The organism is Pseudomonas sp. zjy_15, from assembly GCF_043101865.1.
In the GTDB taxonomy this organism is placed as follows: domain Bacteria; phylum Pseudomonadota; class Gammaproteobacteria; order Pseudomonadales; family Pseudomonadaceae; genus Aquipseudomonas; species Aquipseudomonas putida_Y.
The window spans coordinates 1-55,428 of the sequence record NZ_JBICII010000036.1 but is presented as its reverse complement, the minus strand read 5'-3'; the positions used below and the strand labels follow the sequence as shown (position 1 = coordinate 55,428).

General features: G+C 59.8%; 53 protein-coding genes and 3 pseudogenes (1 of these 56 only partly in view). 25 read left to right on the top strand and 31 right to left on the bottom strand.

All coding sequences use genetic code 11. The annotated features are described in order from the left end of the window. From ACF8EF_RS07360 to ACF8EF_RS07340, 5 genes are all read right to left on the bottom strand, one after another. Positions 1–100, bottom strand: the 5' end (the start) of a protein-coding gene (locus ACF8EF_RS07360) for a helix-turn-helix domain-containing protein (protein ID WP_176684887.1). Its footprint begins 455 nt before the window's first position; the window shows 100 of its 555 coding nt (coding positions 1–100); the start codon lies at positions 98–100; the stop codon falls past the left edge of the window. Between the two features lie 183 nt (positions 101–283). Continuing rightward, entirely contained in the window at positions 284–1,642 is a 1,359-nt protein-coding gene (locus ACF8EF_RS07355; RefSeq protein WP_392461042.1) for an aspartate aminotransferase family protein, read from the bottom strand. A gap of 69 nt (positions 1,643–1,711) precedes the next feature. Then, a complete protein-coding gene (locus ACF8EF_RS07350) occupies positions 1,712–2,485 on the bottom strand; it encodes a gamma-glutamyl-gamma-aminobutyrate hydrolase family protein (protein WP_392529059.1) in 774 nt (257 codons plus the stop codon). A gap of 72 nt (positions 2,486–2,557) precedes the next feature. Then, positions 2,558–3,904, bottom strand: coding sequence for a glutamine synthetase family protein (locus ACF8EF_RS07345; protein WP_176684884.1), 1,347 nt, complete (start codon positions 3,902–3,904; stop codon positions 2,558–2,560). 27 nt (positions 3,905–3,931) lie between these two features. Next, positions 3,932–4,486 (bottom strand): helix-turn-helix domain-containing protein, encoded by a 555-nt coding sequence (locus ACF8EF_RS07340; RefSeq protein WP_209964741.1) that lies wholly within the window; start codon positions 4,484–4,486, stop codon positions 3,932–3,934. Positions 4,487–4,700: 214 nt separating this feature from the next. On the opposite strand from ACF8EF_RS07340, the gene ACF8EF_RS07335 reads away from it, so the two are divergent. The 4 genes from ACF8EF_RS07335 to ACF8EF_RS07320 all read left to right on the top strand — a co-directional run bounded on the left by ACF8EF_RS07335 (position 4,701) and on the right by ACF8EF_RS07320 (position 7,837). Next, the gene (locus tag ACF8EF_RS07335; protein WP_176684932.1) at positions 4,701–5,594 is read left to right on the top strand and encodes a LysR substrate-binding domain-containing protein; all 894 of its coding nucleotides are present in this window, start codon (positions 4,701–4,703) and stop codon (positions 5,592–5,594) included. 99 nt (positions 5,595–5,693) lie between these two features. Then, entirely contained in the window at positions 5,694–6,398 is a 705-nt protein-coding gene (locus tag ACF8EF_RS07330; RefSeq protein WP_392461040.1) for an SDR family oxidoreductase, read from the top strand. An 81-nt stretch (positions 6,399–6,479) separates the two neighbouring features. Then, positions 6,480–6,869 (top strand): GFA family protein, encoded by a 390-nt coding sequence (locus ACF8EF_RS07325; RefSeq protein ID WP_392461039.1) that lies wholly within the window; start codon positions 6,480–6,482, stop codon positions 6,867–6,869. A 128-nt stretch (positions 6,870–6,997) separates the two neighbouring features. Then, positions 6,998–7,837: a GyrI-like domain-containing protein gene (locus ACF8EF_RS07320; protein WP_209964732.1), complete on the top strand. Its 840-nt coding sequence runs from the start codon at positions 6,998–7,000 to the stop codon at positions 7,835–7,837. Positions 7,838–7,908: 71 nt separating this feature from the next. On the opposite strand, the gene ACF8EF_RS07315 is transcribed toward ACF8EF_RS07320, so the two are convergent. The 4 genes and pseudogenes from ACF8EF_RS07315 to ACF8EF_RS07300 all read right to left on the bottom strand — a co-directional run. After that, positions 7,909–8,883, bottom strand: a complete 975-nt coding sequence (locus ACF8EF_RS07315) for an EamA/RhaT family transporter (RefSeq protein WP_392461038.1) — start codon at positions 8,881–8,883, stop codon at positions 7,909–7,911. Further along, complete coding sequence (locus ACF8EF_RS07310) at positions 8,880–9,443, bottom strand: TetR/AcrR family transcriptional regulator (RefSeq protein WP_176684877.1); 564 nt, start codon at positions 9,441–9,443, stop codon at positions 8,880–8,882. The genes ACF8EF_RS07315 and ACF8EF_RS07310 overlap by 4 nt, the downstream gene beginning before the upstream one ends. Before the next feature lie 438 nt (positions 9,444–9,881). After that, positions 9,882–10,325 (bottom strand): hypothetical protein, encoded by a 444-nt coding sequence (locus ACF8EF_RS07305; protein WP_392461037.1) that lies wholly within the window; start codon positions 10,323–10,325, stop codon positions 9,882–9,884. Between the two features lie 185 nt (positions 10,326–10,510). After that, a pseudogene (locus ACF8EF_RS07300) lies at positions 10,511–10,627 on the bottom strand (IS5/IS1182 family transposase); the annotation flags it as partial. Between the two features lie 174 nt (positions 10,628–10,801). On the opposite strand from ACF8EF_RS07300, the gene ACF8EF_RS07295 reads away from it, so the two are divergent. Next, positions 10,802–11,419, top strand: a complete 618-nt coding sequence (locus ACF8EF_RS07295) for a LysE family translocator (protein WP_392461045.1) — start codon at positions 10,802–10,804, stop codon at positions 11,417–11,419. A gap of 45 nt (positions 11,420–11,464) precedes the next feature. Here the strand turns inward: ACF8EF_RS07295 and ACF8EF_RS07290 are convergent, their stop codons facing one another. The 4 genes from ACF8EF_RS07290 to ACF8EF_RS07275 form a co-directional block, all read right to left on the bottom strand. After that, positions 11,465–11,773 (bottom strand): chorismate mutase, encoded by a 309-nt coding sequence (locus ACF8EF_RS07290; protein ID WP_012053142.1) that lies wholly within the window; start codon positions 11,771–11,773, stop codon positions 11,465–11,467. 433 nt (positions 11,774–12,206) lie between these two features. Next, entirely contained in the window at positions 12,207–12,836 is a 630-nt protein-coding gene (locus ACF8EF_RS07285) for a glutathione S-transferase family protein (RefSeq protein WP_176684875.1), read from the bottom strand. Between the two features lie 75 nt (positions 12,837–12,911). Continuing rightward, positions 12,912–13,520 carry a glutathione S-transferase gene (locus tag ACF8EF_RS07280; protein ID WP_176684874.1) on the bottom strand — a complete coding sequence of 203 codons (609 nt, stop codon included), beginning with the start codon at positions 13,518–13,520 and terminating at the stop codon, positions 12,912–12,914. Further along, positions 13,517–13,861 (bottom strand): hypothetical protein, encoded by a 345-nt coding sequence (locus ACF8EF_RS07275; RefSeq protein WP_176684873.1) that lies wholly within the window; start codon positions 13,859–13,861, stop codon positions 13,517–13,519. Before ACF8EF_RS07275 ends, ACF8EF_RS07280 begins: the two co-directional genes overlap by 4 nt. A gap of 133 nt (positions 13,862–13,994) precedes the next feature. On the opposite strand from ACF8EF_RS07275, the gene ACF8EF_RS07270 reads away from it, so the two are divergent. Beyond that, positions 13,995–14,906: a LysR substrate-binding domain-containing protein gene (locus ACF8EF_RS07270; protein WP_176684872.1), complete on the top strand. Its 912-nt coding sequence runs from the start codon at positions 13,995–13,997 to the stop codon at positions 14,904–14,906. Positions 14,907–15,153: 247 nt separating this feature from the next. On the opposite strand, the pseudogene ACF8EF_RS07265 reads toward ACF8EF_RS07270, so the two are convergent. After that, a pseudogene (locus tag ACF8EF_RS07265) lies at positions 15,154–15,431 on the bottom strand (site-specific integrase); the annotation flags it as partial. Between the two features lie 94 nt (positions 15,432–15,525). Here ACF8EF_RS07265 and ACF8EF_RS07260 point away from each other — a divergent pair. From ACF8EF_RS07260 to ACF8EF_RS07245, 4 genes and pseudogenes are all read left to right on the top strand, one after another. Further along, positions 15,526–15,633: pseudogene (locus ACF8EF_RS07260) on the top strand (hypothetical protein); the annotation flags it as partial. A 224-nt stretch (positions 15,634–15,857) separates the two neighbouring features. Beyond that, positions 15,858–16,409 carry a hypothetical protein gene (locus tag ACF8EF_RS07255; RefSeq protein WP_392529058.1) on the top strand — a complete coding sequence of 184 codons (552 nt, stop codon included), beginning with the start codon at positions 15,858–15,860 and terminating at the stop codon, positions 16,407–16,409. Continuing rightward, complete coding sequence (locus tag ACF8EF_RS07250; protein ID WP_392529056.1) at positions 16,409–17,416, top strand: DUF262 domain-containing protein; 1,008 nt, start codon at positions 16,409–16,411, stop codon at positions 17,414–17,416. The genes ACF8EF_RS07255 and ACF8EF_RS07250 overlap by 1 nt, the downstream gene beginning before the upstream one ends. A gap of 264 nt (positions 17,417–17,680) precedes the next feature. Continuing rightward, positions 17,681–19,156 carry a hypothetical protein gene (locus ACF8EF_RS07245; protein WP_392529054.1) on the top strand — a complete coding sequence of 492 codons (1,476 nt, stop codon included), beginning with the start codon at positions 17,681–17,683 and terminating at the stop codon, positions 19,154–19,156. A gap of 23 nt (positions 19,157–19,179) precedes the next feature. Here the strand turns inward: ACF8EF_RS07245 and umuC are convergent, their stop codons facing one another. Then, positions 19,180–20,457 carry a translesion error-prone DNA polymerase V subunit UmuC gene (gene umuC, locus ACF8EF_RS07240; RefSeq protein WP_392529052.1) on the bottom strand — a complete coding sequence of 426 codons (1,278 nt, stop codon included), beginning with the start codon at positions 20,455–20,457 and terminating at the stop codon, positions 19,180–19,182. Further along, positions 20,447–20,875, bottom strand: coding sequence for a LexA family protein (locus tag ACF8EF_RS07235; RefSeq protein WP_374375813.1), 429 nt, complete (start codon positions 20,873–20,875; stop codon positions 20,447–20,449). The genes umuC and ACF8EF_RS07235 overlap by 11 nt, the downstream gene beginning before the upstream one ends. Positions 20,876–20,976: 101 nt before the next feature. Here ACF8EF_RS07235 and ACF8EF_RS07230 point away from each other — a divergent pair, with 101 nt between their 5' ends. Next, positions 20,977–21,666 carry an SOS response-associated peptidase family protein gene (locus ACF8EF_RS07230; protein WP_392529050.1) on the top strand — a complete coding sequence of 230 codons (690 nt, stop codon included), beginning with the start codon at positions 20,977–20,979 and terminating at the stop codon, positions 21,664–21,666. Between the two features lie 421 nt (positions 21,667–22,087). Here the strand turns inward: ACF8EF_RS07230 and ACF8EF_RS07225 are convergent, their stop codons facing one another. The 3 genes from ACF8EF_RS07225 to ACF8EF_RS07215 form a co-directional block, all read right to left on the bottom strand. Then, complete coding sequence (locus ACF8EF_RS07225; RefSeq protein ID WP_392529048.1) at positions 22,088–22,882, bottom strand: DNA adenine methylase; 795 nt, start codon at positions 22,880–22,882, stop codon at positions 22,088–22,090. A 151-nt stretch (positions 22,883–23,033) separates the two neighbouring features. Beyond that, positions 23,034–23,588, bottom strand: coding sequence for a lysis protein (locus ACF8EF_RS07220; protein WP_392529046.1), 555 nt, complete (start codon positions 23,586–23,588; stop codon positions 23,034–23,036). Next, a complete protein-coding gene (locus ACF8EF_RS07215; RefSeq protein WP_392529044.1) occupies positions 23,588–24,070 on the bottom strand; it encodes a glycoside hydrolase family 19 protein in 483 nt (160 codons plus the stop codon). The genes ACF8EF_RS07220 and ACF8EF_RS07215 overlap by 1 nt, the downstream gene beginning before the upstream one ends. A gap of 398 nt (positions 24,071–24,468) precedes the next feature. Here ACF8EF_RS07215 and ACF8EF_RS07210 point away from each other — a divergent pair, with 398 nt between their 5' ends. Further along, a complete protein-coding gene (locus ACF8EF_RS07210) occupies positions 24,469–25,224 on the top strand; it encodes a hypothetical protein (RefSeq protein ID WP_392529042.1) in 756 nt (251 codons plus the stop codon). 171 nt (positions 25,225–25,395) lie between these two features. On the opposite strand, the gene ACF8EF_RS07205 is transcribed toward ACF8EF_RS07210, so the two are convergent. Further along, entirely contained in the window at positions 25,396–26,517 is a 1,122-nt protein-coding gene (locus tag ACF8EF_RS07205) for a site-specific integrase (protein ID WP_056806870.1), read from the bottom strand. A 101-nt stretch (positions 26,518–26,618) separates the two neighbouring features. Here ACF8EF_RS07205 and dusA point away from each other — a divergent pair, with 101 nt between their 5' ends. The 3 genes from dusA (at position 26,619) to ACF8EF_RS07190 (ending at position 30,743) form a co-directional block, all read left to right on the top strand. After that, on the top strand, positions 26,619–27,629 hold the full coding sequence (gene dusA, locus ACF8EF_RS07200) for a tRNA dihydrouridine(20/20a) synthase DusA (protein WP_392529039.1): 1,011 nt from the start codon (positions 26,619–26,621) through the stop codon (positions 27,627–27,629). Positions 27,630–27,785: 156 nt separating this feature from the next. Then, the gene (tal, locus tag ACF8EF_RS07195; RefSeq protein ID WP_021785403.1) at positions 27,786–28,712 is read left to right on the top strand and encodes a transaldolase; all 927 of its coding nucleotides are present in this window, start codon (positions 27,786–27,788) and stop codon (positions 28,710–28,712) included. Between the two features lie 180 nt (positions 28,713–28,892). Further along, on the top strand, positions 28,893–30,743 hold the full coding sequence (locus ACF8EF_RS07190; protein ID WP_392461036.1) for an alkaline phosphatase D family protein: 1,851 nt from the start codon (positions 28,893–28,895) through the stop codon (positions 30,741–30,743). A gap of 147 nt (positions 30,744–30,890) precedes the next feature. On the opposite strand, the gene rssC is transcribed toward ACF8EF_RS07190, so the two are convergent. Both rssC and rssB read right to left on the bottom strand, forming a co-directional pair. After that, entirely contained in the window at positions 30,891–31,373 is a 483-nt protein-coding gene (gene rssC / locus ACF8EF_RS07185; RefSeq protein ID WP_021785405.1) for an anti-sigma factor antagonist RssC, read from the bottom strand. Further along, on the bottom strand, positions 31,370–32,554 hold the full coding sequence (gene rssB / locus ACF8EF_RS07180) for a two-component system response regulator RssB (RefSeq protein ID WP_176684868.1): 1,185 nt from the start codon (positions 32,552–32,554) through the stop codon (positions 31,370–31,372). The genes rssC and rssB overlap by 4 nt, the downstream gene beginning before the upstream one ends. A 270-nt stretch (positions 32,555–32,824) precedes the next feature. Here rssB and ACF8EF_RS07175 point away from each other — a divergent pair, with 270 nt between their 5' ends. Then, positions 32,825–33,124, top strand: coding sequence for a PilZ domain-containing protein (locus ACF8EF_RS07175; RefSeq protein WP_209964650.1), 300 nt, complete (start codon positions 32,825–32,827; stop codon positions 33,122–33,124). A gap of 34 nt (positions 33,125–33,158) precedes the next feature. On the opposite strand, the gene ACF8EF_RS07170 is transcribed toward ACF8EF_RS07175, so the two are convergent. Beyond that, positions 33,159–33,866 carry a VacJ family lipoprotein gene (locus tag ACF8EF_RS07170; protein ID WP_176684866.1) on the bottom strand — a complete coding sequence of 236 codons (708 nt, stop codon included), beginning with the start codon at positions 33,864–33,866 and terminating at the stop codon, positions 33,159–33,161. A gap of 201 nt (positions 33,867–34,067) precedes the next feature. On the opposite strand from ACF8EF_RS07170, the gene ACF8EF_RS07165 reads away from it, so the two are divergent. Then, complete coding sequence (locus ACF8EF_RS07165; RefSeq protein ID WP_176684865.1) at positions 34,068–34,631, top strand: phosphonoacetaldehyde phosphonohydrolase-related protein; 564 nt, start codon at positions 34,068–34,070, stop codon at positions 34,629–34,631. A 122-nt stretch (positions 34,632–34,753) separates the two neighbouring features. Next, the gene (locus ACF8EF_RS07160) at positions 34,754–35,017 is read left to right on the top strand and encodes a DUF4404 family protein (protein WP_003248815.1); all 264 of its coding nucleotides are present in this window, start codon (positions 34,754–34,756) and stop codon (positions 35,015–35,017) included. A gap of 30 nt (positions 35,018–35,047) precedes the next feature. On the opposite strand, the gene queF is transcribed toward ACF8EF_RS07160, so the two are convergent. Together queF and ACF8EF_RS07150 are read right to left on the bottom strand one after the other, a co-directional pair. Beyond that, a complete protein-coding gene (gene queF, locus ACF8EF_RS07155) occupies positions 35,048–35,878 on the bottom strand; it encodes an NADPH-dependent 7-cyano-7-deazaguanine reductase QueF (RefSeq protein ID WP_392461034.1) in 831 nt (276 codons plus the stop codon). Between the two features lie 68 nt (positions 35,879–35,946). Beyond that, positions 35,947–36,474, bottom strand: a complete 528-nt coding sequence (locus tag ACF8EF_RS07150; RefSeq protein ID WP_392461033.1) for a plastocyanin/azurin family copper-binding protein — start codon at positions 36,472–36,474, stop codon at positions 35,947–35,949. A gap of 201 nt (positions 36,475–36,675) precedes the next feature. Between ACF8EF_RS07150 and cinR the strand changes: the two genes are divergently transcribed. Together cinR and cinS are read left to right on the top strand one after the other, a co-directional pair. After that, positions 36,676–37,356, top strand: a complete 681-nt coding sequence (gene cinR, locus ACF8EF_RS07145) for a two-component system response regulator CinR (protein WP_176684862.1) — start codon at positions 36,676–36,678, stop codon at positions 37,354–37,356. Then, the gene (gene cinS, locus ACF8EF_RS07140; RefSeq protein WP_176684861.1) at positions 37,353–38,705 is read left to right on the top strand and encodes a two-component system sensor histidine kinase CinS; all 1,353 of its coding nucleotides are present in this window, start codon (positions 37,353–37,355) and stop codon (positions 38,703–38,705) included. Before cinR ends, cinS begins: the two co-directional genes overlap by 4 nt. 39 nt (positions 38,706–38,744) lie before the next feature. Here cinS and ACF8EF_RS07135 read toward each other — a convergent pair whose 3' ends face one another. Genes ACF8EF_RS07135 through ACF8EF_RS07125 form a run of 3 tightly spaced genes read right to left on the bottom strand, consistent with a single transcriptional unit; the run spans position 38,745 to position 41,988 of the window. Next, complete coding sequence (locus ACF8EF_RS07135) at positions 38,745–39,986, bottom strand: lipoprotein-releasing ABC transporter permease subunit (RefSeq protein WP_176684860.1); 1,242 nt, start codon at positions 39,984–39,986, stop codon at positions 38,745–38,747. A 60-nt stretch (positions 39,987–40,046) separates the two neighbouring features. Then, positions 40,047–40,730 (bottom strand): lipoprotein-releasing ABC transporter ATP-binding protein LolD, encoded by a 684-nt coding sequence (gene lolD / locus ACF8EF_RS07130; protein ID WP_176684859.1) that lies wholly within the window; start codon positions 40,728–40,730, stop codon positions 40,047–40,049. 7 nt (positions 40,731–40,737) lie between these two features. Continuing rightward, entirely contained in the window at positions 40,738–41,988 is a 1,251-nt protein-coding gene (locus tag ACF8EF_RS07125; protein ID WP_176684858.1) for a lipoprotein-releasing ABC transporter permease subunit, read from the bottom strand. 93 nt (positions 41,989–42,081) lie between these two features. Here ACF8EF_RS07125 and ACF8EF_RS07120 point away from each other — a divergent pair, with 93 nt between their 5' ends. Together ACF8EF_RS07120 and ACF8EF_RS07115 are read left to right on the top strand one after the other, a co-directional pair. Continuing rightward, complete coding sequence (locus tag ACF8EF_RS07120; protein ID WP_176684857.1) at positions 42,082–42,666, top strand: PilZ domain-containing protein; 585 nt, start codon at positions 42,082–42,084, stop codon at positions 42,664–42,666. A 31-nt stretch (positions 42,667–42,697) separates the two neighbouring features. After that, complete coding sequence (locus ACF8EF_RS07115; protein WP_176684856.1) at positions 42,698–43,414, top strand: glycerophosphodiester phosphodiesterase; 717 nt, start codon at positions 42,698–42,700, stop codon at positions 43,412–43,414. A gap of 48 nt (positions 43,415–43,462) precedes the next feature. Here the strand turns inward: ACF8EF_RS07115 and sthA are convergent, their stop codons facing one another. The 3 genes from sthA to ACF8EF_RS07100 form a co-directional block, all read right to left on the bottom strand. Continuing rightward, entirely contained in the window at positions 43,463–44,857 is a 1,395-nt protein-coding gene (gene sthA, locus ACF8EF_RS07110; protein WP_176684855.1) for a Si-specific NAD(P)(+) transhydrogenase, read from the bottom strand. Positions 44,858–45,061: 204 nt separating this feature from the next. Next, on the bottom strand, positions 45,062–46,060 hold the full coding sequence (locus ACF8EF_RS07105; RefSeq protein ID WP_209964643.1) for an FAD:protein FMN transferase: 999 nt from the start codon (positions 46,058–46,060) through the stop codon (positions 45,062–45,064). Positions 46,061–46,239: 179 nt separating this feature from the next. Next, a complete protein-coding gene (locus tag ACF8EF_RS07100; protein WP_176684853.1) occupies positions 46,240–47,703 on the bottom strand; it encodes a glyceraldehyde-3-phosphate dehydrogenase in 1,464 nt (487 codons plus the stop codon). A gap of 167 nt (positions 47,704–47,870) precedes the next feature. On the opposite strand from ACF8EF_RS07100, the gene mfd reads away from it, so the two are divergent. The 3 genes from mfd to ACF8EF_RS07085 are packed head-to-tail and all read left to right on the top strand — an operon-like array spanning position 47,871 to position 55,224. Beyond that, positions 47,871–51,320: a transcription-repair coupling factor gene (mfd, locus tag ACF8EF_RS07095; protein ID WP_392461032.1), complete on the top strand. Its 3,450-nt coding sequence runs from the start codon at positions 47,871–47,873 to the stop codon at positions 51,318–51,320. Between the two features lie 9 nt (positions 51,321–51,329). Next, a complete protein-coding gene (locus tag ACF8EF_RS07090; protein WP_176684851.1) occupies positions 51,330–51,902 on the top strand; it encodes a CsiV family protein in 573 nt (190 codons plus the stop codon). Between the two features lie 4 nt (positions 51,903–51,906). Then, entirely contained in the window at positions 51,907–55,224 is a 3,318-nt protein-coding gene (locus ACF8EF_RS07085) for an SNF2-related protein (protein ID WP_176684850.1), read from the top strand. Positions 55,225–55,428: the final 204 nt, after the last annotated feature.

The following is a 55,428-nucleotide window of genomic DNA, read 5'->3' as shown; positions in this document are numbered from 1 at the left end:
GGCCAATGCGCTGTGCCAGTTCGCCCAGCGTCAGGCCCTTGAACTTGCGCAGGTCGCGAATCAGTACTGCCAGGCCTTCGATTTCTTCGTGCACTTTCATGGTTGAATCGCGACTTTCAGACGGGAAATGGATGCCCGGAAAAGTACAGGATTCATTTCACAAAGCAAAATGCTTTGCGGGAGATGCCTGACGTGAAATGTGCGATTGGGGCACCGATCGAGCACCGCGCGGGCGGCGCTCGATTTCACAGGCGCTGAGAATGGCTAAACAAGCCCTCTGCCCTTACCGAACAGCCTCATAGGTCAGGTCCAGGCACTTGCGGGCTTTCTCCACCAGCTCGTCGATCTCTTCGATACTGATCACCAGCGGTGGCGCGATGATCATGGTGTCGCCCACCGCGCGCATGATCAGGCCGTTGTCGAAGCAGTGCTGGCGACAGATCATGCCGACACCTTTGCCTTCATGACGGGCGCGGGTGGCCTTGTCTTTCACCAACTCGATCGCCCCGAGCATGCCCAGGCCGCGCACTTCGCCTACCAGCGGATGGTCGGCCAGTTCGCGCAGGCGTTGCTGCAGATAAGGCGCGGTTTTATCGTGCACCTGCTGGATGATCTGCTCGTCACGCAGGATCCGCAGGTTCTCCAGGCCTACCGCTGCCGCCACCGGGTGGCCGGAATAGGTAAAACCGTGGTTGAAGTCGCCGCCTTCGCTGATGACCTTGGCCACCTCGTCACGCACGATCACCCCGCCCATGGGGATGTAACCGGAGGTCAGGCCCTTGGCGATGGTCATCAGGTCAGGCTTGAGGTCGTAGTAATCGGTGCCGAACCACTCACCGGTACGGCCGAACCCGCAGATCACTTCGTCGGCGACGAACAGGATGTCGTACCTGGCCAGGATTTCCTTGATCTTCGGCCAATAGGTCTGCGGCGGAATGATCACGCCACCGGCGCCCTGGATCGGCTCGGCAATGAAGGCGGCAACGTTGTCCACGCCAACTTCGAGAATCTTCTTCTCCAGTTGCTCGGCCGCCCACACGCCGAAGTCAGCCTCGGCCATATCGCCGCCTTCGCCAAACCAGTATGGCTGCTGGATGTGCACGACATCCGGGATCACCCCGCCCTGCTGGTGCATGCCACTCATGCCGCCCAAGGCCGCGCCCGCCACGGTAGAGCCGTGGTAGCCGTTGATACGGCCAATGATAACCTTCTTGTTGTTCTGGCCCTTCAGTGCCCAGTAATGGCGGACCATGCGCAGCACGGTATCGTTGCCTTCGGAGCCGGAGCCGGTGAAGAACACGTGGTTCATGCCTTGCGGGGCCACCTCGGCGATGGCCTTGGCCAGCTCCAGCGCGGGCGGGTGCGCGGTCTGGAAGAACAGGTTGTAGTAAGGCAACTGCTTCATCTGCTGGCTGGCGACCTCGGCCAGCTCATCGCGGCCATACCCGACTGCCACGCACCACAGGCCGGCCATGCCATCGAGAATCTTGTTGCCCTCGCTGTCCCACAGGTACACACCCTTGGCCGAGGTGATGATGCGCGGGCCTTTCTCGGCCAGTTGCCTGACATCGCTGAACGGGGCCAGGTGATGGTCGCGGCTCATTGTTTGCCAGGCGAGGGTCTGCGAATTCTGTTCACTCATTGACTTCACTCCATCAAGTTGCGCAGCCGTGCTGCGAGGGTACTTTTTACAGGTGGGAAAGGTCGCTGCTCAGGCAGACAGCAACAGCCTCTGACGCAGGACCGAGCGATGCCGGCAGGCCTTGCCAAAGGACTGGAAGATGGCCAGGTAATGTGGGTTATCCATGACCTGGAACTCGGGGTGCCATTGCACGGCCAGGGCAAAACACTTGCTGTTCTCGACCGAAACCGCTTCCACCAGGCCATCGGGCGCCAGCGCTTCCACCCTCAGCCCGGGGGCCAATACGTCGATGCCTTGGCCGTGGATCGAATTGACGTCGAACATCGCCGGCAAACCCATGCGGTCGAGCATGCCGCCAGGCTCTACATGCAGGGTGTGGCGCGGCCCATATTGCTTGTCGAGAGGCTCATCCTTGCCTTCGCGGTGGTCCATGAACATGCCGGTCTCGTGGACCTTCTGGTGCAGGGTGCCACCCAGCGCCACGTTCATTTCCTGGAAGCCACGGCAAATGCCGAGTACCGGTACGCCGGCGGCGATGGCCGCGCGCATCAGCGGCAACGTGGTGGCATCGCGCAGAGGGTCGTGATGGGTACCCGCAGCACTGGCCGGGCCGTTGTAATGGTACGGCTCGATGTTGGACGGCGAACCGGTGAAGATCAGCCCATCCACCACGTCGAGAATATCGGCGCTGTCCATCAACTCACCGAGGCTGGGAATGACGATGGGCAGCCCACACGCTGCCTCGGCTGCCGCGCGCGCATATTTTTCGCTGATGGTCTGGGTTGCATGCAGCCCAATCATGCTGGTGCATGCGGTAATGCCAATCACGGGCACACGTGGCATATCTTCCTCCGGCAAATCCATATTGCGCGTTGTATTGAAACGGTAGAAAGGGAGCGTGCAGCGTCGCTGCACCTACAGGAACCAGCGGTATTCGCGAGCATCGATGTGGTGCATGAAGTCCAGTTGCTCCTGGTATTTGTTTTCGCAATAGACCATCACGAACTCACTGCCCAGGCCTTGGTTGACCACCGGGTGATGACGCATGGCGGCCAAGGCGCTGAGGGCATCCTTGGGGAAGTCGATGCCGCTCTGGCGGTTGTCGTTCAGCGGGGCGATGGGCTCCACGCCGCGGTCCAGACCATGCTCCATCCCGGTCAAAATGGCCGCCAGTACCAGATACGGGTTGGCGTCGGCGCCAGCGAGGCGGTGCTCGATGCGCAGGTTGCGCGGGTCGGACTCGGGAATGCGGATGCACGCGTCACGGTCTTCGAACCCCCAGCTGGCCTTGCTCGCCGCGTTGACCATGGCGCCATAACGTCGGTAGGCATTGTGGTTGGGGGCAAAGATCGGCATGCAGTGCGGCAGCAGTTCCAGGCAGCCTGCCACCGCATGGCGCAGCTTGCGCTGTTCGCTTCCCGCCAGAATGTTATTGCCGGCGGCGTCGTACAGGCTGACGTGCACATGCATGCCGCTGCCTGGCGCGTCCAGGTACGGCTTGCTCATGAAGCTGGCACGGTAGCCATGCTTCATCGCTATACCGCGGGTACTGCGGCAGAACAGTGCCGACCAGTCCGCCGCACTTAGGGCATCGTCGCTGTGCGAGAAGTTGATCTCGAACTGGCCTGGGCCCAGCTCTGCGGTGATGACGTTCGCCGGTACGCCCTGCTCGTTGGCGCCGTCGACCATCTCGTGCAGGACCGACGAGAAGCGCGACAGCCGCTCGATGTGCATGTTCGGCTGATCGTCTTCATCCCCGGTTGCCGTGTCGCGTGGATACTGTGGCAGGCCGTTGTCAAGCTTGCGGTCGAACAGGTAGAACTCCAGTTCGAACGCTACCACCGGGCGGATGCCACGTTTGGCCAGACGCTGAAGCACACGCGCCAGCACTTCACGGGGCTCGAACTCGATCGGCTTTGCAGTGCCGTCGGACGTGATCAGCATCTGGGCGATCACTTCCTTTTCCCAGCGCACCGGCTTCAGTGTACCCGGCACCAGGCGCCGGGCGGCATCCGGGTCGCCGTCGGCGAAGCAATAGTCCCCAATCGGGTAAAGGCCACCCTGGGTACCCAGCAGCACGCAGTTCTGCGGCAGCTTCAGTGGCGCACCGGCTGCGACTTTCTCCAGCATCTCCATGGGGTAGCGCTTGCCGTAGAAGTGCCCGGGGATGTCCAGCGCAATCAGGTCGACATAGCGAATTGCCGGGTGTTCTGCTCGGAACGAGCGCACTTCAGCCAGCAGATCCGGAAAGATGACACTCATCTTCTTATCCTTGTGAGGTGAACGAATTCAATTGAAGACCCAGAGCACACGGGTGGCTTTATCCGTCAGGTTGGCGTAACGGAACGGCGCATGGGGTTGCAGCTGGAAGCAGTCGTTGGCCTGCAGGGTCACGGCATCGCCCTGGTCCAGCCACACCGTGAGTTCGCCCTCGAGCACGAAACAGCCCTGCTCGGAACGGTCGCTCAAGTACGCCTCCCCACTGGTGGCGCCCGGCTCGAGATGGCTGTCGAGCATGGCGAAGGCGCCTGTGATGGTCGGCGAAGCCAGCACGTCGGTGATGCCCGACTCCAGGTACAGCGTGCGCCGCTCGTGGGGACGCGTGACCCAACCAATGCTGCGGGGCTTGCTCAGGTTGTAGAAGTACGCGGTTGATACGCCGAGCGCTTCGCTGATAGCGGTGAGGTCTGCCACGGTCGGGCGCGAAACGCCGCGTTCGACCTGGGAGAGGAAGCCCACCGAACGGTTGATGCGCTCGGCCAGTTCACTCAAGGTCAGGTTCTTGAATTTGCGCAGGTCGTGAATAAGGATCGCGAGGGCTTCAACCTCTTCGTGCATCTTCATCGTTTCGGACTGCCGTGAAATTTTTAGACTTATTTTTCATGAAAATTTACATGAAAATTTTCACGCGTCAAGCCAAACGATGGAAATGTGCAGCCGCCAACAGAGGGCTTGCTGCGCCGCGTGGCGGATTGGCTGCGATGGCGCGGGTTTCTTTACAGGCGCTCGGCGAGTAGCCTCGTGGGTGAATTCCTCCAGCCCGACCACGTCCATCGCCATGCCAAACGGTTTCCCTGATTTGCCCTCGCTCAATGCGCTACGTGTGTTCGAAGTGGTTGCCCGTCACCTGAACTTCCGCCTGGCCGCCGAAGAGCTGGGGGTGACCCAGGCGGCAGTGGCACAGCAGATACGCGGGCTGGAAGCGAGCCTGGACCTTCGCTTGTTCGAGCGCCTGCCCCGGGGCCTGGCACTGACCGATGCGGGCCTGGGCTACAGCGGCAGCATTCGCAACGCCTTGGCGATGATCGATGAGGCAACCCGCCTGCTGCGGCCACAGGCGGCTCACCTGACGGTCAGCGTGACACCGACCTTTGCCTCCAAATGGCTAATTCCCCGGCTGGGCAACTTTGCGCAAAGCCATCCGGACATCGATTTACGTGTACTGGCCACAGATCGGCTGTCCCACTTCAATACTGACGGCGTGGATATCGCAGTCCGCTATGGCAAGCCCGACTTCGGTGCGGGTTTGAACAGCGAACTGTTGATGGACGACCGTATCGTCGCCGTGGCCAGCCCAACGTTGTTCGAAGCCGGCAAAGCCCCCGCCATCTTCGAGCAGCTTCAAGCGTTCACCCTGCTTCACGATGCCCATGATTTCTGGCCTCGGTACCTCGCACAACTGTTCCCGCAGCACGGGCAAGCGACTGCCAAAAACCTGCGCTTCAATCAGACCTCATTGGCCATCGATGCGGCCATCAGTGGTCAGGGTATTGCGTTGGCAAGCCTGGCGTTCGTCAGTGATGACATCGTCGCGGGCAGGTTGACCCAGGTCTTCGCTCAGCAGCTCAGGCTCGATAAGGCGTTCTATCTTGTGTGGCCACGAAAGATGCAGCAGCCGGAGTCGCTAGGCATTGTCCGGCACTGGTTCAAGCAACAAGCCAGCAATAGATAATCTACTGCATCAGTAAAGTTTAGCTGTCTCCCTCGCCGCCACTTCTGCTGCTAATTTTAGTGCTTCCAGGCAATCATCCATTCGCGTTACGGAGGCAGCATGTCAGTAGAAAAAGTTGCGATCATCACGGCAGGTGGCAGTGGTATGGGTGCCGCAGCGGCACAGCGCCTGGCCGCTGACGGGTTCAAGGTTGGCATCCTTTCCTCCTCGGGCAAGGGCGAAGCACTGGCTGCCGAGCTTGGTGGTATTGGCGTAACAGGTAGCAACCAGTCGGTTGAGGACCTGAAACGCCTGGTCGATGCCGTGATGGAAAAGTGGGGGCGCATCGACCTGCTGGTCAATAGCGCCGGCCATGGTCCGCGCGCGCCAATCCTGGAAATCAGCGACGAAGACTGGCACAAGGGCATGGACACCTATCTGCTCAATGTCATCCGCCCGACGCGCCTGGTGACGCCCTACATGCAGCGCCAGAAAGGGGGCGTGATCATCAACATTTCCACGGCCTGGGCGTTCGAGCCCAGTGAGCTGTTCCCGACGTCTGCAGTGTTCCGCTCGGGCCTGGCCGCATTCACCAAAATCTTCGCCGACCAATTCGCCGGGGACAACGTGAGGATCAACAACGTCCTCCCCGGCTGGATCGACAGCCTGCCAGCCACCGAACAGCGCCGCGACAGCGTGCCACTCAAACGCTATGGCACCCGCGAGGAAATCGCCGCCACCATTGCGTTTCTCGCCAGCGAAGGCGCTGCCTACATCACCGGGCAGAACATCAAGGTCGATGGCGGCGTGACACGTAGCGTTTGATTGTCTGTCGGCCCGCAGGCCAGTCGACTGATCAGGCCAAGGCGTTTACGCTGGCGTTTTCCCACCTGCACGGAAGCGCCAATGACAGAGACATACCAAGGAAGCTGCTTGTGCGCAGCAGTCTCTTACCTGTTACTCACCCCACCCAAGGCAGTGAGCCACTGCCACTGCAGCCAGTGCCGCAAAAGTCACGGCGCCGCATTCGCTTCGTACGGCAGCATTCCGCGCAGCATGCTGCGCATACTGCGCGGCGCTGCCAGCATCAAGGCCTTCTCTTCATCGCCGACGGTTACGCGCGAGTTCTGCACGGAGTGCGGCTCGACCTTGTTCTGGTCACGCGCCCAGGGTGAGCTTGCCGACTGGATTTCGATAGCGCTGGGAACGCTTGATACGCCGTTCCTGCCCAGGAAGCAGAAACATGTTCACGTCGACGCTGCTGCCCCTTGGTACTCACCCTGCAACCCTGACTGATCACCCAGCGCAGGACCAATAGAGCAATCACGGCTAGGCACCTCAGTGCCTGAACAACGGATGCTAGCGCTTACCGCACCTTCCAGAGATTCCGTTCGTTGACTGACTCACAGCACAACCCAAGCTACATGAAACGGTTCGAAACCGTGCTTGCCTACATCGACAGCCACCTCGAAGGTGACCTGTCGGTGAACGCCTTGAGCCGCATCGCCAACTTCTCGACGTTTCACTTCCACCGGCAGTTCACGGCTTACATGGGTGTTCCGGTTTCACGGTATGTGCAACTGATGAGGCTTCGACGCGCAGCGCATCAACTGGTCGCCTCGCCCGCGACGCCCATACTGGAGGCCGCATTCGGCGCCGGCTTCGAAAGCCCCGAAGCCTTTGCCAGAGCGTTCAGGCGCGCCTTCGGCATGGCGCCGAGCGCGTTCGCCAAGGCGCCGAACTGGCAGGCCTGGAGTGCGGTATTCAATGTTCCTCACCGATCCAGGAGTATCACCATGCAGATCCGTATCGTGCATTTCGCCGAAACCCGCGTGGCCGCGCTCGAACACCAGGGGCCGCCCGGCCTGGTCAGCGAAAGCGTCGCGCGTTTTCGCCAATGGCGCATGCAAAGCGGCCAGTCGCCTGTGACCAGCAGCCGTACTTTCGGTATCCCCTACGACAACCCCGACACCACCCCGGCCCACGCCTTTCGCTTTGCCGTGTGCGGCGAGATAGAAGAGGCGGTGCAGCCCAACGATTTCGGCGTGCAAGAACGGGTTATACCGGCAGGGCGTTGTGCCGTGATTCGACATACCGGCTCGCCTGACTACATTGGCGAAACCATCTACCCGCTTTATCGTGACTGGCTGCCATCGAGCAACGAAGAACTGCGTGATCATCCGTTGTTCTTTCATTACCTGAGCGCCTACCCGGAAACACCACTGGAGCAATGGCAAACGGACATCTACGTGCCGCTGAAGTAGGCTGGGCCATGGGTAGCGGGCGTAGCCAACTTGGCCGGCCCAGGCGCATGGCCAGGCAACCGGGCCGGGGATCAGATACGTACCCTGGGTGCCTCGCCATGCGTCTGGAGGCGTGTTTGCTTGCGATAAAAGGCGTGAATAGCCCACACCACCCCTACGAACAACAAGGCTGTACCAAGCGCTTCCATAGGAGACGGCCAGCGTTGGTTGATGAGCAGGCCCATCGTAGTTGCATAAATGGTCCCGCTGGCGATCAATTGCCCGCTCAGCGCCAGCGGAAGACGCCGCGTTGCGATTGACCATGCCCAGGCACCTGCAAGGGTGGCCCCTAACCCCTGAATCAGCCCACAGAGGATCAGCGCCTGAGTACCTGCCAAACCGCTCGGATGGCTAGCGAAATGAGATAGTTTCAAGTACAGCCCAACCGGGATGAACGCCAGCATTTCGACGCTGCACATGAAGATCAACATGGCTGACCACAACATGGGAGACATGCTTGGCCGTCGAGCCAACGCACTTTCATTCAACAGGCCAAAACCGGTCCAGAATGCGATTGCCAGCAACGATGCAAGCAACCCAAGCAGTAACGACGCGGTCGGGAGCACTACCGACGCACGGCTAGCATCAAACACACTCAGATTGACCAGGCTGATGCCCAGGGCCGCCACCAGCAGTGGCCCGGCAATGGCACGCCAAGGCACGCTGGCGCTGCGCATGTTGCCGGCAATCGCGAGCACGATCGGTACTGAGCCCATCATCACCGGAGGGATCACCGGCCCGGCTGCCAAAACCGCAGTGGTGATCAGGAAGAAGTAGCCAATGTATCCCAAGAAGCCCAGCAGTGCGGCACTGGCCCAGTCACTCAGTCGCAATTGCCGCACTTCGCTGCGATAAACGAACAACACCAGCAGGCTACCTAACCCGGCAAAGGCATAGCTCACCACCGCCAGGTCAAAAAGGCTGTAGTCGCCGACCAGCCCCGGAAAGATATAGAGCAGCGACCAGGAAAAAGTGGCGGCAATGGCCGCTAACAAGCCCAGGGTCATACGCTGTGCTCCTGCCGCTGGATCCAGCAATGAGCTATTTGCCGGGCAGTGTCGAATACCCGCATGTCCTGGCCCATCGCACCGCTGACAAAGCTGCCCTCCAGCAAGATAAACAACCCTTGGGCAACTGCGTCAGGGTCGTTTATACCGGCGCTCATGGCCAAGGCAGCAAGGTTTTCGCGTATCCCTTGCTTATGCCTGCTCACTGCCAAATGCACGGGGTGACTGAACTGGGGGAATTCAGCCGCACTGTTAACGAACAGGCACCCGCGCTCGCTATCTTTCAAAAGAAAGCGTTCATACAAATCGAAAAAGGCGAGCATGCCACTGACCGGCTCAGGATGCCCAGCCAGGGTGCGCGCTACCTCTTCACGCCAGCGTCGGTCACGCTCCTCAAGGCACGCCACTATCAGCGCATCCTTGGAGGGGAAATGGCTGTAGAGCGTCATTTTGGTAACGCCCGCCATCGCGGCAATGGCCGTTACCCCAGTGACGTACACGCCTTGCGACAGAAACAGCTTCAGCGCGGCATCAATCAAACGCTCACGGGTATTGTCCAATTCAAGGCACTCCGGCAAAGGGACGGAGCTGACTATACTGACCGGTAAGATTCAGGCCGCATCCAGATACGACCTGAAGCATGGCCGCTACGACACAGAGCGCAGCAGCAAAACGCAGGCCTGGCCAATCAGAGACTTGCTACGCCAGCTAAGCGCCCCCTGTACTTGGGATGCGAATCTGGGCTGTGTGGCTGATCGTGCCGTCTACCCGCTTGCGAAACACCGCTTGGCCCAACGTGTCTTGGGCATGCCGGTGGCAACTGTGTTTACCGAGATCGATCCCGACCCGTGCTGACTCGCTCGTGATGATGGCCTCCAAAACAAAACACCCTGCGAAAGCTTAGCCCTCGCAGGGTGTGGGGGTGACCCATTCATTTAGCCCGGTCTACGCTGGGCTTTCGTGCACGCTAAAGCCGGTACGGCATGGATGCGGTCAAATCATCGATCATTTTTTGAAGAAGACCCGACAGCGTTGCTGAGGCCTTTCGAATTATGATCGCCTGGCGTCGTTCGAGAGATGGCCGTGGACTTGGCCAAACCGCGAGTGTCCTTGGAGTGAGCGACACCCGAGGTGGTGGTGCCATGACCGTTGTCGCTGTTGCGCGAGCTTCCGTAATGATTGCCGCTTACCCCATGATCGCGTGTCGCCTTTCCAGCGTGATCACTTCCAAGGCCCTTCCCGCTTCCACTATGCCCTCCCATGCCACCGCCATGTCCGGCGCCGTTTCCACCGCCATGTCCGCCGCCACCGCCATGACCACCGCCACCACCGCCACCGCCCTTGGCATAGGCGGAACTGATAGGAGAGATATCGGCAGGCAAGAATGCCGTCATCCCGAGTGCCAATGCACAAGCAAAGACAGCAACCAAAGGTTTTTTCATTTTTTGTTCGGCTCCGAAGGCGCGAGTGGGTGGCTAAAGTGCAAATTGGACCTGACACAGACACCAAAGTTCTCGCATTCCGACAGACTGCCAGGGAAACGCCGATCACGTTTGCCCGAGCGCGTAGTAAGCAAAATCTCGACCGCGCCAGCCCATTTTTCGGCCGATAGCGCAGCGTTCAATAACTATCGGCGCCCAATCAAAAGGTTCGACAGCGCAAACAACGTGGTCAGTTGTGGAGTGTTCTTGGCCAAGCCACGAAAGCGAGTCTTCACATAACCGAACTGGCGCTTGAGCGGACGACTATGTCAGCACAGGTAGTCTGCCCCGTCCTGACGTGTTCGGAGAATCCTCAGCCAACCAAGCAGGGCCGAGCCCGCCAGTGCTAACAGCCCTTGAGGTTCCGCCTTGCTATTGGCGTACCACACCGTCAGGATGGATGCTTCATCAGGCTTAAGGAGAGAGCCGTGTTTCCCATGAGCGTGTGGTTCGCCTACACCGCCGCCTGCCTGCTGTTGGTGCTGGCACCGGGCCCTGACAACTTGTTGGCCATTGGTCGCGGTCTCAGCCAGGGTAAAGTCGCAGCGGCCGTATCCGGCATGGCGTCAGGCGCAGGCATACTGTTTCACGTTGCAGCCGCTTCGTTAGGCTTGACCCTACTGATGCAAACCTCGGTGCTCGCATTTTGGGTGATCAAGCTCATTGGTGCCGGCTATCTGCTCTGGCTAGGGATCAAGGTTCTGCGCGCTCGTAGCCTGATAAGCTTTCAGCCGGCGTCCAGGCAATCTCTGTCCAGCATTTTTCTGACCGGTCTGCTGTCGGCTGCGCTCAACCCCAAGCCAGGTTTGTTCGTGCTGGCGTTCATTCCCCAATTCGTCGACCCCGCACGCGGGTCGGTCAGTGTGCAGATGATGGTTTACGGCGTGTGGTTCGCTGCACTCACGGCATTGGGGTTTGCCTTGATGGGCATTTTCGCCACGGGGCTGTCTCGCTACCTGTACCGGCGGCCACGGCTGGTGAATGGGCTGAACGTGGGCGCAGGCCTCACCTTCGTCGCGTCTGGCGTCTCAATTGCGGCGTTGAGCCAGAGATAGCAAGCAGGAGAAAGCGGCGGGGCTGCGTATGAGCCCCGCGCTTCATCACGATGCTGAAGCCTCGTCGGCCAGCTTCGCATGGGTGTTCAGTTCCTCAGCGATGAAGGCCGAAATCATCGCCCGATAGACCTGCTCCACCACCTCAGCCGAGGCACCGGTTTCGTCAGCCATCTCACGAACCTTCTTGATCACTTGCTCGACCCGAGCAGGCGCACGCACATCATCGGTGGTTTTCTTGAAGCCGGCTGCTTGCGTCACGAGCCTTCCACGTTTGGCGAGAAGCGAAACGAGGCTGCGGTCGATTTCATCGATCCGTTGACGGACTTCGTCCAGAGAGGTGCAAGGTACATCCATTTGCTTGACTTCCTTTTCATGAGCCTGCGCTGAATTGAAGCTGGCTGTCGTGGGTGATCGGGTCGTGCAGTGTAGCTGCTATGCCAGGTCCGCTTCACACGCCTCAGAGGGTGTAACGCCGCAGGGATATCCCAATCCATTTCGAATAACCAGCTCACGCCTGCGTGGCGCAGATCGTGAAAATGCAGATCCTCCACACGAACCATCTTTCGCCCAGGCTCAAGCAGCCTGCTGGCGGGTGAATGTTTGGAGCTCTTGGTAGACCAGGACACCCTTTTTCTTGAGGTGGATCTGGACGGGATAGATAAACGTCCCATCGGCCTTTTTCCTTGCTCTGATCGTTGCCATGATTTCCGGTGCTACGAGCGTGATTGGCGGAGGCCATTCCGGCTATTTGTCCGGTCTGGGCTATTTCAGGGAGACTCTCGGTGCATCATCCCGGGAGCGTCGATGTTGACCTTGCCCCCTTGGCATAGGCGGTCAGCACTTCTTCACGGGCCGCCATTCGCTTCAGGTAGCCGGTCACATTGGGCAATGTCTGGATATCCACCTGCAATTGAGCGTGGATGCGCAGCCAGGGATAGATGGCCATGTCGGCAATCGAGTACATCCGAGCAATGAAATCGCTTCCGGCCAAAGCCTTTTCCACTGTGTTGAACAAATTGACGGTTTGTTCCTGATAGCGCGATATTGCGTACTGGTTGCCTTCGGCCTCTTGATGAATGAAGTGATAGCTCTGCCCGGCCATCGGCCCCAGGCTGCTGATTTGCCAGGCCAGCCAGTGGAGCACCGCATAGCGCTCAGGCCCTACGCACGGTAGGAATCGCAAGTGCTTTTCCGCCAGATATTGAAGGATAGCTCCGGACTCGGGCAGGATCAGCGCCTGATCGTGATCGACCAACAACGGGATCTTTCGGTGGATTGTCAGGCGCGCGAAGTCCGGCTGGTGTTGTTCACCCTGCGCCAGGTTTATCCGATGGATCCGGTAGGGCACGCCAAGCGCCTCTAGCATGATCAGGATCTTGTGACCATTGGCCGTCGGCGCGAAATAAAGTGTGTACATGGATACGGCTCGCAAAAACCAATCAGTGGCGGGAGGGGCAGCGGCGCGGTTGAGCCCGGCCCGTTCCGCCAGGGCTCAGGCAATCGGATAACGCTTGAGCAGATCGGTCTGTTCCAGGCGGGCCGCATGGGCATTGATGGCCGGGAAATCGCTGGCCTTGACTACGTCGGGCAGCATCAACTGCATGAACGACCAGGCCACCGCACAAGTGACCTCAACCTGGTCTGGGCGCACGCCGTGCGACGCTTGTGCCGCCAACCGCTTGTCCAACTCCGCGCACGCCGCCAGCAACTGCCGGGTGACGCGTTCGACCCAGGGCTGATGAAGCTTTTCCGCCGGTCGAAGATTGTGTTCATAGACGATCTGGACGGCCTTCTCGCATGCCGTCAGCGCCAGCCCCAATGTACTCAAAGCTCTGGCCAGCGCCTGCGGTTGGCTTGGCAATAGCTTGCTCTCGGGTGTGCTGAGGGTCTCGAAATAATCGATGATCAGCGTCGAGTCCATCAGTACGGAGCCGTCATCGAGCAGCAGAGTCGGCGCTTTGACCACCGGATTGATCCTCGAAAACTCTTCGAATGTGCTGAACACCGACAGTGGGGCATGTTCGAACTCGATGCCTAGAAGGTCCAGGGATATAGCTACCCGGCGAACGTAAGGTGAATCCAGCATCCCAATGAGTTTCATCGATAGTTTCCTTGATTGATGTTGGCCTCTAATGCCGTTGTCTGGCGTTTGAACAGCAGGGGCAGCGGCCATGGGAACGGATACGCCGGGTGCTGCTTCTGTGCCCTGACTGGCTCCAGTTGCAGAAGACCTTCCCCATCAATCAGCGCTAGCCCGGCAGACAACTTCACGCGCTCGCCGGGGCCAATCGCGAAGTCGACACCGTCCGCGCTGATCCAATGCTTGCCGCTCACCGCACGCGTGTAGATGTCGTGAGTAAACCGCACCGAAACCAATTGCGCGCTGGTCAATGAAATCTGCAACCACTGGCGGTCTTCACAGTCAGGATTACCCGTTGTCATTTGCCGTGCTCCCCCGCACCGTCTATGGCTCCAGTCCTCTCGCCAGTCGAAGACTTTACCGTCACTTACATTAATGAGAGCCTTGCCACTTATAAATCAGTTTTTTTTTCCACTATTTGTAAGAAACACTTACATGTCGAATATTCCTCCAATCACCTGCCTACGCTGCTTCGAATCGGTTGCAAGGCTGGGGAGCGTCACCGCAGCCGCCAAGGAACTGCATGTCACCCATTCGGCCATCAGCCAGCAGATCAAGGTGTTGGAAGAGATGATCGGCGTCACCCTGTTCGTCCGTGAAGGACGGGGTCTGCGGGTCAGTGAGGACGGACGACTGTATGCCTTGCAGATCCGCGAATGCTTGGGCGGAATCGCCGAAGCCACGCGACTGATCAAGACACAACCCAAGTCAACGGAACTGGTGGTCGCCGTTCTCCCTTCGTTCGGACTCAGCTGGTTGTTGCCCCGCTTGCCACGCTTCCAGCAATTACAGCCGCATATCAGCGTCCGGCTGCAGGCCAATCTGGCGTTATCGGACCTGACGCGGGAATCTGTCGACGTAGGGATCCGCATGGGCAAGGGCGACTGGGACGGGGTGGAGCAGCATCTGCTCTTTCATGACGAGACGCTGGTGGTTGCCGCTCCGCACTTCAACGGCGGGGCGCTACCACAGACCCCTGAAGAGATCATCGGCAGCAACATTATTTTCAACATGGAATCATGGCAACCGTGGTGTCAAGCGGCCGGGCTGGATAGGGAAGTCCCACGCATCGGCCTGTGCAGCAACGACTCCAACCTGGTACTTCAAGCCGTGCGCTTGGGCCAGGGGATCGCCCTGGAGCGCCGCAGCCTTGTGCACGACGCGATCCAACGAGGGGAGTTGGTGCAACTCTCCCCCGTGATCGCTCCCTATCCCTACCCGTATTGGCTGGTATTACCCAACCGCGAGCGTTCGGAAACAAAGCAGCAGGTGTTCTCAAGTTGGCTGACACATGAGGTCGCTGTATATCTGAACAAACTGGATCATGGCAGCAAGACGGTCCGATGATGGCCGATTGTTGCCCTTGCCAAGGGGCTGCTAACCGACCCGGAGCGGACGGTCATGGCATTGGGTTCGGTGGGGGCCTTGAGGTGTTCGTCATGAGGTTTTTGGTGGTTATCAGACCGAGCGCCGCCCGCGCGGCGCATCGCGAGCTGGCGCTCGCTCCTACGTTTTTTCGGGCCAATTGTTCCTGAGGATTTTGCGCGCGAACGCCTTGGCGCATGGCTCGGTATCGCGTCGTACAAACCAGGCGGGTCTGCCGCTTCGTCTTACCCAGCGGCCGGGCTTTCTCGGCTTCCACCAGGTAGCGATCAATCATGTCCTTGATTGCGTACCCTCCACGGTTGGCCCGCTCGATGGCACCATGCTCTGTCAACTCTGTCTCTCGTCGCTTCGCCCAAGCCTGCGCTGCCTGCTTACGGGCGAACGTCTGGGCTTCTTGGTAGACTAGGACACCTTTTTCTTGAGGCGGATCTGGACGGTATAGCTGACCGTTCCATCGGCCTTTTTCCTTGCTCTGATTGTTACCATGATTTCCGGGGGTACAAGCGTGAATGGCGGTGCTACATCGCACCACTGTCTCACCAAAAAACCCGAAAAGTGGTACATAAATGCGTAGACCAGAATGCCCCTAGAACTAGCTTCAAAGCCACAAACCACGCGCCCTGAGCCGTCACGCCGCTTCAGCGTTGCACCGATGATGGATTGGACTGACTCTTCTCGCAGCCACTGTTTTTCGTAGCCTCCAGCTAAACCTGCGTTGATCCGTACCAATTTTGTACCATTCTGTCGAATCTCTCCTTTCAAATAGTCCTCCCCCCTCCCCCACACAAACGACTGGTGCTAGCCAGGCAGATGGTGTAGTAAGTACATCGTTTTGCCATCACTAGCACTTGCGCTATGTTAGCGTTCGATAAGCAGGGGCGGAGATCTTCTCTAAAATGCAGACTCTACAAGATGATTGATGACTTCAAAAAGGACCTCAGCAATCTTTCTAGCTTGCAGATCGTAAGGAAGTATATTTTTGCAGCGGAAAGCCACATACTAACAACTGATCAACACTACCAACTCAAAGAAAGGGTGTGTGAGCATTTTAATGTCGAATACAACGACGTAATAATGGTCGGCTCTGGCAAATTGGGTTTTAGCATTAAACCTAACCGAAGATTCGAAGCGTTCGGTGATGAATCGGATATAGATATTGCTGTAGTGTCGACGAGACTTTTCGAAAAAGTCTGGACCGAAGCTTACGCCTTCAAAAAAGGCGGAGCATATTGGCCAAAATCCTCTGAATTCTTCAGGTATCTATCAGAAGGCTGGATTAGACCTGACAAGCTTCCACGCAACAAGTATTTTGAATTCACTTCGCATTGGTGGGATTTTTTCAACGGCCTAACTTCAAGCGGAAACTATGGACCTTACCCCATTAAAGCCGGCCTTTATCACTCAAATTACTTTCTACAAGAATATCAAAAAATCTGTGTAGAGCAATGCAAGGACTCTCTATAATGGATACTTCAGCTTCCAACAGACGTCTACGTGTTCTGCTGACTGCAATTGGCAACGGAACACTAATCCCTCAACCAGAGTTCCAAAGACGACTGGTCTGGATAAACAAAGATAAAGTAGAGTTCATACGAACCGTACTTGAAGGATATCCTTTCCCCGAAATTTATATCGCTGCTGGCAAAGTTGATACAAAAACTGGCGAAGGCGCCGAAATGCTGGTAGACGGCCAACAGCGAATTACCACCCTACACCAGTATTTTAAAGGCTCTCCCGATCTAAAGCTTCCAAAAGACCTACCTCCCTACAGCAAGCTTTCTGAAGAACAACAGGTCGAATTTCTCGAGTATAAAGTCGTAGTGCGCGACCTAGGCAATATGACTATTGAGCAGATAAAGCAGGTGTTCCAACGCATCAACTCAACCAGTTATGGGCTGAACGCAATGGAAATACACAATGCACGCTACGGGGGGGAGTTCAAGAAATTTGCTGAAAAAATAGCACAGCTTGAATTTTTCGAAGAACATAGGATTTTTACATCCACTGATGTAAAGCGCATGAATGACACCATGTACTGCGCAGGATTGATCGCCACTACAATGTCGACTTACTTCAATCGCGACAGTGAAGTCGAAACATATCTCGAGCAATTCAATGAAGAAATCCCTAATGAGCAAGAAATTTTCAATAACTTCGAATGTACTCTATCCTTCATTGATCGCCTGAACTTTCCACCCAAATCAAGAGTATACAAAAAGGCAGACTTTTTCACCTTATTCGTTGAAACATATAAGCTGATAGCGAACGCCAAGATAGAACTAAACCTAGTCACCACTCGCCACCAACTAGAGTCCTTCTTCGAACTAGTTGAAATGGCAGGCAACGGTCGAGACCCTGGAAACCTAGATGCCGAGCGTTACTACAAAGCAGCACTGCAAGCCAGCAACGATAGAGGCAATAGATTGGTGCGGGGTGAAATAATAAACCGATTGCTCAGGAAGGCAATATAAACATCACCCCAACTTCAGTTGAGGAAGGAGTAGCACGTTTCCATTATGCACGATAAGGCGACCAAGGCACCAACAGCATGTCTTGGAGCCTTATTACATTCCGGAATAGCTACTTCACACGGAAGCTCGCGGAGCGATGATTGCTGGTATCTATCCCTTGAAGCCTGGCTATTGGGGCCAGCGACGGCATTACCTATGGCACTTAACAATGAGCATCATTCCATTTAGTCAGAGCTCATGACACTGCAAAGGACGGACATCGAATTGACCAGATGGATTCAACAGTTTCAAACCAGCAGCTTTATGAAGATATGGCCGGAACTTGTAAAAGCCGTCCGAGACCTAGATGTAGATGACAAGACAGTAACGACAACAGTCGATGAGCTAGCACGACTCAACAAAGTTATAGCATTCGTAGACGAAATAATAAAAAACGTTGATGCTGAACTCACCCCAGCCTCCATACTTGAAAATTGCGCCAGCCAGAGCCAATCGTGCCTATCTCAAGTACAAGCCTATATTTCTTTAAGGAACCCAAACTCATTAATACAAGCCAATAACCACGCAGACAACATACTGACTTACATTCGCCCATATATGGTGCTCCCGGAAATCTCACTTCACTCCTACGGTGTCGCCACAGAGGCATTCGCGCAAAAACTCCGGCAGCACACTGAAAACTACAACGCCCATATCTCTAACGTCACGTCAGAATTAGCCGAAATTATTGAAAGATCCAGGGCGCAACATGAGTACTTAACCAATATTGAGAATAAGATAAAAGAATTCGATCAGTACTTATATGAAGGAATTTCAGGTCACTCCCCAGCAGAAAAATATGTCAAAGAAGCCGTTGATGAAATTGTGGAGCATCATCAGGAAATAACCAGCCTGAAGGTTTCACTTTATGACGGTCCAGATTCTACCCTAGCCACTATCAAAGCAACCCAAAAAGAGATTATAAGTATCAATAGCGAGATGAGCGATATATTAGTATCTTGCAACCAACAAAATGACGAACTACTAGACTTCCATGGGAAAATTTTTGGCCTTAAAAAAGGTGATGATGACGAAATACCCGAGGGTGGCTTAAAGCAAGAACTTGACGCACGACTCAATCAACTGGACAGTTTTGAGATTGATCAGAGAACGCGGCACGCAGCACTACACACCTCCATTGAATCCCTTCTACCAGGTGCTACGAGCGCTGGGCTTGCCTCCGCCTACAAATCATTAAAGGATTATTTCTCCACGCCTATACTTCGTTATACCCAAGCATTCTATGCTTCCATGGCAGCACTGTTGATTGGCGGCCTCTTCTTGGTAACAGACTCATTTACTCTTTCTCCTTTTAGCTTCTCCTTAGTCAAAACTGTAGAATGGCAAGAAATACTGCGCACATTGCTCATGCGCGCCCCAATTGTGCTTCCCATTGTCTGGCTTGCTATATTCTCTGCAACACGAAGAAGCCAATATGAACGTCTCCAGCAGGAATATGCCCACAAGGAAGCATTTGCGGCCTCCTATGAAAGTTACAAAAAGCAGCTTAGCGACCTTCAGGTTAGTGGAGACGAGCTTCAAAAAGAACTTATCGCCAAGGCCATCGATGCGATAGCGTTTAACGCATCCATTACTTTAGATGGGAAACACGCTGAAAAACCACCCATATTCCAAGCCTTAGAAAAAATAAGCTTAGAAGAAGTAAAAAAACTTATAGACCTAGTTAAAACCAAAAATTGACACCTTTTAGTCCTCGACAATGATCAGAGTGAATAGACGGTCCAAAGCTGGTCGATCCGCGTCGTGAAAGATTGACTCATCATTTCTCGGCGCATCCCCCACTCGGGTGTGCGGGGGACGGTCCCAGCTCGCACAGTTCCCCTGCCATACCGCTCGTTGATCTCATCAAGAGCCGACATCAAACGGTCACTTGCTAAGGGTTGCGTAGCAGCAAACAGGTCGGCCGTGAACTCGCCAGGCTGTCGCAGATCGAGTAACAACACCTCGGCTTTGCTGTACCGATAGCCGACCTGGTAGACCCGCCCCACGGCTTCCGTAGCAGCTCTGGTCAGCAGCAGGGTGTCATTGGTAGGGTACGGCAGGTCGATCAAGACACCCTTGGCGAAGTGCAGCTCATTGGGGTTGAACATACCGGTGCGAATCGATACTCGCATGCGCTTGCACACCGAGCCTTGGGCACGCAGCTTCTCGGCTGCGCGCCCCGTGTAGGTGGCCACTGCCTGTTTAATCGGATTTAGCTCCGTCGGGCGCTTACCGAACATCCGGCTGCAGCATATCTCTTGCTTCGGCGGTTCTGCCTCATCCAGCTCAAGGCATGGCGTGCCCGCGAGTTCCCGGGCGGTCTTCTCCACCACCACATTGAACTTGTCGCGCAACATCCTAGGATCTGCCTTGGCCAGATCCATCGCCGTGTGGATCTCCATGGATTCCAGATGCTCTTTCATCCGTCGGCCGATGCCCCACACCTCTTTCACCTCGGTGTTACGAAGCACCCAATCACGCTTAAAGTCATCGGTAATGTCGACGACCCCACCGGTCTGCGCCTGCAAGCGCTTTGCGGTATGGTTGGCCAGCTTCGCAAGGGTTTTAGTCCGGGCAATGCCGACGCCTACGGGTATTCCCGTGCAACGCAGCACTATAGCACGCACGTCCCGGCCGAACTGGGTAAGGCTGCCTGTCACGCCTGTGAGATCTGCGAAGCACTCATCGATCGAGTAGACCTCTGCTGCGGGCACCATGGACTCGATCAAGGACATGACCCGCTCGCTCATGTCCCCGTACAGCGCATAGTTCGACGAGAACGCCACGATACCATGCCGACGAAGCTTCTCCTTCGCCTGGAAGTACGGCTCGCCCATTTTCACGTACGGCTTGGCATCGTATGAGCGTGCGATCACGCAGCCGTCGTTGTTGCTCAGAACAACGATAGGAGTCTTGGCAAGATCCGGACGGAACACTCGCTCACAGCTCGCATAGAACGAGTTGCAGTCGATCAGCGCGAACACCTGATCATTGCGCATGGTCGCGCACGCTATATCGCACCACACCCCAGATGACCAGCTCGTCGCCCTCCATGATGTACCTCGGTGGGTACGCCGGGTTTTCGGATTTGAGGATCACCACTCCGTCACGGCGGTGAAGCCGCTTGCAGATGGGCTCGCTGTTCACAGCTGCAATGACGATGTCGCCGTGCTCTGCCTCCCGCCCTCTGTCTACGATGACCAGGTCACCAGAGTAGATGCCCGCCCCTTGCATGCTGTCGCCCTCGACTTTCACCAGATACACATGGGGCGCGCGGAGGTCGAACAACTCATCAAGGGAAATATGACCTTCCAGATGGTCTGCTGCAGGCGACGGAAAGCCTGCCGGCACGTGGAATGAGTACAGCGGTAGCGGTTCGGTACCGCCGGTTGGCGTACCCAGAAAAGTGATGGTCATGATGGAAGGTCCGATGAAAACTGTATGCATATACAGTAAATCCGGCATCGGTTGCCCGGTCAATCCTGGGCAGCGAAATTTCTGACAGGCGAGAGGTAGATATGTGTGGACGGTACTCGATCTACGAGTCGATGGATCACTACCTGCGGCAGCTATCCCTGGACCAGATGGTGATCAACGGCTATGACCATGAGCCGATCAATCGCTACAACGTTGCGCCGTCGACGCGCGTCGAGATCATCCGCCAAGTTGGGGACGGGTTGTACGTTGATCGCGTGAAGTGGGGATGGTCGCCATTTTGGGCGAAGGGGAAGCGTCCAGATCCGATCAATGCTCGGGCCGAGACGGTGGTGACGGGGAATTTTTTCAAAAGCTTGTGGCCAAGCGGCCGGGCTTTGGCGCCGGCGAATGGATGGTTTGAATGGATACCCGATTCAACAGACCCGAAACGTAAACAGCCCTACTACATCACCAGCACCGACGGAAAGGCGCTCTTTTTCGCGGCGCTTGCTGAGGTGCACCAAGGTGTGGAGCGAGACGAGCGAGACGGATTTGTGATCATTACAGCGGCCGCCGATCAGGGACTACTCGATATACACGACCGGAAACCTCTTGTGCTTACACCAAAGGTTGCGCGTGACTGGATCTCGCCAATCACCTCGACCGAGCGCGCTGAAGAGATAGTGCGAACGGCCTGCCGTACTGCCGGCGATTTCAAGTGGCATGCTGTACGCAGGGAGGTGGGTAACGTCCGTAACCAAGGGCCTGAATTGATATTACCTGCGAATTGAAGAAACCTCTGCCACCCCCGGGGCGGTAATTTTAGCGGCTAAAGCCACGAAACCTCCCCAGTCGCTGGCCAAAAGTTTAGCTAAAGAATTCGTTAAATAAAGAAATCGTTAAATCTACAAATGTAGAAATCTACACTTCAGTCAAGGTTCAAAAGAACAAAAACGCTTTTACGCAAAAGCGCAAAAGCGCACGCAGCCCCACGCCTACGGGCCCCGGGCTGGTGACCACACCTCGCGACCCAATAAAAAAGAACTGTTGACAAGATTCAAAAGACTCAGATTAAATCCGCTACCAACGTGGAATCGAAGCCATCTCACACAGCCGCTGAGTGCTTGCGCTCATCTTGGAGAAAGTATGTTGACCTTTAACCTGATTATTATTTTCTGCATCGAGATTGTGCGGTGGCTTCAATTACTAGAACTAGAAAAGTTGCTCCAATACTGAAGGCTGCCAATTCATGATTACCAATTCTCCGGTAACCTCGGCCTTACCCTGTCGCTGGTTTGTGTTGGTATAGCGAATATCCAGATATTCGAAGTGGAAGCCGTCAAAAGCTCGCCGGATGTCCGGATGGTCGTTGATGCTGACCATCACCTTGCCCTTGCAGCGACGCATGAAGTCGGCAATGCGCTCGTACTCCTCGAAGGGAAAGTCGACGCCGTAGCCGGCAGTCTGCCAATACGGTGGGTCCATGTAGAAAAACGTGTGCGCACGGTCATAGCGCTCAGCGCAGGCGAGCCAGGAGAGGTTCTCAACGTAGGTGCCGGCGAGGCGCTGCCACGCGGCAGATAGATTTTCTTCAATTCTTAGCAAGTTTATAGCAGGTCCAGTGGTAGCTGTACCGAACGTCTGGCCAGTGACCTTGCCACCGAAAGCATGCTGCTGCAGGTAGAAGAACCGCGCCGCTCGCTGAATATCGGTCAGGATTTCAGGGCGCGTCATCTTCTGCCATTCAAAGATCTGCCTGGAGCTAAGCGCCCATTTGAACTGGCGCACGAACTCTTCCAGGTGGTTCTGCACAACACGGTAGAGGGTGACCAGGTCACCATTCAAATCGTTCAGCACCTCCACGGGGGCGGGCTGGGGGCGCATGAAGAACAACGCGGCACCGCCGGCGAAGACTTCGACATAGCATTCATGAGGGGGAAAGAGAGGGATCAAGCGGTCGGCCAGGCGGCGTTTGCCACCCATCCAGGGGATGATTGGAAAGGTCATAGGTATGCAAGTCTTTACTGTATGGATAAACAGGTGTTAGGCTCGCCGCGCTTTGTGCACAAGGCAGAGGCCACGGCTGGACTTGCAGGAAGGGTCTGCGGGTTCGGCGGGCCGGGCTGGATGTTGGCGCATCCACCCGGCTCGCCTCTTTTCACTTGGTGACTTCGCGGACGTAGGCCTGGCAGGCCTGCAGCGCGATCAGTCCACGGTCGCCTTCATCGGTGATGGTGACAATTCGTTGAGCATGCGCTCGGTCAAGTTGGGCGCGTACGGCGCCATGAACCACGCCTCCGGCGCCGGCGGCTTCTCGCATCCCACCGTCACCACCCTGGGAGGCAAAGGCTCCGGCGTCGACAAGGACTGACAACCGCAAGTCAGCAGTAGCAAGCCGGTCACGCAGGCGAGCTTGAATCTGTTGTGCATCGTTCATCTCCTTCCAATGTGTTTTGCCCTGCTCCCGCAGGCGATCCTCCAGGTCTTTTCGCTGACTGTTTTGCTCAGCCAACTGCTCCAAGGCCGCAGCTGCAGCCTCCTCACGCTCACGACCGTGAGCCCGATCCTTATCCGCCAGCTGCTGGACATAATCTGCAGCCTGGTCAGCCAACCGCTTTCCGTACTCGCTGGCCTGCCACACCCAGGCCCCACGCCCGCCGGCATAGAGCCCGATCGCCACGGCCAGAAGTGCGATACGCCAATTCAGCGGCATTACTGCAGCACCTCAAGCGCACGCTTGTAGAGCGCCTGGCGATCTTTCAACCCATTCAGGCCGCCATTGATACGGCGAGTGATCGATTCGAAGGCCGCGTCATCGGCTTGAAGGACCTTGTCGGCCAAGGTATTAAGCCCCGCCCGCTGCCAGTACCAGCCGGCCGACAGCGAGGCGTATACGGGCTGCTCGAGCAGATCGGGGGTGTTGAGCAAGCGGCTGTCACCGAACAGCGCCTCGCTGCAGGCCTCGTAGTTGTCGCGGCCGGTGATCTGAATAAGCCCACGCCCACGGTACCGCTGGCCATCGCCATCAGCCGCCGGGGTGTTGCCGAGGCGCTCCGCCAGCCGCCCGGTGTCGTACTTGGCCAGGTAGGCATCGTTACCGAGCTCCCGCACATACAGCAGCTGGCCCGACTCATGGCCGACTTGCGCAAGAAACGCAGCCATACGCCGGGGAGTGATGATCGAGTACTTGCCCATATGCGGTTATCGCCAAGTTGCGTCATACCTTGGGCCGGTGGCTCGAGAAAAACTTGGTCCCGACCCTTAAGTTTGATGATGGTCTCGGTTGGGCAGTCTGCGATCACATTGTGGGTGGCATTCTAAGCGGTGGAGCAGACGCAGCGAAGAGCGGGATTGGCGAAGTCCGTCAAGGAGGGCAAGTCATTCAACGGTCCCGACGTACACTCGACCACGCAATCAACGGCCCCGTTGGCATGTGTACTGAGGCTCTGTTTAATGCAGTGTCCAGGGAGGAGAAAGAGGCTGGATCACTCATCCCTGATCACATCAAGCTTCGTATAGAGCGCCTTTTTTCGGCACTTGGTGAGGGTTCGGATCATGCGGTGTCGATAGTGAGCAGAAGACTGAACTGGCTCATGTTCGTTGATCCCGTCTGGACTGAGGGGCGTCTTATTCCAATGTTGGAATTTGATCATCCTGCTTCGGAACCTGCGTGGAACGGGTTTCTTCATTGTGGGCGGGTGCCATGTCCGCCATTGGCCGCAATCATAAAACCGCTTCTGCTTCGTCTTTTTCCGTGGGTCGAAGGCTTTTCCTGGAACCAAGAGCTCTCAAACATAGCCGCCCAATGGCTGGGCTTCATGCGGGTATTTCACCCGAATGAGCAGGGAGGTCTCTCACAAGTTGAAATGCGTTCGGTTTTGCGGGCAATGTCTGATGAAACTCGGAATCGATTCATTTTCTGGTTGGGTCTAGTTGGAAAGGAAAACGAGAATGGTTGGGCCGAACACGTCATCCCCTTAATCATTGAGGATTGGCCGAGAGAGCGTCGATATAGGACTGCTGCATCGATGAGGTCGTGGATTGGCTTGCTTGTGAACACCGGCGATAGTTTTCCAATCGTCTACGAGGCGATGAAGAAGTTTGTGGTACCGGTGGAGACAAATGACTATCCGTTCCACCGATTCACCCGAGAGATCCGTGATGAAATGCCGATTACCGTTCTATTCCCTGAAACGACGCTGGATTTGATGAACAGAGCTACACCTCAGGTTCTCACCCGTCCGTCATATGAGCTACCGAAGGTGCTAGCACTGATTGCGGAAACCGAACCTAACCTGACATCAGATCCACGTTATTTGCGCCTGATAGATCTTGTTGAGCGCAGCTAGATTTCGGCTTTTATTACCGACGCCCAGGAAACTCAGTGGCTGCTTTTGGCCGGTATCTGTCGTCCGCGAATGACCGCTATGGGTCGAAAGCGGCCACTCCTGCCAGCCGGATCGACTCAAAGCGCTGCTACGCGCAGGGCTAATCACCGCCGTTCCGTGTACCCCAACAAACTACTCAACCCGGGCGCCTAGGGCGACCGGGGCCTGGATAATCCGCTCTAACCAACTCCACTCCATATATCGATCACCACGCCCCCTCAGATGGGTGTAACGCCGCAGCGAGTTCCAGTCCCGATGACCGGAAACACTCGACACCCTCGGGATATCCCAATCCATTTCGAACAACCGGCTCACACCTTCATGGCGCAGATCGTGAAAATGCAGGTCCTCCACGCCAACCATCTTGCACGCTCTGGACCAGGCCGTGCCGATTGAGTCGGTGTTGTAAGGGAAGATCTCAGCGCACTGACGCGGCATGCTTTGCACAATCGCCCACGCCTCATCCGGCAGATGGCACCACACATCGTTACCGATCTTCTGCCCGGGGTTCTTCATGTCCCGCACTTTCACCGCCTGGCGGTGCTCATCCAGATCCTCCCACATGATGCGAGCGATCTCGTCCATACGGCGCGTGGAAAAGATGGCAAACGCAACCACCTTCGGCATGTGAATGACTGTCGGACGCCGTGCAAGCATCTCGAAGAAATGCTCAAGCACCTTGTCGAGTTCTTCAAGCGTTGGCCGGCGATCCCGCTCCCGGCTCTTCATGTTGTAGCCGAGGCGTTTCAGGACAAGGCGTGCGTCGGGCATAGCTTGGGGGTTGATCTCGTACTCCCACGCCGCCCTGGCAAGCGACAACACTGAACCCAGGTGAGCCAGATCATTGCCGGCTGTCTGCGGTTTGATGCCACCGCCTGCGGGGCTCATACGCCATAGGGCATAGTCCACCAGCACCTGCTGGCTGATGTCGGAGTCGACCATCTCACCCAGGTAGCTGTTCTTGATGGCGTTTAAAGTACGTCGCTTGGTCTCGCCCAGAGGCCGAGCTTTCTCTGCCTCTACAAGGTAACGGTCAATCATCTGTTTGACCGTGTGCCCTACCCGGTTGGCGCGCTCGATAGCACCAGGCTCAGACAACTCAGTTTCCCGTCGCTTCGCCCAGGCCACTGCAGCCTGTTTGCGGGCGAACGTTTGGCTCTCTTGGTAGACTGTCACCTTGTCGCGATTAATGCGGATCTGGACGAGGTAGCTAGTGCTGCCATCGGCCTTTTTACGCGTTCTGATCGTTGCCATCTGAGATTGGTACACGTCGTCTGTCGATTGGTACATTGTACCAAGCGCTTGGTAAAAACGCCCCAAAACCCCGAAAATTGGTACAAAACACGTTGAACGAAATGACCGCAAAATCAGGCTACAACCCAGAAAACACGCGCCCTGAGCCGTCACGCCGCTTCAGCGTTGCACCGATGATGGACTGGACCGACAGGCACTGCAGGTTCTTCCTGCGCCTACTCTCCAGGCAAACCCTGCTCTACACCGAAATGGTCACCACCGGTGCCCTGCTGCACAACGACGCCCACCGTTTCCTGCGCCACGATGCCTCTGAGCACCCGCTGGCCCTGCAACTGGGTGGCAGTGTGCCGGCCGACCTGGCCGCGTGTGCGCGCCTGGCTGAAGAAGCGGGCTACGATGAGGTCAACCTCAACGTTGGCTGCCCGAGCGACCGGGTGCAGAACAACATGATCGGCGCGTGCCTGATGGCTCACCCGGCACTGGTGGCCGACTGCGTGAAGGCCATGCGTGACGCCGTATCGACGCCTGTGACGGTAAAGCACCGCATTGGTATCAACGGCCGTGACAGCTACGCCGAATTGAGCGATTTCGTCGGCCAGGTGCGTGAGGCCGGCTGCCGGAGTTTTACCGTGCATGCCCGCATCGCGATTCTGGAAGGGCTGTCGCCGAAAGAGAACCGCGAGATCCCGCCGCTGCGCTATGACATCGCAGCGCAGTTGAAGAGGGACTTCCCGGACCTGGAGATCGTGCTCAATGGCGGGATCAAGACCCTGGACGAGTGCCAGGCGCACCTTGAAACCTTCGATGGCGTGATGCTGGGGCGCGAGGCGTATCACAACCCTTATCTGCTGGCCGAGGTGGACCAGCAACTGTTTGGCAGCGATGCGCCGGTGGTCAGCCGTAGCGAGGCATTGGCGCAGCTGCGGCCTTACATCGTGGCGCATATGGAAAGTGGCGGTGCGATGCACCACGTTACCCGGCATATTCTGGGGCTGGCCCAAGGATTCAAAGGGGCGCGGCGCTTCCGCCAGTTGCTGTCGGCAGACATTCACAAGGCGGCTGAACCCTTGGCGGTGTTTGACCAGGCCGTGGAGTTGTTGCAGGGGCGGTGACCTCAGAAGGAGGGAACCTCGGGCTTGCTTGCGACTCGAATCTTCACCTTTCGCACAGCCCCGTGCGGACCAGCGGGTCCGCAGGGTTTCGGCGGCCCTTGAGCGACTGCCGGGGCTCGGGTAATGTCGAGTAAATGCACAGGACAGAGCACGCCCATGACCTCCAAGCTGGAACAACTCAAGCAGTTCACCACCGTGGTCGCCGACACCGGGGACCTGGACGCCATCACCCGCCTGAAGCCGGTCGATGCCACCACCAATCCGTCGCTGCTGTTAAAGGCTGCTGCCATCCCGGGTTACGCCGATCTGCTGAAACAGGTGAAGGCCGACGCCAAGGGTGATGTCGACCTGGCCTGCGACAAGTTTGCGGTGGCCGTGGGCTCGGGCATTCTCAAGGTCATCCCGGGGCGTATCTCCACCGAGGTGGATGCACGCCTGTCGTTCGATGAGCCAGCCCTGCTGAACAAGGCTCGTCAGCTGATCGCCCTGTACGAGGCGGCCGGAGTGCCAAAAGAGCGTGTGCTGATCAAGCTGGCCTCCACCTGGGAAGGCATCCGCGCCGCCGAAAAGCTGGAGAAGGAAGGCATCCAGACCAACCTGACCCTGCTGTTCTCCTTCGCCCAGGCCCAGGCTTGCGCCGATGCCGGGGTGTTTTTGATTTCGCCGTTCGTGGGCCGTATCTACGACTGGTACAAGAAGAGCACCGGCCAGGAATACGTGGGCGCCGAGGACCCGGGCGTGCAGTCGGTCACGCGCATCTACAACTACTACAAGGCCAATGGTTACAACACCGTGGTCATGGGCGCCAGCTTCCGCAATATCGGCCAGATCGAACAACTGGCCGGCTGCGACCGCCTGACCATCAGCCCCGAGCTGCTGCAGCAGCTCAGCGATGACCAGGGTGAGTTGCCGCAGGTGCTGAAACCAGGCAACGCCGGTGAAGCCAAGCAGCACCTGAACGAAAGCCAGTTCCGCTGGGCGATGAACGAAGACGCCATGGGCACCGAGAAACTGGCCGAAGGTATCCGCCAGTTTGCGCGGGACCAGGAAAAGCTGGAGAAGTTGATGGCTGAAAAGGCCTGATACAGTTCGGGTTTGCCCGACGGGCGGGAAGTGTTCAGTATTTTCCGCCCGTTTTGTTTTGCCACGCCTTAGCTGTGTATTGAATTCTCGGGCCTGCTCGCGGACAAGCCCGCTCCTACACCGATCGATGTAAGGGCGGGCTTGCCCACGAACAGGCCGCCATAGCCACCCGAGCTGTCGATGACCTCCCCTAACCCGTTGCCCCTCGTACTCGCTGGCCCGGTACTGCGCCGCCTGGAACCCCAGCGTCTGGCCATCTGGCTGGTCACTACCCAACCGCTGCAGCCCGAATTCGTCTGCCTGGCAAGCGCGGCCCAAGTCGATTGCCAGGTGGTGCCGATAGGCCGGCACGCCCACGTTCACCTGCTGGACATCCGATTCGCCAGCCCCCTGCCCTGCAACCAGCTGCTCGACTACGACCTGCTGATCAACGGCCAGGGTATCGCCGACTGGGCCCCACACCTGCTCTACCCCGGCAACCCACGCCCGAGCCTGGTGCTGCGTGAGCGCCTCGACCATTTGCTGCACGGCTCCTGCCGCAAGCCGCACCACCCTGCTGCCGACGGCCTGCTGTGCGCCGACCGCCTGCTACAGGCCTCTACAAGACCAGAAGATCGCCCCGCCGTCCTGCTGATGACCGGCGACCAGGTATATGCCGACGACGTCGCCGGCCCGATGCTGCGTGCCATCCATGGCCTGATCGCGCGCCTGGGCCTGTTCGACGAGCAACTGGAGGGTGCGGTGGTAGCCGACAGTCAGGCGCTGTACCAGCACCCGGCCAGCTACTACCACCGCGCCGACCTGCTGCCGGCGCTGGAGCGCAACGACACCCTGCGCGAGCGTTTTTTCGGCGGCAAGCGCAAGCCGATCTTCTCGTCCAGCAACGCCGACAACCACTTGGTGACCTTGGCCGAAGTCATGGCCATGTACCTGTTGGTGTGGTCGCCGGTGCCTTGGCAGCTGGTGGACCTGGGCATCCCCAGCGGGCTCAGCGACGAGCATCAAGCCCGATACCGGCATGAGCTGCCGCTGATTCAGGGGTTTGCCGACAATCTCGGTCAGGTGGCGCGGGTGATGGCCCACCTGCCCTGCCTGATGATCTTCGACGACCACGACATCACCGACGACTGGAACCTCTCGGCGCAGTGGGAGGAAACGGCCTACGGCCACCCATTCTCGCGAAGGATCATCGGCAACGCCTTGCTCGGCTACCTGCTCTGCCAGGCCTGGGGCAACAGCCCGGACGATTGCAATCCGCTGATCAAGCAGTGCCAGGCGCTGACCCGCCAGAACCAGGATGAGCTGATTGGCGAGCTGCTGCGCTTCCAGGGCTGGCAGTTCAGCCTGCCTACCGAGCCACCGCTGCTGGTCCTGGACACTCGCACCCGCCGCTGGCGCAGTGAAAGCAGCCTGGCCAAGCCGTCCGGCCTGCTGGACTGGGAAGCGCTGAGTGAATTGCAGCAAGCACTGCTCGATCATCCCTCGGCGGTCATCGTCTCACCAGCGCCGATTTTCGGGGTGAAGCTGATTGAAACGGTGCAGAAGGTGTTCAGCTGGCTGGGCTACCCGCTGCTGGTGGATGCCGAGAACTGGATGGCCCACCGCGGTTCAGCACAGGTCATCCTCAATATTTTCCGCCACTCGCGCACACCGGGGCACTACGTGGTGCTGTCGGGGGATGTGCATTACTCGTTCGTGTATGAGGTGCTGATTCGCCACCGCCAGCGCAGCCCGCACTTGTGGCAGGTGACCAGCAGCGGAATCAAGAACGAGTTTCCCCGGCGCTTGCTGGATGTGCTCGACCGGCTCAACCGCTGGCTGTACGCGCCGCGTTCACCCCTGAACTGGTTTACCAAGCGGCGGGAGATGGAAGTGGTGCCGCGCACGCCGAACCATAGCAAGGCCGGGGAACGGTTGTGGAATGGTGCCGGGCTGGGACAGGTATTTTTTGATGAACAGGGGCGGCCGGCGCGGGTGTATCAGCTGGATGCGGGCGGGGGTGAGGCTACAGAGTTTAAAAACCGGGCGTAGTGAGATTCAGGATTTTTACAAACTGCGCTGGCCTCTTCGCGGGTAAACCCGCTCCTACACCTGATTGGGGTGGACACACATTGGTGTTTGGGCGCAGGCCGTCGTAGGAGCGGGTTTACCCGCGAAGAGGCCGGCACAGGCCAGAGATCAGCCCCGCTCCAGCGCATTGACCAGGTCATGGAAGGCTTCGCGGTTGGAGTCATTCAGGCCCATGAGGATCTTGTGCGCCTCCAGCACCTTGGAGCGCACCACCTCTTCACTCTGGTCCTGCGACGGCAGGTCGGTCAGGCATTCGGGGCAGGGAATCGGCCGATCGACGATGTTGAACACCTGATCGAAGCCCATCGACTGCAACAACCGTGAAATGTCTGGATTGGTAGTCACCACGGTCGGCAGCAGGCCTACCTTCTGCCGCGACAGGATCGACAGCTTCGCCAGCAGGCCCAGTGTGGTGCTGTCGATACTCTCGGTTTCAGTCAGGTCGATGACAATCGCCGAGAAGTTCAGCGCAGTGAAAATCTTCTCGATCGTCGCATCCAGCGCCGAACACAGGGTCAGGCGCACTTCACCAACGAATTTCAGTACGAAGGTACCGCTCTGCTCGGCGAACTGAATTCTACCGGTACTCATTGAAGGTTCCTGCTCAACACCAATAGGGCGATATCATCCGGCATCTCCCCAAGCGTAGCCAATCCAAATCGTTGACGCAGCCCATCCAGACTGCCACCTGCTGCCTTGACGATCTCCGGCAAGGCGGCTTCTTTATCTTTGAGCGTATCACCCGGCAAAAGGTCCAGAATGCCATCGGACATCAGGCTGAGGCTGAACTGCGGGGGCAGTTCCACCACCAGGTCCTGGTAGCTGGCCTCATCGAACAGCCCCACCGGCAGGCCGCGGCCTTCCAGGTAGCGGGTGTGCTCGGGGGTGTACAGCACCGGCAGCGGCAGATGGCCGCCAACGGCGTAGGTCAGCAGGCCGGTGTCTTCGTCGATCACCCCACCCACCATGGTCACATGCTTGCCCAGCTTGCAGTTGATCAACCCACGGTTGATATGGCTAAGCACCTGCGAAGGTTTGAACTCGCGCATCTTGCCGCCACGCTTGAATTCGAACAACAGCCGCGTGGTCATGAACTTCAGCAGGACGGTGACGAACGCTGATGATGCACCATGCCCGGAAACATCGGCGAGGTAGAAGGCAATACGCCGTTCGTCCACGCGGAAGTAATCGGCAAAGTCACCCGACAGATACAGCGACGGGATGATCTGGTGCTCGAAAGCAAACTCGCCGGCTACCCAGGGGCTTTCGGGCAACATGTTCATCTGCACCTGGCGACCGGCGGTCTGGTCTTCCTGCAGCAGGTGCAGGCTGGCCTCCAGTTCGCGGTTGGCGGCTTCGAGCTTGTCGCGGTAGCGCTGGTTTTCCAGCACAAGGCGCGAGCGGTCGAGGGCGCGGCGCACCGAATGCTCGAGTACGGCCAGGTCTTCCAGCGGCTTGATGAGGTAGTCGGCGGCGCCCAGGCGCAACGCTTCCACCGCATCACTCATGACGCCGGCACCGGACACCACGATCACCGGCAACTGCGGCGCACGCTCGCTGACCTGACGGATCAGTTCGAGGCCGCCCATCTGCGGCATGCGCAGATCGCAGATCACGAGGTCGGGCTGGTGTTCTTCGAAGACCTGAAGCCCCTGCTGGCCATTACCGGCCTGGAGGACGCTGAAACCACTGTCTTCAAGGTAGGCGGCGAGGCTGGCACGGACCACGTCGTCGTCATCGATGATCAGCAGCGTTGCACTGGTTTTCTGCATGTGGGCGAACGGCGCCGATTTAGGTTGGTGCAGCGGTGTCGGCAAGGCAGACGGCCAGCTACGGGGATTCTTAATGGTCACACTCTACTTGAGTTGTAGGACAAGAACACCTGCCCGGCAACTGTCAGAGGTACCTTGTAAGGCGCAGACGGTACTCCCATCCGGCAGGGGTTTCAAGCATGCAGGGGTCGACCTCGCTGCTCTTTACAGGGCAAATCACCGGGAGTTATAAGAAAGTCGACCAGCGCAACCCGACGGGAAGGATGCAGCATGCCCCACACGCCCTCCAGCCACAGCGAGAAACGCGACTTCATTCGTATGCGCATCGACACCGAGATCAGCCTTTTGCACGAAGGCCAGGTGATTACGGCGGTGTGCCTGGACCTGTCCAGCGGCGGCATGCAGGTGCAGGCGCCGCAGCGCTTTCTGGTGGGTGATCGCATTGAGGTACGGATCGACTCCGACCATCCGGCACTGAAGGGGTTGCATGCCAGTACCGAAGTGGTATGGATCGCCGACCAGCCGGGCGGGCAGCAGAGATTCGGGCTGAGGATTCTGGCCATGCATTGAACAAGGGACCGCGTTGCGGCCCCGGGTTCACAAGTCAGAAGTCGTCTTCGACCTCGCCATCCTTCACCTTGAACTCGCGGTTCTGCAGGTAGGCGTTACGAATGAAGATGTACTTGTCACCCTGAATCAGCTTTTCGGCCGAGAGCAGGCTGGCGCGGGTGTCGATCACGTCCAGCGCAAAAATCGAGTTGCGCGTAGGCACGTGGTCGATATAGCGATAGGGTTTGGTGTAGGTGTCCGGGTACTTGGCCACGCCGTCACGCACAGTGCTTGGGCCCAGCAGCGGGATGACAACATACGGCCCGCTCGGCACCCCCCAGTAGCCCAGGGTCTGGCCAAAGTCCTCGTCGTTGCGCTGCAGGCCCATCTTGGTACCCACATCGAAGAAGCCACCCAGGCCGAAGGTGGTGTTGACGATCAACCGCGCCGTATCCACGCCCGCCGCATGCGGCTTGAGTTGCAACACGTTGTTGGCCAGGTTGGTCACGTCACCCAGGTTGCGAAAGATGTTGTGGATGCCATCTTCGAGGAACTGGGGAGTGACCGCCTGGTAGCCCTTGGCCAATGGTTTGAGGGCATAGGTGTCGAGGGTATCGTTGAAGCGGAAGATCGGGCGGTTGACCGCTTCCCAGGGATCTTCCTCGGTGGCGGCCTGGGTGGCAGCCACGGGCGCCAGCAGCATGCTGGCGCAGACACAGGCCTGGGTGACTCGTTCGATCACACTGGCACCGATCCTACGCATAGATGTTTCTCCATCGAATTTCTCGGCCGCAAGCGCAACAGGTCGCGCTGCTATCAAGGCGGCAGTATAGAGACTTGCGGGCTGATAAACAGCCTTACACATTTTTGCTCAATATTTTGTGAACAACTGTTGCACAGCGGGCGGTGTCACAGGACGGTAACAATCAACGCATAGCCTGCGAACTATTTGGGGGAAGTTGCCATGGACACTGCGCCTGCCTTCACTGCTGTACTGTTCGGCTTGCGCGGCTGCCTGGTGCAGGCCGCCAATGGCGCTCCCTCCCCCGCCCCCGGCGCCCTGGCCACGCTTGCCAGCCTGCGTCAGCGCCAAGTGCCGTGCATCTGGCTGGATGACCTCAATACCACGCAAAGCGAGCACCTGGCCCATGTGCTGCCCGACTGGCTGCCAGGGCATGCGGTCAACGGCGTGCCCTGGCCAGCGCCAAACGCCTGCTGGCAGGCACTGATGGCGCTGGACAGCGAGCGCCTGGATGGCTGCGTATTGGTCAGCGGCGACCCGCGCCTGCTGCAGTCTGGCCTTAACGCCGGCTTGTGGACGATAGGCCTGGCCGCCTGCAGCCCGTTATGCGACCGCACTTCTGCACAATGGCAAGCCCTGGGCCCGCAAGAGCAGGATCTGGCACGCAGCAAGGCGACGCTGGCGCTGTTCAGCCTGGGCGTGCACTCGGTGATCGACCATCTGGAAGCGCTGGACACCTGCCTGCAGGACATCGCCCAGCGCCGACGCAAGGGTGAAAAACCCTGATACAGCAGCCTTGACGCGGATCATGCAAATCGGCAGCAGGTAGATTACCCTGAAGACAGGCCAGAACCTTTGCCACGTCGCCGAGGTCCATGGCTTGCCAAGCCATTGATGGAGAATAACCAATGCCTGCCCGCGAATTGCAAGAGCGCCTGAACAGCTTGCGCGAGCAACTGGACCGCAACGTACCGCTTTCGGAAGAAGAGCTGGCTGCCCTGCACGAAGAGGCGCGCCAGATCGAGGCGCAACTGAAACTTGAAGAAGCCACGCCAGACAACAACCTGGTGGACGGCGTGAACCTGGCGATCGAACGCTTCGAGGCCGACCACCCCGACCTCACAGCCACCCTGCGCAGCATTGCCAACTCGCTGCACAGCATGGGGATCTGAAATAACGGGGGCCGCAAAGCGGCCCCTGTATTACTGCCGAACCAGGCGCTTGTTATCCGGGCTGATCGCCCCGGTGCTGCGGTACGGGTTGATATCCAGCCCACCGCGGCGCACATAGCGCGCATAGACCGTCAGGTGCTCCGGCTGCAGCAGATTCTTCAAGTCCAGGTAAATCCGTTCCACACACTGCTCATGGAAGTCGGCATGTTGGCGGAAGCTGATCAGATAGGCCAGCAGGCTGGCGTGGTCCAGTGCCCGCCCCTTGTACTCGACCACCACGCTGCCCCAATCCGGCTGGCCGGTGACCGGGCAGTTGGACTTCAGCAGATGGCTGTGCAGGGTTTCTTCCACCATCCGCTCCGGGTTGCAGCGCAACAGCTCTGGCTGTGGCTGCTCGTAGTTGCTGATGGCCACGTCCAGTGCATCGATGCACTGCCCCGGCAAAGCCACCACACCCTGGGCTTCAACCTCGGCCAACGTGCGAACCTTCACCCCCACCGGCTTGCCGGCAGCGGCGGACAGGTCTTTTTGCAGGCATGCCTGCAACTCGCCCAGCGAGGCGAACACCGTCTGGTTCAGCGAGTTGAGGTACAGCTTGAATGACTTGGACTCGATGATGTTTGGCGAGTCAGCCGGGATGGCGAACTCGCCGATCGCCACCACCGGCTTGCCCGAAGGCAGCAGCCAGCTCAGCTCGAAGCAGTTCCAGTAATCCACCCCCTGCCAGGGCAAGGTCTGTGCAGTAACGCCCAGCTCGGCCCACTTGGCAGTACGCGGGATCGGGAACAGCTGCTCCGGGGAGTAGGTGGCGATGTATTCGCTGGACTTGCCCAGCGGGGAATGTTCGGCAGCGGGATGCATGGAAACTGACCTAGAGGTTCGGATTTACCTCTAGTCTAACGGTTTTGCACCCCGCCTTGCAGGGCCAGTCACTCAATGGTCAATGCCCCGACCATACCCGCCTGGTAATGCCCCGGCACGTTGCAGGCAAACTCGATGGGCGCCGATTGGCGGAAGGTCCAGGTCAGCTCGGCGCGCTGGCCGGGCATGACCAGCACGGTATTGCCAGCCCCGTGACCATGGCCGTCACCGTGGCCCATCATTTGGCCGTGGTTCATCATCTTGCCGTGATCCATGCCTTCGTGGTTCATGGCCTGGGTGAACATCTTGCCTTGCATGGCGACCATTTCCTTCTGGTGTTCGGCATGCATGGCCTTGTCGCCCAGGTTGAATTCGTGCGGCAGTTTGCCCTCGTTGACCAGCACGAAGCGCACCGTCTCGCCGGCTTTTACCTGCAGGCTTTTGGGCTCGAAGGCAATGTCCTTGAGCACCACGTTGACCGTACGGGTGGCCTTGGCCGCCGGGGCAGGCTCGCCAAAGGCGAAGGTCTGCGCCTGGCCAGCAACAGCCGGCAGGCTACCCAGGGCAAGGGTGGCGGCAATGAGCAGGTGTTTCATGATGACTCCGGGTTACACAATCGGGATGAAGCCACGTTAGCCGGGGGCGACTGGCAGCTACCTGACAGGCACATTACAACTTTGTCAGCTTGGGCGAGCGGGCACATCGTCACGTATCATTTCAGCCATCACATTGCTCCTGTGCTAGCAGGGTAAAACAACGCCCATTGGCTACGCTAACTTTCAGATTATGGACAGTGCATGAAACTGCTGATCGTCGAAGACCAGGCCCGCACCGGCCAGTACCTGAGCCAAGGCCTGAGCGAGGCCGGCTTTGCCACCGAGTTGGCTACCGATGGCGAGACCGGCCAGTTCCTCGCCCTGACTGGCGACCACGACCTGCTGATCCTCGACGTGATGCTGCCCGGCCGCGACGGCTGGCAGATCCTTCAGGCCGTGCGCCAGGCTGGCCTGGATACCCCAGTGCTGTTCCTGACCGCCCGCGACGCCGTCGAGGATCGTGTGCATGGTCTGGAACTGGGCGCCGACGATTATCTGGTCAAGCCGTTCGCCTTTTCCGAACTGCTGGCCCGGGTACGCAGCCTGCTGCGCCGAGGCACCAGCCCGAGCCAGGACACCACCCTGTGCCTGGCCGACCTGCGTCTGGACCTGATCCGCCGCCGTGCCGAGCGTGCCGGGCTGCGCATCGACCTGACCGCCAAGGAGTTTTCACTCCTTGAACTGCTGCTGCGCCGCCAGGGCGAGGTGCTGCCAAAATCGCTGATCGCCTCGCAGGTATGGGACATGAACTTCGACAGCGACACCAACGTGATCGAAGTGGCCATCCGCCGCCTGCGCCTGAAGATCGACGACCCACACCCCAACAAGCTGATCCACACCGTACGCGGCATGGGTTACGTACTTGAAGAGCGCACCGAGTGATGCGCCGGATTTCCCTCGGCAGCCGCCTGGCCCTGCTGTTCGCCGCCTGCACCGCCACCGTCTCGCTGGGCGCCGGCCTGTTATTCAGCCGGGCCAGCGAGCAGCACTTCATCGAGCTCGACCAACAACTGCTGGACTCGCGCCTGTCATTGTTCCGTACGCAACTGGCTGGCGTCAGCACGGCTGATGAACTCCAGGCCCGCCTGCCTGCCCTGCACGATGAACTGAGTCACCAGGCAGACCTGGCCCTGCGTATCAGCGCCAGCAATGGCGTTACCTGGTTCGAAAGCCGCAGCGGGCTGCCGCTTGCAGCGCAGGCCACCGGGCTGGCCACCCTGCATGCGCCAGGCATCGACTACCGCAGCCTGTCCGTACCCCTGATGCAGAGCGCCATGCAGTCGCCGCGACTGACCCTGTACCTCGACATCACCCACCACCAGCACTTCCTCCAAGGCATGCAACGGCTGATATGGCTGACGGTCGGCCTGTCGGCGCTAACCACCGCACTACTGGGTGCCTGGGCCGCCCGCAGCGGCCTGCGACCATTGCGGCAGATGGGCCAGGTGGCCGCCAGCGTGTCAGCGCGCTCCCTCACCACCCGTCTGCCGGTGGCGCAGATGCCCGAAGAACTGGCCGAACTGGCCAGCAGCATGAACGCGATGCTGCAGCGCCTGGACGATGCCTTCCAGCGCCTGTCAGCGTTTTCCGCCGATATCGCCCACGAGTTACGTACGCCGCTGTCCAACCTGCTGACCCACACCCAGGTCACCCTCACCCGCCCACGCAGCCTCGAAGAATACCGCGAGGCGCTGCATGGCAACCTGGAAGAACTGCAATGGATGGCGCAGATGATCAACGACATGCTGTTTCTGGCCAAGGCCGACCACGGCCTGCTGGTACCGGGCCACGCGCCTTTGGCGCTGCATGACGAGGTGGATGCGCTGCTGGAGTACTATGCGCCGCTGGCCGAAGACAGCGACGTGCAAATGCTGCGCGAGGGTGAAGCCGTGCTGCTCGGTGACCAGCATATGCTGCGCCGGGCGCTGTCCAACCTGCTGGACAACGCCATGCGCTTCACGCCGGCAGGAGGACAGATAAAGGTAACCTTGGGGCCGGGACCGACGATTAACGTGGCCAATACCGGGCTGGCTATCGACCCGGCGGCGCTACCGCGGCTGTTTGACCGGTTCTACCGGGTGGACCCGGCTCGGCGGGAAGGCAGCAGCGAGCATGCAGGGCTGGGCTTGGCGATTACCCGGTCGATCGTGCAGGCCCATGGCGGGTGCATACGGGCGGAGTGCGAGGGTGGGTGGACCCGATTCGTGATCGACTTCACTCAAGATCGGTAACCCTGGGGCGCTTTACGCCCCCAGGATCTCAGGCAAGCATCAAACCGCCAGGCCAATCGCCGGCTGCACCTGCGACGCCCGGTAGGCCGGGTAAATGGTCGCCAGGAAACTCATCACCAGGCCGGCGGTGCAGATGATCGCCACATCCCCCCACTGTAACTGCGACGGCAAGCTGCTGACGAAATACACATCCGACGTGAAGATGTGCTGCCCGCTCACCCGCTCCAGCCAACCGACAATCTGACTGACATTGAACGCCGCAATCACGCCCAGTACGCCACCAATCAGCGTGCCGACAATGCCGATCAGGCTGCCCTGGACCATGAACGTACCCATGATCTGCGCCGGCGTGGCACCCAAGGTACGCAGGATGGCAATGTCCGGCCCCTTGTCGTTCACCACCATCACCAGGGTGGCGATGATATTGAACGCCGCCACCGCGATGATCATCATCAGCAGCAGACCGATCATGGTCTTTTCCATCTTCATGGCGCTGAACAGGCTGCCCTGGGTATGCGACCAGTCATCGGCGCGGTAGGCGTCACCAAGCCCGGCAGCAATCGCCTTGGACACCTGCGGAGCGGCATACAGGTCGTGCAGCTTCAGCCGCACACCTTGCACCTGGCCTGGCGCCCAGCGTTGCATCTCGGCGGCATCCGCAACATGGATATAGGCCTGCGACCCATCCAGCTCGGCGCCGACCTTGAAGATGCCAACCACGGTGAGGCGCTGCATGCGCGGGGTGATGCCACCCGGTTCCTTGCTGATTTCCGGCACGATCAAGGTCAGCTTGTCGCCGGTATTCAGACGGAAGCGGCGTGCGGTCAGCTCGCCGATGACCACGCCGAATTCACCTGGCTGCAAGCCCTGCAGGCGGCCTTGGACGATGTGCTGGCCAACGATGGAAACCTTGCCCTCCTCGGCCGGGTCGATACCCCCCACCTGGATCGGCTGCATGGCGCCCTTGTACGACAGCATGCCTTCCATCTCGGTAATCGGCGCCACTGCCATCACCGCCGGGTTCTTCATGGCTGCATCGGCCACCTTGTGCCAATCGTCCAGCGGCTGCAGGCCAAGGATGGCGGCATGCGGCACCAGGCCGAGAATGCGCGAGCTCATTTCGCGCTGGAAGCCGTTCATCACCGACAGCACCACGATCATCGCCAGCACGCCCAGCGACAGGCCGATCATCGAAGTCATCGAGATGAACGAAATGAAGTGGTTGCGACGCTTGGCTCGGGTGTAGCGCGCGCCGATAAAGATGGGCAAGGGTCTGAACATGTACGAAATCACCCAATGAAAACAGGAAAACGGGGCAGCACCTGCCACCCCGGCAGTCGATCAGATGGCCACCAGGTGGCCATCGTCGAGCTTCAGCACACGGTCCATCTGCCGCGCCAGGTTGAGGTCGTGGGTGACCACCAGGAATGCCGTGCGCGAGGCACCGGACAGCTCCTGCATCAGCTCCTGGATGCCCTGGGCGGTATGGTGGTCGAGGTTGCCGGTCGGCTCGTCGAGCATCACCAGGCCGGGGCGGTTGACCAGCGCCCGGGCAATCGCCACGCGCTGGCGCTCGCCGCCGGACAGCTCGGCCGGCTTGTGGCTCAAGCGGTGACCCAGGCCTACCCGCTTGAGCAGCGCCTCGGCACGCTCCCGGGCCTCGGGGATGGGCGTTCGGCCGATCAGCAACGGCATGCACACGTTCTCGATGGCGGTGAATTCCGGCAGCAGGTGGTGAAACTGGTAGACAAAGCCCAACTCACGGTTGCGCAGCAGGCCACGGGCACGCTCGCCCAGTGCCGACAGCTCTTCGCCAGCCAGCCATACGCTGCCTTGGGTCGGCCGGTCGAGGCCGCCCAGCAGGTTGAGCAAGGTACTCTTGCCAGAGCCGGAACTGCCGACGATGGCCACCCGCTCACCGGCCTGCAGCTCCAGGTTGAGCCCGGACAGTACCTGCACCGACTCCGGGCCCTCGTCGTAGGACTTGCCCAGGTTGCGGCAACTCAGAACGGCTTTATCACTCATGCGCGACTCACTCATAACGTAGCGCCTCTGCAGGCTGGGTGCGGGCCGCACGCCAGGCCGGATACAGGGTGGCGAAGAAACTCAGGACCAGTGCCGCACCGCAGACCATGTACACGTCCTGGGCCAGGATCTGCGACGGCAGGTAATCGATGAAGTACACGTCGGCGTTGAGGAACTTGTGCCCGATCAGTTTCTCGATGCCAGCGATCGCCGCGCTCACGTTTAGCGCCGCGAAGATCCCGACCACGGCGCCGATCAGGGTACCGATCACCCCAATCACCGTGCCCTGGACCATGAAGATGAGCATGATCTGCCCGGGCGTGGCGCCCAGGGTGCGCAGGATGGCGATGTCGCCGCGCTTGTCGTTGACCACCATCACCAGGGTGGAAATGATGTTGAACGCTGCGACCGCCACGATCAGCAGCAACAGCAGGCCGATCATGGCCTTTTCCATACGGATCGCCTGGTACAGGTTGCCGTGGGTACGGGTCCAGTCACGGCTATAGAATTCCTGGTCGCCCAGCTGCTGGGCGATGCTCCAGGCTACGCGCGGCGCCTGGAACAGGTCGTCGAACTTCAGGCGCAGGCCCTGGACCTGGTCGGGCCTCCAGCGGTGCAGGCGGGACAGGTCGCTGATATTGGTCAGGCCCAGGTAGCCATCGATCTCGCCCGCGCCAACGTGGAAGGTGCCGACCACGGTGAAGCGCTTCATGCGCGGGAACATGCCGGCGGGGGTCACGCTGACCTCGGGGGCGACGAAGGTGAGCTTGTCGCCGATGGCAACGCCCAGCTTGGCCGCCGCCTTGTCGCCGATCATGATGCCCCACTCGCCCGGTGCCAACTGGTCAAGGCGGCCTTGCTGGACGAAGTTGTCGATGATCGACACCTCGCGCTCGCGAGCGGGGTCGATGCCATTGAGCAGCACCTTCTGCACCTTGCCATCATGGGTCAGCAGGCCCTGCATCTGGGTGAACGGCGCAACCGCTACCACCTGCGGATTCTGCTTTACTTGTTGGGCAAGGGCCTGCCAGTCGGCAATGGGCTGGCCGCTCTCCAGCGTGGCATGGGGAATCATGCCCAACACGCGGGTGCGCATCTCGTGGTCGAAACCGTTCATCACCGACAGCACCACGATCATCACCACCACGCCCAGGGCGAGGCCGATCATCGAGGTCAGGGAAATGAACGAGACGAAGTGATTGCGACGTTTGGCACGGGTATAACGCGTGCCGATGAATGCGAAAAGAGGTCTGAACATGTCGGGGCTTGTTCGGATGAAAGGGAACGTCCTTGTGGCGAGGCGCCTACGACGGCTTTACACTCGGACCACCGCCGCTACCTTGGGTTCGCCATGACGACATTAGACGAAGAAGATCGCCGCGAATACTACCGCATCGAAGATCGGATCGCACTTCAAATAAGCCCCCTTAGCGCGGCCGAAGCCCTCGAGCCAGATGTGTTGCAAGATGATTCGCCGTTATTCAACCTGCTCAGCGAGCTGCACCTGTCCGACTTCGAGTCGCAACACCTGTTGCGCCAGCTGAGCGACAAGGACCGCACCCTCGCCGCCTTCCTGCGAGCACAGAGCAAGCGCCTCGACTTGCTCAGCGCGGTGGTTGCGCAAACCCTGCTTGGCGAAGTCGGCGAGCCACTACCGGTGGTCATTTCCGAAGGCGGCATCGAATCCGTCCAAGCCACACCGATTGCCCCCGGTACCCGGGTGAAAGTGAAAATGGTGCTGATGCCGCGCGCCCATGGCCTGCTGCTGCGCGGCAGAGTCAGCCATTGCGACCCTCGCCCGGAGGGCGGCTTCGAGGTCGGCACCGAGTTCATCGACATGACCGACGCCCAACGACAACTGCTGGCCCGTTACATCCTGCAGCGCCAGCAACAACAACGGCGCCAGCAGCTGGAACTGAACGACCCCGCCTCCTGAGCCAATTTTTCCCTGATTTGAAGGAACGAACGTGACCCTGATCTACGGCCATCGCGGCGCCAAGGGCGAAGCACCCGAGAACACCCTGAAAAGCTTTCAGCAATGCCTGGCACATGGCGTGACCCGCTGCGAGCTGGACCTGCACCTGTCATCCGACAACGAACTGATGGTCATCCACGACCCCACCCTCAAGCGCACCACTGGCCGGCGCGGCAAAGTAGTCGAGCACCCGGCCGCCGAACTGGTCATGATCGATGCCCGCAAAGGCGGCCCGGGCCATGTGCAGCCCTGCCCGATCCCGAAACTGGAAGAGCTGTTCAAAAAATGCCCGTTCGAGCACTGGCAGCTGGAAGTGAAAAGCGCCTCGCGCACCCGTGCGGCTACCACTGTCCTGGCGATCCGTGAACTGGCCCAGCAATATGGCCTGCTGGACAAGGTGACCATCACCTCCAGTTCACGCGAAGTACTGGGCGCCGCCCTGGAACTGGTGCCAGACGTGAAGCGCGGGCTGGTGGCCGAATACGCCTGGCTCGACCCGCTGAAGGTGGCACATAACTATGGCTGCGAGCTGCTGGCATTGAACTGGACACTGTGCACCCCCGAGCGCCTGCTCAAAGCACAGGGCCAGGGTTTGCATGTGTCGGTGTGGACGGTCAACGAGCCGGCACTGATGCGCCGGCTGGCTGACTTTGGTGTGGACAGCCTGATTACAGACTTTCCCGGTTTGGCCAAGACCACCCTCGGGTAGGGTTGAAATCGGTCTCTCCGACCGGCTCAGGCCACCGGTCGGAGCCGCTCAAAAAAGCCGGTTCAGGCCGTCATAGGCAGCTACCCGATAGGCTTCGGCCATGGTCGGGTAGTTGAACGTGGTGTTGACGAAGTACTTCAGGTTGTTGTGCTCACCTGGCTGGTTCATGATCGCCTGGCCAATGTGGACAATTTCCGAAGCCTGGTAGCCGAAGCAATGCACGCCGAGGATTTCCAGGGTTTCGCGGTGGAACAGGATCTTCAGCATACCCTGCGGCTCGCCGGCGATCTGCGCACGCGCCATGCCCTTGAAGAAGGCCTTGCCCACTTCGTACGGTACCTTGGCCTGGGTCAGTTCCTGCTCGTTCTTGCCGATCGAGCTGATCTCCGGAATGGTGTAGATACCGGTCGGCACGTCGTTGACGAAGCGCCAGCTGCCATTGTCGACAATGCTGCCAGCGGCCGACCGGCCCTGGTCATGGGCCGCACTGGCCAGGCTTGGCCAGCCGATCACGTCACCGGCGCCATAGATGTTCGGCACGGCGGTGCGGTAGGCCTCGTCGACCTCGATCTGGCCGCGACTGTTCACCTTGATGCCGATGTTTTCCAGGCCCAGCTTGTCGGTGTTGCCGGTACGACCGTTGCACCACAGCAAGGCGTCGGCCTTGATCTTCTTGCCCGACTTGAGGTGCAGGATCACCCCGTTATCCAAACCTTCGACGCGCTCATACTCTTCGTTGTGACGCACGGTGATGTTGTTGTTGCTGAAGTGGTAGCTCAGTGCCTGGGAAATTTCCGAATCGAGGAAGCTCAGCAGTTGGCCACGGTTGTCGACCAGCTCGACCAATACGCCCAGGCCACTGAAGATCGAAGCGTATTCGCAACCGATCACGCCGGCACCGTACACGATCAGCTTGCGCGGGGTATGGCTGAGGCTGAGGATGGTGTCGCTGTCGTAGACGCGCGGGTGGTGGAAGTCGATGTCGGCCGGGCGGTAGGGGCGCGAACCAGTCGCGATGATGATGTGCTTGGCGTTGAGTTTCTCGACCACCCCGTTCGGGCACACCACTTCCACGGTTTGCTCGTCGGCGAAGCTGCCGGTGCCGAAGAACACGTCGACGCGGTTACGGGCATAGTAGCCAGTGCGCGATGCCACCTGCTTGGCGATGACCTTCTCGGCGCTTTTCAGCACGTCCGGGAACGAGAACCAGCGTGGCTCACCGATGGCACGAAACATCGGGTTGGTGTTGAACTGCATGATCTGCCGCACCGAGTGACGCAGTGCCTTGGACGGAATGGTACCCAGATGGGTGCAGTTGCCACCGACCTGGCGACGGTCATCGACCATCGCTACCTTGCGCCCTGCTTTGGCGGCGTTCATTGCCGCGCCTTCACCGGCCGGGCCGGAACCCAGCACCACTACGTCGTAGTTGTAGACAGCCATGCGTACTCCTTCAGAACTGGCCCGCAAGCCACGGTCGCTCGCGGGGCACGATCATGCCGCCGGGGCGCCATGAGAAAATTCGGGTGCAGTCTAATCAACCCTGAACGCCGCGCACATTAACCCTTGGTCGCGTCGTAGGCCAATTTCGCCCGCACTACATATGCTTCACCCATTCCCTGGCGGCAATCATCCCTGCTTGTGCTTTCACTGGCCTTTCACTGCCCGTTCGAACGCGGGCGTAGCTCGGGAGACGAAGCCACCCTCCGCCCGAGTCACCAAAACCGCCGCCAGGTCATGCGCCACGGCAAAATCCCAGCCTCGCTGCGGCCCCAGGATGAGCAGCAGCGTCGAATAGCCGTCGGCCTGCAGTGCTGAGGCGTCCAGCACCGTAACGGCCGCCAGGTCATGCTCGACCGGTCGCCCGAGGCGGGCATCGAAGGTGTGCGAATAGCGCCGGCCATTCTGCTCGAAATAGTGCCGATAGTCACCCGAGGTTGATACTGAAAGGCTATTGACCGGGATGATCTGGCGGGCGACCTGCCGGTCTTCGCGGGGCAGTTCCAGGGCAATGCGCCAAGGGCCGCCGTCAGGCTTGCGGCCAACCGCCTTCAACTCGCCAGTGACCTCGGCAACAAAACTGCTGACACCCATGGCCTGCAGGCGCGCAGCGATCAAGTCGACAGCATGGCCGGCGACGATGCTGTTGAAGTCGAGCTGCACCGGGGCATCCTTGCACAGGGCTCGACCTTTGACGCGCAGGTGCTGGTAACCCACACGCCGGCGTACCTGGGCCAGTGCCTGTGGTTCGGGCACCTGCTCGTGACGGGCCTGAGGGCCGAAGCCCCACAGGTCGAGCAAAGGCTCCACCGTGAGATCGAAAGCGCCATCGCTCTGTTCGGCAAGGTGCTGGCCGAGGCTGACCAATTCGAGCATATCGGGCGGCAGGGCCAGGCACTGGCCGGCGGGTAACCGGTTGAACTGGCTGACGATGGAATCGCCGCGGTAGGTCGAGTAGTGGTGGTCGATGTCATGCAGGATGGTTTCAACCGCCCTCTGCACCTGGGCTGGCACCGGACCACCAGGCTCGCGGACGTACTGGATGCTGTAGCTGCTGCCCATGGTCGGGCCACCCAGGCGCTCCAGGGTGGGGCCCTGATTGCAGGCGGTGAGTAGCAGCAGAATGAACAGTAGGGCTGTGCGCACAGTAGGGTTTCTCGGTTGCCGGTGCTGGCCTCTTCGCGGGTAAACCCGCTCCTACAGGGGCAGTGATAATCCTGTAGGAGCGGGTTTACCCGCGAAAGGGCCAGCACTGACAACACACATTCAGAATAAAAAAAACGGGAACCCGAAGGTTCCCGTTTTTTCATTGCCTTACAAGCGAATCAGCGTGGAAACGCTGGCGGGTTCACACCGGCCATGTCTTCCATCACACGAACCACCTGGCAGCTATAACCGAATTCGTTGTCGTACCAGACGTACAGAACAACGCGGTTGTCGTTGGCGATGGTCGCCTCTGCGTCAACCACACCGGCGTGGCGCGAGCCCACGAAGTCGGTCGAAACCACTTCCTGCGAAGCCACGTAGTCGATCTGCTTGTGCAGCTCCGAGTGCATGGCGGTCTGGCGCAGGTACTCGTTGATCTCGTCGCGGGTGGTGGCCTTTTCCAGGTTCAGGTTCAGGATGGCCATCGAAACGTTCGGCGTCGGGACACGAATGGCGTTGCCGGTCAGCTTGCCCTTCAGCACTGGCAGTGCCTTGGCAGCAGCGGTGGCGGCGCCGGTTTCGGTGATTACCATGTTCAGCGGCGCGGCACGGCCACGGCGGCTGCCCTTGTGGAAGTTGTCGATCAGGTTCTGGTCGTTGGTGAACGAGTGAACGGTTTCGACGTGGCCGTTGACGATGCCGTACTGATCGTTGATGGCCTTGAGCACCGGCACGATGGCGTTGGTGGTGCAGGAGGCCGCCGAGATGATCTTGTCATCGGCAGTGATGTCACCGTGGTTGATTCCGTGCACGATGTTCTTCAGCGCGCCCTTGCCAGGTGCGGTGAGGATCACGCGGGCAGCACCCGGGCAGGCCAGGTGCTGGCCCAGGCCGTCGGCGTCACGCCAGACACCGGTGTTGTCGACGATAAGCGCATTGTCGATGCCGTACTGGGTGTAGTCGACTTCGCTCGGGTTCTTGGCGTAGATAACCTGGATCAGGTTGCCGTTGGCAGTGATGGTGTTGTTGGCTTCGTCGATGGTGATGGTGCCATCGAACGGACCGTGCACCGAGTCACGGCGCAGCAGGCTGGCACGCTTGACGAGGTCGTTTTCGGCGCCCTTGCGCACGACGATGGCACGCAGACGCAGGCCGTCACCACCACCGGTCTTCTCGATCAGGATGCGCGCCAGCAGGCGGCCGATGCGACCGAAACCGTACAGGACAACGTCGGTGCCTTTGCGCGCCGACGCGTTCTGCTGGCCAACCACGTCGGCCAGCTCTTCACGGACGAACTGCTCGGCAGTGCGGCCATTGCCTTCCTGCTTGAACTTGTTGGCCAGCTTGCCCAGGTCGACCGATGCGGCGCCCAGTTTCAGCTCGCTCATGGCCTTGAGCAGGGGGAATGTCTCGTGGACGGACAGTTCGGTTTCGTCGGTTTGGCGGTGGCGCGCAAAGCGGTGCGCCTTGAGGATCGAGATAACCGAACGGTTGATCAGGCTGCGGCCATAAATCGAGCTCACCACGTTGTTATTGCGGTAGAGCTGACCGATAAGCGGGATCATCGCTTCAGCCAGGGCTTCACGATCAATCCACTCACCAAGACACTGGTCGGGCTTCTGAGTCACGGGAACCTTCCACATGTAGGGACAGAAAAAAGGGGCTACATTATGACGCCCCAACGCGGAACCGGCAATGAGTGCCTGTCGCAGCGACGCAAGCCAGTGCTCATGCCCTTTCGAGCCTGACAGCCGACACTGTCACCGGTACAATCGGTCTCTTTGCCGCAACGCTTGGAGTGCAATCTCCCGTGTCAGTTCTGCGCCTACCGCAAATGTCGGCCACGGCCGGCAAACAAACCTGGGGCAACCTGCCCGGTGCCGCCCTCAGCCTTGCCATCGCCGAAGCCGCCAGCAGCGCTGGCCGCTTCACCCTGCTGCTGACGGCCGACAGCCAGGCCGCCGACCGTCTGGAGCAGGAGCTGCGCTTCTTTGCCCCGGACCTGCCCGTGCTGCCGTTCCCCGATTGGGAAACCCTGCCCTACGACCTGTTCTCGCCGCACCAGGACATCATCTCCCAACGCATCGCCAGCCTGTACCGCCTGCCGGAGCTGAGCCACGGCATCCTCGTGGTGCCGATCACCACCGCCCTGCACCGCCTGGCGCCCACGCGCTTTCTGCTGGGCAGCAGCCTGGTGCTGGATGTGGGCCAGACCATCGACGTGGAGCAGATGCGCACGCGCCTGGAGGCCAGCGGCTATCGTTGTGTCGACACCGTCTACGAGCATGGCGAGTTCGCCGTGCGCGGTGCACTGATCGACCTGTTCCCGATGGGCAGCAAACTGCCCTATCGCATCGACCTGTTCGATAGCGAGATCGAGACGCTGCGCACCTTCGACCCCGAGACCCAGCGCTCGATCGACAAGGTGGATTCGGTGCGCCTGCTGCCAGCACGCGAATTCCCGATGCAGAAGGAAGAAGTGACCCGCTTCAAGGCACGTTTTCGCGAGCGCTTCGACGTCGACTTCCGCCGCAGTGCAATCTTCCAGGACCTGGCCAGCGGCATCATCCCCGCCGGTATCGAGTACTACCTGCCGCTGTTCTTCGAAGAAACCTCGACCCTGTTCGACTACCTGCCGACCGACACCCAGGTGTTCTCGCTACCCGGTGTGGAACAGGCCGCCGAGCACTTCTGGAACGACGTGCGCGGGCGTTATGAAGACCGCCGCGGCGACCTCAGCCGGCCGCTGTTGCCGCCGGCCGAGCTGTTCCTGCCGGTGGAAGATTGCTTCGCCCAGCTCAAGCAGTGGCCCCGGGTGGTGGTCAGCAGCGAAGCGCTCGACCCTGGCGCGGGCCGCGAGCGCTTCCCGGCGCGCGCCCTGCCCAACCTGGCCATCGAGGCCAAGGCCAACCAGCCGCTGGCCGAGCTGGCCAACTTCCTCGACCAGTTCCCCGGCCGCGTACTGTTCACGGCCGAATCAGCAGGCCGTCGTGAAGTGCTGCTGGAGCTGCTCGAACGGCTGAAGCTGCGCCCACAGACCGTCGAAGGCTGGGACGATTTCATTACCGGTGCCGAGCGCCTGGCGATCACCATCGCCCCGCTGGACGACGGCCTGCTGCTGGACGACCCAGGCCTGGCCCTGATTGCCGAAAGCCCACTGTTCGGCCAACGGGTGATGCAGCGCCGGCGCCGTGACAAGCGCGGCGAAACCGCCAACGACGCGGTCATCAAGAACCTCACCGAGCTGCGCGAAGGTGCGCCGGTGGTGCACATCGACCATGGCGTCGGCCGCTATCTGGGCCTGGCCACCCTGGAAATCGACGGCCAGGCCGCCGAATTCCTGACGCTGGAATACGCCGAAAACGCCAAGCTGTATGTGCCGGTGGCCAACCTGCACCTGATCGCCCGCTACACCGGCAGCGACGACGCCCTGGCACCGTTGCACCGGTTGGGTTCGGAGGCCTGGCAGAAGGCCAAGCGCAAGGCCGCCGAACAGGTCCGCGACGTGGCCGCCGAACTGCTCGACATCTATGCTCGCCGCGCCGCACGCAAGGGCTACGCGTTTGCCGACCCGTCCGTCGACTACGCCACCTTCAGCGCCGGCTTCCCGTTCGAGGAAACCCCGGATCAGCAGGCCGCCATCGAGGCCGTGCGCGCCGATATGCTGGCACCCAAGCCAATGGACCGCCTGGTCTGCGGCGACGTGGGCTTCGGCAAGACCGAAGTGGCCATGCGCGCAGCGTTCATCGCCGTGCACAGTGGCCGTCAGGTGGCCGTACTGGTGCCCACCACCCTGCTTGCCCAGCAGCATTACAACAGCTTCCGCGACCGCTTTGCCGACTGGCCCGTGACCGTGGAAGTGATGAGCCGCTTCAAGTCGGCCAAGGAAGTGGCCGCCGCCGCCGCGGACCTTGCCGAAGGCAAGATCGACATCCTTATCGGCACCCACAAGCTGTTGCAGGACGACGTGCGTTTCAAAGACCTGGGCCTGGCCATCATCGATGAAGAGCACCGCTTTGGCGTGCGCCAGAAAGAACAATTGAAGGCGCTGCGCAGTGAGGTCGACATCCTCACCCTGACTGCCACGCCGATTCCGCGCACGCTGAACATGGCGGTGGCGGGCATGCGCGACCTGTCGATCATCGCCACACCGCCAGCACGCCGCCTGTCGGTGCGCACCTTCGTCATGGAGCAGAACAAGAGCACGGTCAAGGAGGCGCTGCTGCGCGAACTGTTGCGCGGTGGCCAGGTGTACTACCTGCACAACGATGTGAAAACCATCGAAAAATGCGCCGCCGACCTTGCCGAACTGGTGCCTGAGGCACGCATCGGCATCGGCCACGGGCAAATGCGCGAACGCGAGCTGGAACAGGTGATGAGCGATTTCTACCACAAGCGCTTCAACGTGCTGGTGGCCTCGACCATTATCGAAACCGGTATCGACGTGCCCAGCGCCAACACCATCGTCATCGAGCGCGCCGACAAGTTCGGCCTGGCCCAGCTGCACCAGCTGCGTGGCCGGGTTGGCCGCAGCCACCACCAGGCTTACGCCTACCTGCTCACACCTACCCGTCAGAAGGTCAGCGCCGACGCCGAAAAGCGCCTGGAGGCAATCGCCAACACGCAAGACCTGGGCGCAGGCTTCGTGCTGGCCACCAACGACCTGGAAATCCGCGGGGCCGGCGAGCTGCTGGGCGAAGGCCAGAGCGGGCAGATCCAGGCGGTGGGCTTCACCCTGTACATGGAAATGCTCGAGCGTGCGGTCAAGGCAATCCGTAAAGGTACCCAGCCGAACCTTGAGCAGCCACTGGGCGGCGGCCCGGAGATCAACCTGCGCCTGCCGGCACTGATCCCCGAAGACTACCTGCCTGACGTGCATGCGCGCCTGATCCTGTACAAACGCATTGCCTCGGCTGCCGACGAGGAAGGCCTCAAGGACCTGCAGGTCGAGATGATCGACCGCTTCGGCTTGCTGCCGGAGCCGACCAAGAACCTGATGCGCCTGACGTCGCTCAAGCTGCACGCGGAAAAGCTCGGCATCAAGAAAGTCGATGCGGGGCCCAACGGTGGCAAGCTCGAGTTCGAAGCCGAAACCCCGGTCGACCCACTGACCCTGATCAAGCTGATCCAGGGCCAGCCCAAACGTTACAAGTTCGAAGGCGCTACCCAGTTCCGCTTCCTGGTACCGATGGAACGCCCCGACGAACGTTTCAATACCCTGGAGGCGCTGTTCGAGCGCCTGACCCCACAGCCTGCCTAAGGAAGACCCATGCGTGCCATCCGTTGCCTGACCCTGCTGCTGGCGCTGTTCGCCCCGGCTGCCTTCGGCGAAGGCCTGTATCAGGTAGAAATGATTCTGGTGCGGCAGAACAGCGTGCCCGCCTTCACCAGCCCGTTCGCCCCCGAAGACTGGAGCGCTGGCGCCCCACGCCTGAGCAAAGACGCCGAGCACCGCCTGGCACTGGAAGATGAAGCCACCCGCCTGGCAGCCACAGCCGACTACACCGTGCTCATGCACAAAGCCTGGCAGCAGCAGGTGGGCAGCGAACCCAGCCGCATCGCCGTGGGCGAAGGCACCGAACAGTTCGGGCACTTCCCTATCGAAGGCAACCTGAGCATCGCTGAAGGCCGCTTCATCACAGTCGAGGCCAACTTCTGGGTCAACCAGCTGGATGGCAACGGCAACGTGCTGCAAAGCGAGCAGTTCAGGCAGAGCAACAGCAACGTCAAGGGCGGCCAGCTGACCTTTCTCGACGGTGGGCACCTGGCAGTGCTGCTGAAGGTGACACCACCGGGCACGCCGAAAATGCCAGTGATGGACCCGGAGATGATGGAGCAGTAAGCCCATGAAGCACGATGCTGCCGAGATGGTGAACGCCTATCCGAACTGGATTCAATCATTCAGCAAGGCCACCCTGCAGCGCGGTGAGCGCTATGCCGAGGAAGGCAGGGTCGAACTGGAAGGCATTCATGGGCAGAGCATAACGGCCAATTGCCAGGGAAGCGGCAACAACCACTACCGGCAACACATCGAGTTGCACGTTGCGGGCGGCCGGTGCCATGTGCGCGGCGAATGCGATTGCCCGGTACGACACAACTGCAAGCATTGCGCCGCTGCACTTTTCTGCGTGAGCGACCGCTTTTCCAACAGTGAGGTAACGCAAGCCAACCCGGGCACCTTGTCCGCCGAACTGCAGCACTGGTTGAGCGGCCTGGAGCAGGCCCCGCCCAAAGCCGACGCTACCGAAGACAAGCGTGGACGCATGGTGTGCTATCAGCTCCAGCTCACCGACGATGCCGGCTGCGCCCTGCTTGTCCGCAAGGGCACGCGTACGGAGGATGGCATCCGCTTCAGCCGCGTCCAGTCACTTTACGATTTTCTCTACGAGCCACCGCGCTTCGTAACAGACGAAGACACCCGCATTCTGCGTCTGCTCTCGGCCCTGAATCAGGGTGGCGGCCAGGATCGCGGCTACAGACTGAAGGGCCACGAAGGTGGTGAGTTGTTCCAGCGCGCCCTCGAAACCGGGCGAATGTTCTTCGATACCGACTTCCCCCTGCTTCACGAAGGCCCGGTGCGCCATGCCGAGTTTCGCTGGGTACGCCTGGACAACGGAAACTACCGGGGGCGGTGGTACAGCGGCGAAGAGACGCTGCGCTGCGTCATCCCGCTGCTGCCGCTTTACTACTTGAACCTGCTGACCCGTGAAGTGGGCAAGGTCGAACACAGCCTGGATCCGCACGTCGCCGTTCAGCTGACCATCGCACCCGATGTACCGGAACACCTTGTCGTACCCTTGAGCCACAAGCTCAATGCCCTCAGCCACAAGGTGCCGACGCCGACGCAAGTGCAGGAGCAACTGCTCGATAACATCCAGCCAAAGCCCCTTCTTGCTCTCGGCAGCCTTGAATACACCGCCTACATGCCAAAAACCGGTCGCATGCAGCGGCAAATGCAACATCGCGCCGCACTGGCGTTCGATTATGACGGCTTGCAGGCCAGCGGCACCGACGAAAAGCCGCTGACCCGCCTGGCGGGCAGCACCAGCCAGCGCATTCGCCGCCAGACTCAAGCCGAGCAGGCGCTGCGCCAGATGCTGCGCGATTTCGGTTTCAAACCCGCCACACGCCAGAGCAAGGCCCTACCCGACAGCGCCGGCGAAATGTACCAGTTGCCGGACGACGAAGCCTGGCTGCACTTTGCCCGCGAAGGCCTGCCGCGCCTGCGCGAAGCCGGCTGGGACATCGACATTCACCGCGACTTCGCCTTCAACCTGCAGGAGGTGGACGACTGGTATGCGACCATCAACGAAGCGCCCGGCCATGAATGGTTCGACCTGGAACTAGGCATCGTGGTCGATGGCCAGCGCCACAGCCTGCTGCCGATCGTGTTGCAACTGTTGCGCAGCAGCCCGGAGCTGCTACGCCCTAGCGAACTGGCCCGGCGCAGTGACGATGAACACCTGCTGATCGACCTCAACCGCGGCCGTCTCGATGCCCCCGCTTTGCGCGTCGCCCTGCCTTACGGCCGCATCAAGGCCGTCATGGGCACCCTGGGCGAGCTCTACTTGCATGAGGACACGGCAGGCCCGTCCCTGCGCTTGGAGCGCGCCGACGCCGCGCGCCTGAACGAAATCGAAGGCCTGCCCCTGCACTGGGAAGGTGGCGAGCATGTACGCGATCTGGGTCGCCGCCTGCGCGATGCCCGCGACCTGCAGGTAGAACCGCCCACCGGGCTGCAGGCCAGCTTGCGCCCTTATCAGCAGCAAGGCCTGAACTGGCTGCAGGCCCTGCGCGAGATGGGTACCGGCGGCATCCTCGGCGACGACATGGGCCTGGGCAAGACCCTGCAGGCCTTGGCCCATCTGCTGCTGGAGAAACAATCCGGGCGCCTGAGTACACCGGCCCTGGTGGTCATGCCAACCAGCCTCATACCCAACTGGCTGGACGAAGCCCAGCGCTTCGCGCCCGACCTGCGCGTCCTGGCACTGCATGGGCCGGGGCGCAGCAAGTACTTCACCAAGCTCCATGAGTACGATCTGGTCCTGACCACTTACGCCCTGATGCCACGCGACCTCGAACAGTTGCGCCCCCAGGCCTGGCACATGCTGATACTGGACGAGGCGCAAAACATCAAGAGCAGTAGCAGCAAGGCCGCCCTCGCCGTCTGCGAGCTACAGGCCGGCCAGCGCCTGTGCCTGACCGGCACGCCGATGGAAAACAACCTGGGCGAACTGTGGTCGATCTTCCACTTCCTGATGCCTGGCTGGCTGGGCGACCTGAAGCGCTTCAATCAGGATTACCGCAACCCGATCGAACGCCACGGTGACAGCGAGCGCATGACCCACCTGGCCAGCCGCATCCGGCCGTTCCTGCTGCGTCGCACCAAAGAGCAGGTGGCCACCGAGCTACCGGCCAAGACCGAGATGGTGCACTGGGTCGAGCTCAGTGATGCACAGCGCGATACCTACGAGGCCGTGCGAGTGGCCATGGACCAGAAAGTCCGCGATGAAATCGCCCGCAATGGCGCCGCACGCAGCCAGATCGTGATCCTCGACGCGTTGCTCAAGCTGCGCCAGGTGTGCTGCGACCTGCGCCTGGTCAAGGGGGTAGAAAGCAAAGGCAACCAGGCCGACAAGGGCAAGCTGGGGGCGCTGCTGGAAATGCTCGAAGAACTGCTCAGCGAAGGGCGCAGGGTGTTGTTGTTCTCACAGTTCACCTCGATGCTGGCGCTGATCGAGCAGGAACTCGAGAAGCGCAAGATCCGCTACAGCCTGCTGACCGGTGACACTCGCGACCGTCGCACGCCAGTGCAGCAGTTCCAGCAAGGTAACAGCGAAGTGTTCCTGATCAGCCTCAAGGCGGGGGGCGTTGGCTTGAACCTGACGGCAGCGGACACCGTGATCCACTTCGACCCCTGGTGGAACCCGGCCAGCGAAAACCAGGCTACCGATCGTGCCTACCGCATCGGCCAGGACAAGCCGGTGTTCGTGTTCAAGCTGATTACCCGGGGTACGGTGGAAGAGAAGATCCAGCTGCTGCAGCAGGAAAAGGCAGCACTGGCAGCCAGCCTGCTGGACGGCGGGCAGGCTGGGCAATGGCGGCTTGGCGATGAAGAAATCGAGGCCCTGTTTGCGCCATTGCCCGGAAAGCGCGGGCGGTAGGCCAAAGGGGATAGAGCGTAGGAGCGGGTTCACCCGCGAATGGGCCGGGCCTGCTGGCCAATCTCCACCTGCCGCTCACCGTTGCCGCCGCTACCGTATTCGCGGGTAAACCCGCTCCTACAACGCAATGGGTGGTGGGCACACATCGGAGGTTGGACGCAGGCCGTCGTAGGCGCGGGTTTACCCGCGAAAGGGCCGGCCCTG

Bases quoted from the DNA above. Each gene is read 5' to 3' on its own strand.
- ACF8EF_RS07255 (WP_392529058.1), top strand. From the start codon at position 15,858: ATGATTGATGACTTCAAAAAGGACCTCAGCAATCTTTCTAGCTTGCAG.
- ACF8EF_RS07215 (WP_392529044.1), bottom strand. From the start codon at position 24,070: ATGGGCAAGTACTCGATCATCACTCCCCGGCGTATGGCTGCGTTTCTT.
- ACF8EF_RS07350 (WP_392529059.1), bottom strand. From the start codon at position 2,485: ATGCCACGTGTGCCCGTGATTGGCATTACCGCATGCACCAGCATGATT.
- umuC (WP_392529052.1), bottom strand. From the start codon at position 20,457: ATGCGCAATGATCAGGTGTTCGCGCTGATCGACTGCAACTCGTTCTAT.
- ACF8EF_RS07220 (WP_392529046.1), bottom strand. From the start codon at position 23,588: ATGCCGCTGAATTGGCGTATCGCACTTCTGGCCGTGGCGATCGGGCTC.
- ACF8EF_RS07285 (WP_176684875.1), bottom strand. From the start codon at position 12,836: ATGTACACACTTTATTTCGCGCCGACGGCCAATGGTCACAAGATCCTG.
- ACF8EF_RS07355 (WP_392461042.1), bottom strand. From the start codon at position 1,642: ATGAGTGAACAGAATTCGCAGACCCTCGCCTGGCAAACAATGAGCCGC.
- ACF8EF_RS07250 (WP_392529056.1), top strand. From the start codon at position 16,409: ATGGATACTTCAGCTTCCAACAGACGTCTACGTGTTCTGCTGACTGCA.
- ACF8EF_RS07290 (WP_012053142.1), bottom strand. From the start codon at position 11,773: ATGGATGTACCTTGCACCTCTCTGGACGAAGTCCGTCAACGGATCGAT.
- ACF8EF_RS07135 (WP_176684860.1), bottom strand. From the start codon at position 39,986: ATGTTCAGACCCTTGCCCATCTTTATCGGCGCGCGCTACACCCGAGCC.
- ACF8EF_RS07170 (WP_176684866.1), bottom strand. From the start codon at position 33,866: ATGCGTAGGATCGGTGCCAGTGTGATCGAACGAGTCACCCAGGCCTGT.
- ACF8EF_RS07205 (WP_056806870.1), bottom strand. From the start codon at position 26,517: ATGGCAACGATCAGAACGCGTAAAAAGGCCGATGGCAGCACTAGCTAC.
- ACF8EF_RS07345 (WP_176684884.1), bottom strand. From the start codon at position 3,904: ATGAGTGTCATCTTTCCGGATCTGCTGGCTGAAGTGCGCTCGTTCCGA.
- ACF8EF_RS07120 (WP_176684857.1), top strand. From the start codon at position 42,082: ATGACGACATTAGACGAAGAAGATCGCCGCGAATACTACCGCATCGAA.
- dusA (WP_392529039.1), top strand. From the start codon at position 26,619: ATGACCGCAAAATCAGGCTACAACCCAGAAAACACGCGCCCTGAGCCG.
- ACF8EF_RS07100 (WP_176684853.1), bottom strand. From the start codon at position 47,703: ATGTGGAAGGTTCCCGTGACTCAGAAGCCCGACCAGTGTCTTGGTGAG.
- ACF8EF_RS07320 (WP_209964732.1), top strand. From the start codon at position 6,998: ATGAAACGGTTCGAAACCGTGCTTGCCTACATCGACAGCCACCTCGAA.
- rssC (WP_021785405.1), bottom strand. From the start codon at position 31,373: ATGAGTACCGGTAGAATTCAGTTCGCCGAGCAGAGCGGTACCTTCGTA.
- ACF8EF_RS07315 (WP_392461038.1), bottom strand. From the start codon at position 8,883: ATGACCCTGGGCTTGTTAGCGGCCATTGCCGCCACTTTTTCCTGGTCG.
- ACF8EF_RS07125 (WP_176684858.1), bottom strand. From the start codon at position 41,988: ATGTTCAGACCTCTTTTCGCATTCATCGGCACGCGTTATACCCGTGCC.
- queF (WP_392461034.1), bottom strand. From the start codon at position 35,878: ATGCATCCCGCTGCCGAACATTCCCCGCTGGGCAAGTCCAGCGAATAC.
- lolD (WP_176684859.1), bottom strand. From the start codon at position 40,730: ATGAGTGATAAAGCCGTTCTGAGTTGCCGCAACCTGGGCAAGTCCTAC.
- ACF8EF_RS07190 (WP_392461036.1), top strand. From the start codon at position 28,893: ATGACCTCCCCTAACCCGTTGCCCCTCGTACTCGCTGGCCCGGTACTG.
- ACF8EF_RS07280 (WP_176684874.1), bottom strand. From the start codon at position 13,520: ATGAAACTCATTGGGATGCTGGATTCACCTTACGTTCGCCGGGTAGCT.
- ACF8EF_RS07165 (WP_176684865.1), top strand. From the start codon at position 34,068: ATGGACACTGCGCCTGCCTTCACTGCTGTACTGTTCGGCTTGCGCGGC.
- ACF8EF_RS07270 (WP_176684872.1), top strand. From the start codon at position 13,995: ATGTCGAATATTCCTCCAATCACCTGCCTACGCTGCTTCGAATCGGTT.
- ACF8EF_RS07325 (WP_392461039.1), top strand. From the start codon at position 6,480: ATGACAGAGACATACCAAGGAAGCTGCTTGTGCGCAGCAGTCTCTTAC.
- ACF8EF_RS07330 (WP_392461040.1), top strand. From the start codon at position 5,694: ATGTCAGTAGAAAAAGTTGCGATCATCACGGCAGGTGGCAGTGGTATG.
- ACF8EF_RS07335 (WP_176684932.1), top strand. From the start codon at position 4,701: ATGCCAAACGGTTTCCCTGATTTGCCCTCGCTCAATGCGCTACGTGTG.
- rssB (WP_176684868.1), bottom strand. From the start codon at position 32,554: ATGCAGAAAACCAGTGCAACGCTGCTGATCATCGATGACGACGACGTG.
- ACF8EF_RS07295 (WP_392461045.1), top strand. From the start codon at position 10,802: ATGAGCGTGTGGTTCGCCTACACCGCCGCCTGCCTGCTGTTGGTGCTG.
- ACF8EF_RS07230 (WP_392529050.1), top strand. From the start codon at position 20,977: ATGTGTGGACGGTACTCGATCTACGAGTCGATGGATCACTACCTGCGG.
- cinR (WP_176684862.1), top strand. From the start codon at position 36,676: ATGAAACTGCTGATCGTCGAAGACCAGGCCCGCACCGGCCAGTACCTG.
- ACF8EF_RS07305 (WP_392461037.1), bottom strand. From the start codon at position 10,325: ATGAAAAAACCTTTGGTTGCTGTCTTTGCTTGTGCATTGGCACTCGGG.
- ACF8EF_RS07225 (WP_392529048.1), bottom strand. From the start codon at position 22,882: ATGACCTTTCCAATCATCCCCTGGATGGGTGGCAAACGCCGCCTGGCC.
- ACF8EF_RS07340 (WP_209964741.1), bottom strand. From the start codon at position 4,486: ATGAAGATGCACGAAGAGGTTGAAGCCCTCGCGATCCTTATTCACGAC.
- ACF8EF_RS07085 (WP_176684850.1), top strand. From the start codon at position 51,907: ATGAAGCACGATGCTGCCGAGATGGTGAACGCCTATCCGAACTGGATT.
- ACF8EF_RS07175 (WP_209964650.1), top strand. From the start codon at position 32,825: ATGCCCCACACGCCCTCCAGCCACAGCGAGAAACGCGACTTCATTCGT.
- ACF8EF_RS07090 (WP_176684851.1), top strand. From the start codon at position 51,330: ATGCGTGCCATCCGTTGCCTGACCCTGCTGCTGGCGCTGTTCGCCCCG.
- ACF8EF_RS07235 (WP_374375813.1), bottom strand. From the start codon at position 20,875: ATGACCATCACTTTTCTGGGTACGCCAACCGGCGGTACCGAACCGCTA.
- sthA (WP_176684855.1), bottom strand. From the start codon at position 44,857: ATGGCTGTCTACAACTACGACGTAGTGGTGCTGGGTTCCGGCCCGGCC.
- ACF8EF_RS07160 (WP_003248815.1), top strand. From the start codon at position 34,754: ATGCCTGCCCGCGAATTGCAAGAGCGCCTGAACAGCTTGCGCGAGCAA.
- ACF8EF_RS07210 (WP_392529042.1), top strand. From the start codon at position 24,469: ATGTTCGTTGATCCCGTCTGGACTGAGGGGCGTCTTATTCCAATGTTG.
- tal (WP_021785403.1), top strand. From the start codon at position 27,786: ATGACCTCCAAGCTGGAACAACTCAAGCAGTTCACCACCGTGGTCGCC.
- ACF8EF_RS07275 (WP_176684873.1), bottom strand. From the start codon at position 13,861: ATGACAACGGGTAATCCTGACTGTGAAGACCGCCAGTGGTTGCAGATT.
- ACF8EF_RS07150 (WP_392461033.1), bottom strand. From the start codon at position 36,474: ATGAAACACCTGCTCATTGCCGCCACCCTTGCCCTGGGTAGCCTGCCG.